The 44673-nt window shown below is 41.3% G+C and carries 44 protein-coding genes; 19 read left to right on the forward strand and 25 right to left on the reverse strand.

Features of this window, described 5'->3' with window-relative positions; translation table 11 throughout:
- Positions 1-555: 555 nt before the first annotated feature.
- From OU792_RS13930 to OU792_RS13940, 3 genes are all read left to right on the forward strand, one after another.
- Positions 556-858 (forward strand): type II toxin-antitoxin system RelE/ParE family toxin, encoded by a 303-nt coding sequence (locus tag OU792_RS13930; protein ID WP_274670489.1) that lies wholly within the window; start codon positions 556-558, stop codon positions 856-858.
- Position 859: 1 nt separating this feature from the next.
- A complete protein-coding gene (locus OU792_RS13935) occupies positions 860-1138 on the forward strand; it encodes an addiction module antidote protein (protein ID WP_026946093.1) in 279 nt (92 codons plus the stop codon).
- A gap of 152 nt (positions 1139-1290) precedes the next feature.
- A complete protein-coding gene (locus OU792_RS13940; protein WP_274670490.1) occupies positions 1291-1833 on the forward strand; it encodes a dihydrofolate reductase family protein in 543 nt (180 codons plus the stop codon).
- Here the strand turns inward: OU792_RS13940 and OU792_RS13945 are convergent.
- From OU792_RS13945 to OU792_RS13965, 5 genes are all read right to left on the reverse strand, one after another.
- On the reverse strand, positions 1830-2246 hold the full coding sequence (locus OU792_RS13945; protein ID WP_274670491.1) for a hypothetical protein: 417 nt from the start codon (positions 2244-2246) through the stop codon (positions 1830-1832). The genes OU792_RS13940 and OU792_RS13945 overlap by 4 nt on opposite strands.
- A 16-nt stretch (positions 2247-2262) precedes the next feature.
- Positions 2263-2673, reverse strand: a complete 411-nt coding sequence (locus tag OU792_RS13950) for an alkyl hydroperoxide reductase (RefSeq protein WP_208325265.1) — start codon at positions 2671-2673, stop codon at positions 2263-2265.
- Between the two features lie 66 nt (positions 2674-2739).
- Entirely contained in the window at positions 2740-5166 is a 2427-nt protein-coding gene (locus OU792_RS13955) for an alpha-L-rhamnosidase-related protein (protein WP_274670492.1), read from the reverse strand.
- Positions 5167-5223: 57 nt separating this feature from the next.
- Positions 5224-6393, reverse strand: coding sequence for an ATP-binding protein (locus OU792_RS13960; protein ID WP_134200025.1), 1170 nt, complete (start codon positions 6391-6393; stop codon positions 5224-5226).
- 234 nt (positions 6394-6627) lie between these two features.
- Positions 6628-7569 carry a polysaccharide deacetylase family protein gene (locus OU792_RS13965; RefSeq protein ID WP_274670493.1) on the reverse strand — a complete coding sequence of 314 codons (942 nt, stop codon included), beginning with the start codon at positions 7567-7569 and terminating at the stop codon, positions 6628-6630.
- A gap of 96 nt (positions 7570-7665) precedes the next feature.
- Here OU792_RS13965 and OU792_RS13970 point away from each other — a divergent pair, with 96 nt between their 5' ends.
- Positions 7666-9099, forward strand: a complete 1434-nt coding sequence (locus OU792_RS13970) for a DASH family cryptochrome (protein WP_274670494.1) — start codon at positions 7666-7668, stop codon at positions 9097-9099.
- Between the two features lie 20 nt (positions 9100-9119).
- Here OU792_RS13970 and OU792_RS13975 read toward each other — a convergent pair whose 3' ends face one another.
- The 4 genes from OU792_RS13975 to OU792_RS13990 form a co-directional block, all read right to left on the reverse strand.
- Positions 9120-9506: a hypothetical protein gene (locus OU792_RS13975; protein ID WP_274670495.1), complete on the reverse strand. Its 387-nt coding sequence runs from the start codon at positions 9504-9506 to the stop codon at positions 9120-9122.
- A 145-nt stretch (positions 9507-9651) separates the two neighbouring features.
- Positions 9652-10884 (reverse strand): serine hydrolase, encoded by a 1233-nt coding sequence (locus OU792_RS13980; RefSeq protein WP_274670496.1) that lies wholly within the window; start codon positions 10882-10884, stop codon positions 9652-9654.
- A gap of 2 nt (positions 10885-10886) precedes the next feature.
- Positions 10887-11945, reverse strand: a complete 1059-nt coding sequence (locus OU792_RS13985) for an aminotransferase class I/II-fold pyridoxal phosphate-dependent enzyme (protein WP_134200035.1) — start codon at positions 11943-11945, stop codon at positions 10887-10889.
- A gap of 6 nt (positions 11946-11951) precedes the next feature.
- Positions 11952-12374, reverse strand: coding sequence for a VOC family protein (locus OU792_RS13990; protein WP_026946102.1), 423 nt, complete (start codon positions 12372-12374; stop codon positions 11952-11954).
- A 39-nt stretch (positions 12375-12413) separates the two neighbouring features.
- Here OU792_RS13990 and OU792_RS13995 point away from each other — a divergent pair, with 39 nt between their 5' ends.
- Both OU792_RS13995 and OU792_RS14000 read left to right on the forward strand, forming a co-directional pair.
- A complete protein-coding gene (locus OU792_RS13995) occupies positions 12414-13316 on the forward strand; it encodes a patatin-like phospholipase family protein (RefSeq protein ID WP_274670497.1) in 903 nt (300 codons plus the stop codon).
- The gene (locus OU792_RS14000; protein ID WP_274670498.1) at positions 13306-13920 is read left to right on the forward strand and encodes a class I SAM-dependent methyltransferase; all 615 of its coding nucleotides are present in this window, start codon (positions 13306-13308) and stop codon (positions 13918-13920) included. The genes OU792_RS13995 and OU792_RS14000 overlap by 11 nt, the downstream gene beginning before the upstream one ends.
- Before the next feature lie 2 nt (positions 13921-13922).
- On the opposite strand, the gene OU792_RS14005 is transcribed toward OU792_RS14000, so the two are convergent.
- Genes OU792_RS14005 through OU792_RS14015 form a run of 3 tightly spaced genes read right to left on the reverse strand, consistent with a single transcriptional unit; the run spans position 13923 to position 17757 of the window.
- Positions 13923-14783 carry a universal stress protein gene (locus tag OU792_RS14005; RefSeq protein ID WP_274670499.1) on the reverse strand — a complete coding sequence of 287 codons (861 nt, stop codon included), beginning with the start codon at positions 14781-14783 and terminating at the stop codon, positions 13923-13925.
- A 31-nt stretch (positions 14784-14814) separates the two neighbouring features.
- The gene (locus OU792_RS14010) at positions 14815-16401 is read right to left on the reverse strand and encodes a BCCT family transporter (RefSeq protein ID WP_274670500.1); all 1587 of its coding nucleotides are present in this window, start codon (positions 16399-16401) and stop codon (positions 14815-14817) included.
- A 12-nt stretch (positions 16402-16413) separates the two neighbouring features.
- Positions 16414-17757, reverse strand: a complete 1344-nt coding sequence (locus OU792_RS14015; protein WP_274670501.1) for a hypothetical protein — start codon at positions 17755-17757, stop codon at positions 16414-16416.
- Positions 17758-17999: 242 nt separating this feature from the next.
- Here OU792_RS14015 and OU792_RS14020 point away from each other — a divergent pair, with 242 nt between their 5' ends.
- Positions 18000-18602 (forward strand): trimeric intracellular cation channel family protein, encoded by a 603-nt coding sequence (locus OU792_RS14020; RefSeq protein WP_026946105.1) that lies wholly within the window; start codon positions 18000-18002, stop codon positions 18600-18602.
- A gap of 505 nt (positions 18603-19107) precedes the next feature.
- On the opposite strand, the gene OU792_RS14025 is transcribed toward OU792_RS14020, so the two are convergent.
- From OU792_RS14025 to OU792_RS14065, 9 genes are all read right to left on the reverse strand, one after another.
- On the reverse strand, positions 19108-20208 hold the full coding sequence (locus OU792_RS14025; RefSeq protein ID WP_274670502.1) for a DUF4221 family protein: 1101 nt from the start codon (positions 20206-20208) through the stop codon (positions 19108-19110).
- 1 nt (position 20209) lies between these two features.
- A complete protein-coding gene (locus tag OU792_RS14030) occupies positions 20210-21379 on the reverse strand; it encodes a DUF4221 family protein (protein WP_274670503.1) in 1170 nt (389 codons plus the stop codon).
- Positions 21380-21672: 293 nt separating this feature from the next.
- Positions 21673-22818: a DUF4221 family protein gene (locus tag OU792_RS14035; protein WP_274670504.1), complete on the reverse strand. Its 1146-nt coding sequence runs from the start codon at positions 22816-22818 to the stop codon at positions 21673-21675.
- A 9-nt stretch (positions 22819-22827) separates the two neighbouring features.
- Positions 22828-23970, reverse strand: a complete 1143-nt coding sequence (locus OU792_RS14040) for a DUF4221 family protein (RefSeq protein ID WP_274670505.1) — start codon at positions 23968-23970, stop codon at positions 22828-22830.
- A 36-nt stretch (positions 23971-24006) separates the two neighbouring features.
- On the reverse strand, positions 24007-25215 hold the full coding sequence (locus OU792_RS14045; RefSeq protein ID WP_274670506.1) for a DUF4221 family protein: 1209 nt from the start codon (positions 25213-25215) through the stop codon (positions 24007-24009).
- Positions 25216-25226: 11 nt separating this feature from the next.
- Positions 25227-26387, reverse strand: coding sequence for a DUF4221 family protein (locus OU792_RS14050; RefSeq protein WP_274670507.1), 1161 nt, complete (start codon positions 26385-26387; stop codon positions 25227-25229).
- Between the two features lie 3 nt (positions 26388-26390).
- Complete coding sequence (locus OU792_RS14055) at positions 26391-27524, reverse strand: DUF4221 family protein (RefSeq protein WP_134200053.1); 1134 nt, start codon at positions 27522-27524, stop codon at positions 26391-26393.
- A gap of 283 nt (positions 27525-27807) precedes the next feature.
- Positions 27808-28272, reverse strand: a complete 465-nt coding sequence (locus OU792_RS14060) for a TspO/MBR family protein (RefSeq protein ID WP_274670508.1) — start codon at positions 28270-28272, stop codon at positions 27808-27810.
- 2 nt (positions 28273-28274) lie between these two features.
- The gene (locus OU792_RS14065; protein ID WP_134200057.1) at positions 28275-28577 is read right to left on the reverse strand and encodes a DUF4286 family protein; all 303 of its coding nucleotides are present in this window, start codon (positions 28575-28577) and stop codon (positions 28275-28277) included.
- 91 nt (positions 28578-28668) lie between these two features.
- On the opposite strand from OU792_RS14065, the gene OU792_RS14070 reads away from it, so the two are divergent.
- The 10 genes from OU792_RS14070 to OU792_RS14115 all read left to right on the forward strand — a co-directional run bounded on the left by OU792_RS14070 (position 28669) and on the right by OU792_RS14115 (position 38771).
- Positions 28669-29331, forward strand: coding sequence for a carotenoid biosynthesis protein (locus OU792_RS14070; protein ID WP_134200059.1), 663 nt, complete (start codon positions 28669-28671; stop codon positions 29329-29331).
- Between the two features lie 99 nt (positions 29332-29430).
- Complete coding sequence (locus OU792_RS14075; protein ID WP_026946115.1) at positions 29431-29877, forward strand: sterol desaturase family protein; 447 nt, start codon at positions 29431-29433, stop codon at positions 29875-29877.
- Positions 29874-30770 carry a MerR family transcriptional regulator gene (locus OU792_RS14080; RefSeq protein WP_026946116.1) on the forward strand — a complete coding sequence of 299 codons (897 nt, stop codon included), beginning with the start codon at positions 29874-29876 and terminating at the stop codon, positions 30768-30770. The genes OU792_RS14075 and OU792_RS14080 overlap by 4 nt, the downstream gene beginning before the upstream one ends.
- 213 nt (positions 30771-30983) lie before the next feature.
- Positions 30984-31496, forward strand: a complete 513-nt coding sequence (locus OU792_RS14085) for an RNA polymerase sigma factor (protein WP_024284165.1) — start codon at positions 30984-30986, stop codon at positions 31494-31496.
- Between the two features lie 4 nt (positions 31497-31500).
- Entirely contained in the window at positions 31501-32985 is a 1485-nt protein-coding gene (locus OU792_RS14090) for a phytoene desaturase family protein (protein ID WP_134200061.1), read from the forward strand.
- A 21-nt stretch (positions 32986-33006) separates the two neighbouring features.
- Positions 33007-33849, forward strand: a complete 843-nt coding sequence (locus OU792_RS14095; RefSeq protein ID WP_134200063.1) for a phytoene/squalene synthase family protein — start codon at positions 33007-33009, stop codon at positions 33847-33849.
- A complete protein-coding gene (locus tag OU792_RS14100) occupies positions 33849-34556 on the forward strand; it encodes a lycopene cyclase domain-containing protein (RefSeq protein ID WP_026946119.1) in 708 nt (235 codons plus the stop codon). Before OU792_RS14095 ends, OU792_RS14100 begins: the two co-directional genes overlap by 1 nt.
- 121 nt (positions 34557-34677) lie before the next feature.
- Positions 34678-35523, forward strand: coding sequence for a 4-hydroxy-3-methylbut-2-enyl diphosphate reductase (locus tag OU792_RS14105; RefSeq protein ID WP_026946120.1), 846 nt, complete (start codon positions 34678-34680; stop codon positions 35521-35523).
- A gap of 53 nt (positions 35524-35576) precedes the next feature.
- Positions 35577-36293: a fatty acid desaturase gene (locus OU792_RS14110; RefSeq protein ID WP_274670509.1), complete on the forward strand. Its 717-nt coding sequence runs from the start codon at positions 35577-35579 to the stop codon at positions 36291-36293.
- 75 nt (positions 36294-36368) lie between these two features.
- Positions 36369-38771, forward strand: a complete 2403-nt coding sequence (locus tag OU792_RS14115; protein ID WP_274670510.1) for a TonB-dependent receptor — start codon at positions 36369-36371, stop codon at positions 38769-38771.
- Between the two features lie 41 nt (positions 38772-38812).
- Here OU792_RS14115 and OU792_RS14120 read toward each other — a convergent pair whose 3' ends face one another.
- The 3 genes from OU792_RS14120 to OU792_RS14130 all read right to left on the reverse strand — a co-directional run bounded on the left by OU792_RS14120 (position 38813) and on the right by OU792_RS14130 (position 41906).
- The gene (locus OU792_RS14120) at positions 38813-39259 is read right to left on the reverse strand and encodes an outer membrane insertion C- signal (RefSeq protein WP_134200069.1); all 447 of its coding nucleotides are present in this window, start codon (positions 39257-39259) and stop codon (positions 38813-38815) included.
- Between the two features lie 69 nt (positions 39260-39328).
- Positions 39329-40789, reverse strand: a complete 1461-nt coding sequence (locus OU792_RS14125) for a pyridoxal phosphate-dependent decarboxylase family protein (RefSeq protein ID WP_274670511.1) — start codon at positions 40787-40789, stop codon at positions 39329-39331.
- Between the two features lie 34 nt (positions 40790-40823).
- Entirely contained in the window at positions 40824-41906 is a 1083-nt protein-coding gene (locus tag OU792_RS14130; RefSeq protein WP_274670512.1) for a lipid II:glycine glycyltransferase FemX, read from the reverse strand.
- Positions 41907-42064: 158 nt separating this feature from the next.
- Between OU792_RS14130 and OU792_RS14135 the strand changes: the two genes are divergently transcribed.
- A complete protein-coding gene (locus tag OU792_RS14135; protein WP_274670513.1) occupies positions 42065-43054 on the forward strand; it encodes a TlpA family protein disulfide reductase in 990 nt (329 codons plus the stop codon).
- 90 nt (positions 43055-43144) lie between these two features.
- Positions 43145-43705: a pentapeptide repeat-containing protein gene (locus OU792_RS14140; RefSeq protein ID WP_274670514.1), complete on the forward strand. Its 561-nt coding sequence runs from the start codon at positions 43145-43147 to the stop codon at positions 43703-43705.
- 344 nt (positions 43706-44049) lie between these two features.
- Here the strand turns inward: OU792_RS14140 and OU792_RS14145 are convergent, their stop codons facing one another.
- Positions 44050-44193: a hypothetical protein gene (locus tag OU792_RS14145; protein WP_274670515.1), complete on the reverse strand. Its 144-nt coding sequence runs from the start codon at positions 44191-44193 to the stop codon at positions 44050-44052.
- Positions 44194-44673: the final 480 nt, after the last annotated feature.

The raw sequence follows: 44673 nt of genomic DNA on the forward strand, positions 1-44673 counted from the left end.
CAGACTCATTATTGCGGCTGTCTACCCATACGTGCAACATCACGAATAGTCATATCAGACAAAATTTGAAAACGAAATAAAAAAAGGTGACAATTTAAAGCTGACTATTCCAAAAGAATATGAAAGCCAATTGTATGAAAGAGGAAGGAACATTTTTATTCTTTCCGCTTCCAAAGGCTCAACATATTATTTAAGTATAGATGAAACTATACCAAAGGAGAATGACAATTTTGACATCTATGCAGGACTTGCTTTTATAATCGCAGGACTTATATATTATATTTTGAAAAGTAAAACAATAATCAAATGACGTATTGCAAAACATACCAAAAAATAACTACCGCTAACAGCACCTACCCAAAAGTGGCGGTTCTGTGGTTAAATCAAGCTTTGTGCTTCTATCAAAGTTTGTGCTTGATTGACGGTGAAGTGCTTCGAAATCGCCACCTTCGGGTAGCTGCAAAACGTTGTGGTGCAAAAATCCACTTGATGAAAAACCGCTTTTACATTTCAAACAAATAAACTAGATTTGTATCCAATTGGATACACTTTGCTGTGAAGTTCATCGAGAAAACCTCTGAGTTTGACAAATGGTTGCGAAAGCTAAAGGATTTGAGAGCAAAGGCTAAAATCCTTTTTAGAATCCAGAAAATTGAATCAGATGGTCATCTTGGTGACTGCAAACCAGTGGGAAATGGAATTAGTGAGTTGAGAATAAATTATGCGAAAGGATATCGGGTTTATTTTAAGGAGAAAGATGAAACCGTCATCATTTTGTTGATCGGTGGCGAAAAATCGACTCAACAAACTGACATTAAAAAGGCAAATGAGATTTGGAATAAAATAAAAGACAATTAAAATGAATACAACAAAATTTGATATAGCTGATTATTTGGAAAGTAAAGAAATGATAGCTGAATACTTGAATACTGTCCTAGAAGATGGAAACAGCTCTGACGTCATTAATGCTATTGGACATATTGCAAAGGCGATGGGTATGTCAAAAATTGCAGAAGAAACAGGTATGAGCAGGCCAAGTCTTTACAAGGCATTGTCAGATGGTGCAAAACCTCAATTTGAGACCATAATGAAAGTTCTGAGAGCAATTGGTGGACAGATAAATATAAAGCCAACTTAAAATTAAAAACGACACCACAACAACAAATAAAGCCAATGCTTATCTCCGTCACGTCAAGAAAACTAGTGAATAAAACACATCTTTAATGTCGTATAAAGACATTTACATAGCAGTGTCTTTTTTCAACGTTACAAATTTTTCCCTCAAGCATCATGGAAAAAAAGAACAAGGTCTTTATCGGATGCAGCCTCGACGGCTTTATAGCCGATCAAAAAGGTGGAATCGATTGGCTGGACTCAATCCCCAACCCGGACCAAAATGATATGGGTTATGGAGAATTTATGGAAGGAATGGATGCTCTGGTGATGGGTAGAAATACTTTTGAAACCGTCTTGGGCTTTAATATTCCTTGGCCTTATGAGAAGCCGGTTTTTGTCTTGAGCAATTCTTTGAAAGAAGTACCAGACAAGCTCAAGGACAAAGTGAAGATTGTCAGCGGTTCGCTTTCAAAAATATTGGAAGAAATAAACAGGCAGGGATATGTTCGATTGTATATCGACGGGGGAAAAACGATTCAGAGTTTTTTGAAAGAAGATTTGATTGATGAACTGACCATTACCACCGTTCCCCTACTTCTAGGTTCCGGTATTCCTTTGTTCTCGGATTTACCAAAACCCCTTCTTTTTAATGCTAGCTCTTCAAAAATCTTGTTAGGTAAAATTGTGCAAAGCGTTTTTGTACGAGATAGAAGCTAAATTAAGAAATCTAAAAGAATTCTCCCCACCGAAAGCAAAAACAGAGCTGTCCACATCCAGCTTCGCCAGCGATTGACTTGAAGGAGTTTAGAGATACTTTTATCCACATTTTCGCCTTGATCAATGCTATTGTGAATGGGAATGGCCACGAAAAAGGTATTGATCCAAATCATGGCCAAGAAAAAACCATCAAGCAAAAATATGAGTGGATCAGAGAGGATTTGCAAAGCGATCACTCCGGTCTGAATAAACATCAGGGGCGCAACGAAGTAAAGGATTTTTCCTGTGTAAAGCCGGTGCCAGTAGTTGAGCTTTTCCGGGTCGATATATAGAAATGATGGATAAATGATGATTTGCACCAACCAAACCATAATAAAAAGCCCAGAATCTACCGAAAGACGAATCCATTCCATTAGAATTTATTTTGGTTTATCGGAGTTGCCATTGCGTTTGAGTATGTACTTGCTTTAGAATCAAGAAAAATGGAACCCACCAAATAAGGTCATTGGTGTATAGGGTATAGCTGAATTCAAAAGGGATTTCTTTCAAGATCAAGAAATTGAACAGGAATCCAAGAGGGCCAAAGATCTTTCCCAAGAAGCCAACCGCCACGATAGGCCAATGCTTAAGCGGGTTGTAACTTGCCCACCAATATCCGAGACCATAAACGCCCACGATCATACCCGTTCCTTGCCAAATAGTAGGATGCTGCAGGGGCTCCATTCCGGTCCATTCAAAAAATGTATTGGGCCAAATGACCACCCAAGCTCCCCAGAGAATATTGTAAACAGCAGCCAATTTCAGGCAAGTCGCCATCCAATTGGGATAATTTTTTTCCATTCCTTAAGGACAATCCGGAAGTCAAAAAGTTTGAGAATGAGTTCAATCTTTTTTCAACAGCACTTTTCACCTAGCCTCCACCCGAACCTTGGCTCCTGTCATCAAGATTCTGCGATAGCCATTCTGAGTATCCGAACTCACCTCTTTACCAAAGATTTTGACCTGTTCATAGCTTTCCGGTATTTCGATCGAGAGGCCCCATTTTTTCTGTGTTTGGGTCACTTCAATCATCAGCTCCCCATCAATCTTTTCATAGCTTAGGGAAATTTCATTGTCTCCTATTTCCACCTTTTCAATGCTGGCACTTTCCCAATCCGAAGGCATTTGAGGCCGGATATAAATCACCCGATTTCCTGCATCCGGCTGAATTCCGAAAAACTGTGTGACGATGGGAATCGCATAACTGTACAAATTCCAAGCTTGGCTAAACATGCCGTAATCAGGAGAGACTTCATAAATGGACCCGGGCAAGGCAAAGCTGAAGCTTCGCGTCATTCGCTGAAGGTAATCCAAGGCCACGTCCGGGTTTCCATACTTATTTTCCCCAATCGCAGAAACGCCCGTCGGCAAAGTCATCACAGCTCCTGTGTAGGAAAAGACCTTACTTCCGGTAAAGGATCCATCCTCAGACTTCGAACTTTCATCCCGATCAATGCCCGTCACAAAAGTGCCAAATGGGTTGGTATATTTTCGTGCTGTTTCCAGCGCAATTTGAGCCTTCTCAGGATCAGCTACACCCACCTCCATCGGCGTATTCACGACCCAATTATGATAGAGAACAAAACCCTGTTTCTGATCTTTCGGCAATGTGGATAAACTCCTTTTTGTAGCCTCCAACTCCTCTACAGCCCAGGGTTTATATAAAGTATCAGCCCGGGTAATCGCTCCTTCAATCAGATGCAAGGCTTCTTCCACTGTACCGATAAAATCCGCATAGCTTCCAATTTCCGGTACCCAAAAATCCCTATTGATTTTTTCAGCCAAGGCGTCAGCAGTCTGTTGATAACTTTCAGAAAGTTCGGTTTTCCCAAGTATTTCGGCCATTTTCGCCGCATCCGCAAAAGCTTTATAGCTGTAGGCAGCCACATCAATCATCTCCGATTCTAATCCGTGGATTTCCATCATCCCATAGCCATCAGCGAGTAAATTCCCATCCTGATCATTTTCTTCAAGGAGCCAAATGAGCCCTTTTTCCACAGAGGGAAAATACTTCTCCAAAAACTCCCGATCTCCGGTCCAGCGATAGACCTCCCAAATCATGGAAGCCCATTGGGGCGTCTCATTGATATTACCGGGATTAAAAACCACTCCATTGGTAGAAGCCTCGTGTATTATTCGGCCATTTCCGTTGGTTTTTTCAGAAAGCTCATGAATCAGTTCCACCGTACTGTACACCAATTCTTTTCTTCCTGTAGCCAACAGTCCCTGAATGGTATATTCACTATCCACCCCAAAGAACCAGGGATAATCCGGCAAACCTGCTCCGAATCCACGACCCATTCCAGGTACATCCCGCACCAACCAATCGGTATTGTACTTAGTCCACTCAAAGGCTTTTTGCAGCTGCTTATCTGGAATGTCAATGGCTGATTTCTTTGAAATTTCCTCATAGCGCCGCTTTTTGGAAAACCAGTCAGCCTCCAGATTTTCTCTCAAATCAGCAAGGGTTTCCAAAGCCTTTAATTCACTTTCGGTTGAACCTGCGATGTAGATCGGAAAAATCAATTCAGACCCTGATGGAATATTCAGTTGGACCCCGAAGGCAGCCGAAGTACCCATACCTCTCGACTCAAAATTGCAGATTGGATTGATAGGTGTAAGAGGAATTCCCGCATCCGTTCCCCATACTGCATACCAGTTATTACCTTGATCCTTTGCAGTGAATGTTCCGGTCAACTCATTGAAAGCTACCTCGTCCGCTTGATCAATCATCCCACTTCGCTCTCCAAGCCAAACGGGTCGAAGGTCTACCCTTGAAGTCCAGGAAAAATCAAAAGATTTATCCACAGAACCAGTATTTTTAAAACGATACAAAACAATCATTCCCTCCCTCGCATCCGGAACAAAATGCATACGTTTTACTTCCAAATCTGCTAATACGCTTCCATAATCAATCGTATTGGCAAATGAATAATTGGTGAAAGTCTTTCCTTCTGTCAGGCAAATGCTTTGAGAATCATCTCCAAGCTGTACTATAAAGCCATCAAGCAACTTAATTGGATGCAACCAGATACCGCCCATTTCACCTTCCACATGCCAACCCAAATCCGGAAAGGTTCCATTTTGATGCCCGACTAAGTACAAACGATCTCCTGCAGCTGAAAAAGGAGAGTTGAGGTATTCAGCTTTACCTTCGATTCCTTCTTGATTTTCCAGATCTTGAAAAATACTAGACGGAGTATCAATTGACGTTTGACATGAGATAGTCATTACAAAAAATAAAAAGGCAAGAAACCCTTTCACGAATGTTGGATACTTTATTATCATATTCATTTTTTTCTTTTAGAATATTCGGCTAAGTTATTATGTCTCAACTCGGCACGATTTTCGTCAATACATCAAGCCGAAATGCCAAAGGGGAATCGTATTTAGAAAACCTATTTCAATATCATCTTTTACTAAATATCCCTTTTCGACATTTTTAAGCTGCTTTTCCCCTTTATTTTTTCCTCCCAATTCAAATTCTAAACCCCCAATTTTAAAATCACTCGCGGTTGATGAAGTGACTTGGTGATTTAGCCTTATTTGATTGAGAAAAAAGGTTTCTCGAAGATTCCCTAAATTCTGATTATCCTTTGCCAAGGCAAATACTAGGTTGGTATTGTCCAAATACACTTTTTCGATTTTTCCCAAAGCCCGAATTCCACCCGTTTGACTTCTTAATTGTGAAATCATGCCTGCATCTTCCATGTAAAGCAAGTAGTCCGCTATATTATTCCGACTAATATTTAGCATCTCTGCAATTTTACTCATGTTGGGTTTAAATGGTACACTCTCTGCTACGATTGCCAAGAGTTGTTTCAATTTCCTTCCTGTTGAGACGTTCATTTGAGAATAAGTTGGAATATCAACCTCCAATGTTTGGTTGACGACCTGTTGAAGTTTTAATTCAAAATCCTCATCCCTCGCAAAAGGATAATAACCATATTTCAAATATTCTTTGAATAGCGGCAAGGCCTGTGAAATTTGAGGAATTTCAACTTGATGATTTAAAATCTGATCTAAAGAGTAAATTGGAACGTAAACTTGGTGTTTAAGTGCCAAGTATTCACGAAAAGAAAGCCCTTGCATTGAATACATGGCAACCCTCCTACTCAAATCTGAACTCCCCTTTTTGATATCAAGAATAGAAGATCCCGTAAATACTACTTTAAGCTCCGGATGGTAATCGTATATTAACTTAATCTCTTTGGACCAATCGGGATATTTATGAACCTCATCTATAAAAAGATATTTACCACCACCATTCACAAAATCATTGGCAAGGTCTATCAGCCGATTCTTTGCAAAATAAAAATCTTCCGCAGTCACATATAGGGTTTCTTGAAGCTTCAGATTTTTCTTAATGTGTTGAAGGATAAGGGTCGTTTTTCCTACTCCTCGAAAACCAACCAAGCCAACCAGACGATTTTTCCAATTAATTCGATCATAGACATAGCGAGTAAATGCTGTATCCACTTGTTTGATTAATTGCTGAGAATATTGAAACAACTGCTCCATTTGGAAATTTTGTATCAAAGATACATAATTTGCACTCTCACAGTGCATTATTCAATATTTTTTGCACCATCACAGTGCATTTTTTATTCTTTAAAATTATCCGCATTTAAAGAAGAAAAAAAGGATACAACCTTAACAAAGCAAAATGTTCAGAATATGGCATCTTCCTACTTCCAGCTTCCAACCATAAAAATGAGAAAATAAGCCGAAGCATTACTAAGTAAATTAAGACTCTTATTTAATTTTCATCACCTTTCCTATTTCCCGCCAAGTAATCAATTTGATCCCTTCCTTTTCGATTAAATTCTTTGCTTTTTCACTAGTGAAAAAATCATAATCGGCCTGTCGCCAAGGAGCGTGGAAACTGTCATGCCCTGCCGTCACAGCGTTCATTTCCTCATCATCAAAAGCGAGGTGAATCAACAAAACATGGACTCCGGCAGGCAGATTTTTTAAAGCTTCTGTGTAAAATTCTTCCATTCCACTTTCATAAGCTGCCTCATCCGCCATAATTATTTGATCTATCACCGGCAACTTATCCACATTTAAGCCTTCAAAAAGGGGCTTATTGGGAAGAATCAAACTTTGTAAAATCTGCTGATTGAGCATGGCTGGAATTTCATATTCCAAGGCGAGCTTGACATAGATTTTCAAATATTCCGGCCTGCCAAAAAACATACAGCCCATGTGGGAATCCAGATGTGTGATATCAATTCCCAAGGATTTGGCGGATTCAATCTGGGCACGAACCTCCATTTCCACTTCCTCCGGGCTAGCATGCTCACTGACTTCCACGCAAGTAGGATACATGTGTCCCAATGGATTTGCCAAGCCTGGAGCAGCAGTTTTCCCCGCTTCAGGACCCCAGTTGTACTGATACCATTCATTGGTTAAAGTTATATGAATACCGATGTCCGGATTTGAGATTTCCTTAGCCATTTGGGCGACCTCCGCAGACCATGCTGCTGGTAACATCATACTGGTAGAAGTGACCAAGCCGTTTTTGATCGCCTCAAACGTAGCTTTATTCTGAGAATGAGAAACTCCTACATCATCACCATGAATGATCAAAAGTTTGGAATCTTTGGGATAACCCAATTTTTCTTGGAGACTTTGGCAAAAGCCCGAAAAAGGGACAAGACCCAGTAAAACGAGGAGCAACGTGAATTTTTTCATAATCAATCGAATCAAAGCTGAAATTAAACAAAATCGCTACAACTCAATTTTTATTTTTCTCCCAAACACTTCGCCTAGACAGCCTGTTTGCACAATATGAACTTCAATAGGATTATCGTTTGGTTTCGAAATGATCTTCGTGTAAAAGATCAGGAAGCATTACACAAGGCTTGCTCTAGCGGAGCCGATGTGATTCCTGTTTATTGCTTTGATCCTCGACATTTTGAGATGACGGAAATTGGCTATCCAAAAACCGGAAGTTTCAGAGGAAAATTCCTGTTGGAATCTGTCGCAGACTTGAGAAGAAATCTACGCAAGATTGGCGGAGACTTAGTAATCCTAAGAGGAAATCCAGAGGTCGAGATAATCACCTTGGCTGATCGAGTAAAAGCAGATGCTATATTTTTCTCGGAAGAGGTGACTGCAGAAGAACAACATGTGGATAAGTCTTTGGAGAAAGCTGCTTGGTCCAAGGGGATAGCCACTGAAAGATTTTGGCAATCAACCCTTTATCACATTGAGGATTTACCCTTCCCTGTGGCGCAAGTTCCTGAAGTTTTTACCCAATTCAGAAAATCAGTGGAGAAAATGGCTTCCGTAAGGCCCACTTATCCACAACCCAATAAAATAAACTTTCCCAATAAATCAGTGATTCCTCAAAGTGGTGAATTGCCTGATTTGAAAAGTTACGGATTGGAGGACCCTGAGCCTGAGCGCCGTTCGGTGATGGAGTTTGATGGTGGAGAAAGCGCTGGCCTCGGGCGAATCCAATCCTATTTTTGGGAAGGTAATCACTTGAAAGTTTATAAAGAAACCCGAAATGGGCTTATCGGTGCAGATTACAGTTCAAAGTTTTCCGCTTGGCTAGCTTTAGGTTGCATATCTCCACGTACGATTTATGAAGAGGTGAAGCGATATGAAAAGGAGCGAAAGAAAAACCAAAGCACTTTTTGGTTGATTTTTGAGCTGATTTGGAGAGATTATTTTCGCTTTATCACCAAGAAACACGGCAATAAAGTCTTCAAGATAGAAGGGATTAAAAATACAAGGGACTCCTGGCGCAGAGATAGTGCTGATTTTCAGCGCTGGTGTGAGGGGCAGACAGGAGTCCCCTTTGTAGATGCCAATATGCGAGAACTTAACTTCTCCGGCTTCATGTCAAATCGTGGCCGTCAAAATGTGGCAAGTTTTCTTGTCAATGATCTGGGAATTGATTGGACTTGGGGGGCTAGTTACTTCGAGAGTCAACTTGTCGATTATGATGTCTGTTCCAATTGGGGCAATTGGATGTATGTAGGTGGTGTAGGAAATGACCCTAGAGAAAACCGATACTTTAATATTCTTCGTCAGGGAAAAAATTATGATCGAAATGGAGAATATGTGCGTCTTTGGGTCCCTGAGCTTGCCTTGATTAAAGGCTTTGATATTCATCAACCCTGGGAGTTATCCACAGCGCAACTTAAACAATCAGGAATTCAAATAGGCAATACTTATCCACAGGCTATGGTTGATTTGGAGGGTGTTTTTTGAAAATGGAGAAATGTGGATAATTACTTTTTTGCTCCATATTTTTCGCACATTTTTTTTCGGAACTCCGGACTATATTTCCAAAACGCAAAATACATCACTATAGACCAAACTGCCATATTGAAAATGAGACTTATATAAGTCCGAAAGTCTTTCAAATACGACCAATCAAATCCCCGATTGATTCCGAGATAGCCTTTCACTAGCATTCCAGCTATACTGCTCAAAATAATAAACCAGGAAAAAACCCGCAAAAAGAGTCTAAACTCAGTAAATTGGCCATTAGAAGAGTTAGGATTGACAGTCATTTGAATTTTTGGATTGCTGATTTTCCTGCTTCCATAAATACCCGGGGCGCCATACGAAGAATTGAGTGGCAGTCCAAAAGGCCCAATAATATAGCATTTCAAAGTAAGTAGATTTTTCCCGAAGAAAATCAAACTCGAAACGCAACTCGGGATAGACATAGCCTTTTTGCCAAAAGACCAGAGGAATTGCAAACAATAATCCCCAAGCCCAATTCTTCTTAAAATATTTGACAAACAGTTTCACCGCTTAGTATTCAAATTTCAATCCCTCAAAATCCGGCTTCAATATTTTCTTACGATTCAACTCCCTTTGATAAAGATACTGACCCAATTCGGCAAAGAATGGGAGCCCAATTCCCTCCGTCTCATAGGTATTATCATTCAAGGTTTCATTTTGATTGGTATAAATCACCGCCGATACAAAAAACTCTACCCCATTCTCATAATCGACAAAATAGCTTCCATCAATCAGGTGTCCATAGGCCCAACCTGTCTTGTTGAAAATCCGAAAGCGCTCCGGGATTGGATTTTTATCTGTTCCAAACTTGAAAAACTTCGAATAGCTGTCGTAATAGTCAGGTCCTTCGTACTTCGGAAAATCAGACTCGCCCGGTAGCATACTCATGTATTTTAGGATAAACTCCCGATGCTCCTCATTCAAATTAAAACGCTCAGCTTCCATGAAGGAGCGAGGAAAGACAATTCGCTGGACGACTCCATGCAAGTCAGATAGGGCAAATTTATTTTTGAAGGTAAACTCCATGCCTGTCTCAATCAGCGAATCTCCGGCATAGTAAGCTCTCCCAATCATCGGTCGCTCAGGATTGGAATAAACCTTTCCGGTAGTTCTCTCGGGCAATTCCAAAAGAATATTTCCAGACTTATCCACAAAGCGGATTGGATTGAAATATCGGTTTTCGATCTCATTTGCAGGATAACTCAGTCGATGGTTAATCACTGTATGATTCAAGCCTTTCTCTGCCAATTTTTGATTGATGTAATCCTGTCCTAAAAGCTCATAGAGTCGATTATAGGCATCATTATCAGAAACCAAAAGAATTTTTTTGATATAATGGCCAATGCTGGGAAGAGAGTCTAAGGATGAGTTATCCACATAAGCAGGAATTTGCGAGGGCCTCACGGAATCCGTCAACATGGGTGTATTCAAGGTCAGGTTTTCCACATTCTGCTCTTCCAGCCACTCCAAGGCAAGAATCGCGACGGGTAACTTGACAGTGGAAGCCGGATAGAAATAACGCTCATCATCCAAATTGAAGGAGAAGGTTTCCATCATAGGATTCATGTGCTCATTTCGATCAATTTGCGTAAAAAGGATCTGAACTTGATACTTATCCACACTATCCAGGACTCGCTGAAGAGTCGGAAAATCCTCCAAACCATCTTCAAAAAGTATCGGCTCTTTTTGAGAACAAGCGAATGAAAATAAAACAATCAGAAATAGAATCGTTAGCTTTTGCATTGTTAAAGGGCTAGGTTTTCTAAAATATCGGCTAAGTATTCAATATCTTCTTTTTCGTGGAAAGCTGAAAGAACAATCCGGTTAACTTTGGGACTATCCGCATGTGGATAAGGAAAACTGGAGGTGATGATTCCTGATTTCTCCAATTGCTCCACCCAAGAGTCTTCCGTATATCGAAAAACCGGGTAGTCAGGATTTCCTACGATCTGAGGCATAAAGGCAATCAACTCATAGAAGTATTGACACAATTCCTTCAGGTGTTCATGTGCCGCCTCATAAGTATGCTGCATTTCCAAAAAAGTCCGGATATGGGCAGGAGATCCAGGAGAAGCCCCAGCGAAAAGAGGCAAATTTTTAATATGGTCTATATGATAATCCGGACAGAGAACGATTCCTGCTGGCAGGCCCAAACCCTTTCCCAAAGAACCGCTCACAATTACCGAAACGGAATCATATTGCATCTTGGAGTAAGTGCCAAATATTCCATTTCCCAAAACCCCAAAAGCATGTGAGTCGTCAACCAGAAGCCAAACTTTTTGCTTTTTACCAATTTCTTCCACCCAAGAATAATCATGGATTTGCACATTTAAGGCATCCACGGCATTACCGATTATCAATATACTTCGAGAAGAAAGAGACTCGGCTTTTTCCAGACAATCAATTTTCCATTGTTTAAAATTTAATTGATCACTTGCTAGATGTCCGTCTGGAATGACTGCCGGATGGGCATCTGGGGCGATCCAGACCTCATCTACCTGACTAATGACACTCTTCCAGGCAGCGATCCCAGCGAGATAACCCGAACTGAAAAGTGCTCCTGCATCAGCGCCAGCCTCTTCAGCAAAAAAGGTTTCAAACTCATCAAAGACTTCTAACTGTATGTTATTCTTTCTGCTTTGTCCGAAATTAGAACCATACTCGAACACATTATTAGCCAGAATATCCAAAAAATCTATATCCTGCGGAATCCCTAAATAGGAGGTCCCGCTGAAGTATAGGTAGTCCTTTCCTTCGATCTCGATCATTCGACCGATGCCGGTATTTAGCTTGTGTTTCTTCAAAAGATATTACTTCGCAAAAATCTGAGACTCATCTTGGAATGACTTGAATTCCAGCGCGTTTCCGCAGGGATCCAAGAAAAACATCGTCGCTTGCTCTCCTACTTCACCTTTGAAACGGATGTATGGCTCGATGACAAACTCTATCCCATGCGCTTTCAATTTATCAGCCAGATTATGCCACTCGTCCCAAGGGAGGATCACCCCAAAATGTCGAACCGGCACATTTTTTCCATCCACTGCATTGGTATTTGCTTTGGCTAATTCTTCAGGCTTGATGTGTGCAGACAATTGATGCCCAAAAAAGTTGAAATCGATCCATTTATCAGTACTTCTACCGATATCACATCCAAGCAATTCTCCATAGAAAGCACGGGTCTCTTCGATATCACGAATAGGGAAAGCAAGGTGAAAGGGTTTGAATTCGCTCATATTTATTACTTTCGTTTATTGATTTTTCATCCTAAAGATATGGCAAAAAAGCAGAAAGTTTCATTGGTTTTGAGTAGCGGTGGAGCTCGAGGATTGGCGCATGTCGGAGTGATTGAGGAATTGGAGGAGCGGGGTTACGAAATAGCCGAAATCGCGGGCTGCTCAGCAGGTGCTCTGGTAGGCGGAATGTACGCCAGTGGCAAAATGGAAGAGTTTAAGAATTGGATCTGCAATTTGGACCGGATCGATGTATTTTCCCTGATGGATTTTACCTTTTCAAGTAAGGGTTTTATCAAAGGAGAAAAAGTCTTTTCGGCTTTAAAAAAGGTAGTTCCAGACTGTCAGATAGAGGATTTAGCCTTGCCCTTTTCCTGCAATGCAGTTGATGTAGAAAGCGGAAAAGAGGTCATTTTTGATAAGGGAAGCCTATTTGCAGCCATTCGAGCATCCGGCAGTATTCCTTCCGTCTTTATTCCAGCCAAACAGGGAAATCAGCCCCTGATAGATGGTGGTGTATTGAATCCGATTCCCATTTCTCTTCTGACACCCCAAAATGATACCCTTTTGGTCGTAGTAGATGTCAATGGGCTGGATCAGGAATACATCGCCCCTCCAAAGAAAGATTCGAAAGGAAACCGATTTATCAATAGCCTTCCTGCTTGGATGATTGATTATAAAAATAAAATGACCCAGTACTTTCCGGAGGAAAAACCCACAGAAAAAGATATCAATTATTCCACATTGAACTTGGTGAAGCGCTCATTCGACCTGTTGCAAGACCGTTTTTGTGAAATGCTTTTGGAAAAGCATGCGGTAGATGTACAGGTAAAGGTTGCCCGAAAGCAAGCAGGAACATTGGAGTTTTATCGAGCAGCGGAAATGATAGAAATTGGTCGGATTAAAGCCCAAAAGGCCTTGGATAAATTAGAAAATGGAGATTAACGAGTTAAATCGGCTAATGGGCAATGTGGATAACTACCTCTTGGATCAGATCCTGAAGGGTCGATTTACCAAGGAGATGAAAATCCTTGACACGGGTTGTGGAGAAGGAAGGAACACGGTTTACTTCATCAATCAGGGCTATCCGATCTTTGGAATAGACCCCAATGAATTGGCTATTCAGTACTGTCGCTATCAGGCAAAGAGTCTTGACCCAAACTTTGATACGCATCGGTTTCAGCTAGGAAGATTGGAAGAAATTCCATTCCACAATCAGGCCTTCGATGCCCTTATTTGCTCAGCAGTGCTGCATTTTGCAGAAAATGTGGATAACTTTTGGCAGATGATCGAAGAAATTCATCGGGTCTTGAAGCCGGGAGGAATTTTTTGGTTTCGGATGTGTACCGCCTTTAGCGATATCTTAGAGAAGTCAGAAAAACTGGAAGGCGGAAAATACCGCTTGCCGGACGAATCAGAACGTTTTGTGCTGACCAAAGGCCATGTGGATAAGTTACAGAAAATGGGCTTTCAATTTCTGGAGGCTCCCAAAACCGTTTTGGTTTTAGGACAGAGAGAAATGGGTGTTTTTTTACTTCAAAAGCTATAAAACTATTGCAAAATCATTACGCTGATATCCTTATCATTGGCAATAAGGTTCTCTGCTACACTTCCGATTAGCAAATCCTCATCGTCAGATTTCCCCTTCTTCGAAATGATAATCAGGTCGGAATTTAGCTCCCTTGCCTTGTTGTAAATCGCATTCCCGATCGGCTTTCCAAATGATCGAATAGTAAGCAGCTCGCGGTCAGTCTTCGCTTTTTTCTTCAATTTCTCAAATTTGGATTGGGCTTCCTTTTCCAAACTCTTTTGAATCTGACTTTCCCCAGCTACAAATGGGAAATAATGAATCCCAATTTTCAACACATGAAGAGGCGTGAGCTTAGCATCCGTTTTTTGAGCAATAAACTCAGCTGATTGAAGGACTTTCGGAGAATAATCTGAAAAATCAATGGGAACTACCACATCTGTGATCGTAGCCCTAGCCGTTTCAGGGACCAAAATCAGATTGGTGCGAAGCAGGCGAACCAGCTTACTGCTGAAAATACCGCTACCCTCAAGCCCTTTCTTTTTACCCAAGAAAACCAGATCAAACTTTTGCTTATTCAGCCACTGAACCAATTCACTAAAGTCCGGTCTTGGGTGGATGTAGGTTTTGATAGTAGACTTTCCGGGACCAAAAACCTCATCGATTTTGGATTCAATATCCTCCTCGATCAAACCTTCCAGGGTCTGATTTTTCTTATCCAGCATCTCTTTCAGTTCAGGCGAAAGGGCTTCTACTTCTATCTGATGAACCAAGTAAAGCTCTTCGAAATCAAAGAGTTTATCATAGCCTTTGATAAATTTCAAAAGCAATTCATCCATCTCAGTGAGATCCGCAAAGAGGGCTATTTTTCGAAATTCTTTCATTTTTAACGTCTTTTTCGGTGGTAGAAATGTCTTAGTCTTTTTGAGGAGCTTTCTTTTTGGAAAGTGTTCGCTCCAATTTCTTCTCATAACGCTTAGTATCCGGCTCTTTTTCCAATTGAGTCATTTTCAGGTACTCAGATTTCAAGCCCTTATTCAAAGAATACATCATCAAAACCAAAATAAACAGGAAAGGTAAACCGGTGGTGATGGAGGCCGTCTGCAAAGCACCCAATCCACCTCCAATGAGGAGTACAGCTGCTACTGCACCTTCTGCGGCGGCCCAAAATACACGCTGAGGAACAGGAGAGTCGAGTTTTCCTCCTGAGGTAATATTATCGATAACCAAGGAGCCTGAATCAGAAGAGGTCACGAAAAAGGAAGTGACTAGGAAAAGACCGATAATCGACCCAAGCATGCTGAGCGGAAACTCTTGAATGAACACAAAAAGAGCTGTGGATGCATCTGCGACTATATTATCAGCAAGATCATGGTTACCGGCTTGCATATCCAGGTAAATCGCCGAACCGCCCATCGCCGTCATCCAAAGAAATGTCAACAATGCAGGAATCAGCAGTACTCCCAAGATAAATTCGCGGATGGTTCTCCCTTTGGACACTCGGGCAATAAACATCCCCACAAATGGCGACCATGAAATCCACCATGCCCAATAGAATACCGTCCAGTCACCCTGCCAACCCTTATCACGAATGGCTTCCGTCCAGGTAGATACTTCAATGAAATTGCTCATGTAGTTACCCACATTTTGGATAAATCCTCTCATGATAAATAAAGTGGGTCCAAAAATTAGGACAAAAATCAACAAGGCGGCTGCAATTCGCACATTCCATTCACTGAGAAATTTGACCCCTTTGTCAATCCCTGATACCACAGAAATGGTAGCAATCAGCGTAATCCCCGCAATCAGCAAGACTTGAGTCAAAACTGTATTGGGAATTTCGAAGAGGTAAAATAGTCCTCCGCTGACTTGCTGCACTCCCAAACCCAGCGAGGTTGCCAAACCAAACAAAGTAGCCAAAACAGCAAATACGTCGATAACATCACCAATCCAGCCATTCACCCGCTCACCCAAAAGGGGATAGAAAACTGAGCGTATCGTAAGGGGAAGCTTTCGGTTGTATGCAAAAAATGCCAGAGCAAGGGCGACAACGGCATAAATGGCCCAAGCATGAAATCCCCAATGCAAAAAAGTCAAGTTCATGGCATTTTGAGCGGCCTCGGGACTGTAATCTTCCGAAATTGGTGAATTGGCGTAGTGGCTTACTGGCTCCGCCACTCCCCAAAAAAGCAAGCCGATACCCATTCCGGCACTGAAAAGCATGGCAAACCATGCAGATGTGGAAAACTCCGTCTCAGCATCCTTTCCGCCTAGTTTGATCTTTCCATACTTACTGAAACCGGCGTAAATACAGAATATGATGAAAATATTGACGACCAAAATAAATATCCAACCGGTCTGATCCGTGATGAAGGTTTTCATATTTCCAAAAATCTCTTCCATGGGTTCACCTACCCAAAGGGTGACACCGATAAAAAGCACAATTAAGATCGTGGCCGGCCAAAAGACTGGCGGATGGATATCTACGTATTTATTTTTCATAGTCTAAAATTTTTAGAAATAATACCCCAGATTGATATTCAATCTAGTATTCCAGGCAGGTTTGTTTGAAATGGGATTCGTGGGACTAATGGGTTCCTCGTAGTCCACTCCTCTTCCCGTTCCAAGTGCATTTCCACCAAAAATGTCACTTATCCAAGGCTGATTCATGCCCTGTGCGATATCAAAATAGCAGAAGATTTTACCGGCACTGACCAAAGCCCCGGGCACCAGCATATGGGTAGGAGCAAAGCCTTGAGTGGTACCATTCAGCTCGATTTCATTGAATTTTTGCATGTAGGTATAATCCGTGTAAAGCTGAATATTCCGAATCGGTCCCCAGCTCACAGGAATATCTCGGGATACTCCAATGGTATACATGGCTGCCTCTGCTGCCACATCGTAGGTGCCAAATCCATAAGCCCCCATTTGCACGAAACTGAGTACCTCGTCACGATCATCGCGTACGTCCTGGAAGTTGTAGTAAATGATTTGGGACTTCAGATTCCATTTTCCCCAGTTGTTTTCGTAGTGGATAGCCCCGGCGAATTGCCTTCCTGTGTGAGTGGTCTCTTGATTGTAGACTTCATGGGTTTGAAAAGAAAGTCCGAGCTCTCCATTCGCCAAGAGGCGCGCAGCCCTCAGATTCAATTGCCGGCGTTCGATGTTAGTATTTCCCGGGACGGGGACGACATCATAAGAATACCGGGCAGATGCCGGCACGCCAAAGCTCAGTTCATTTGTACCCCTAGGTTCTGAAAGCAGAAAATAAGCAAGGTTGAGTCGCCAGTTTTCCAGTTCCTTTGTGAAATTGAATCCAATCTGATGATCATCTTCCAAGCCTACGTAGTAAGGAGTCGTAAACCACCAACTGTGGGAAGCATAAGTCAAAAGACCAAAGGGAACTTGGGTAATTCCGAATTGCAAATTGGTGCTGGGGTTGAATCGGTAACCGATCCAGCCGTACTTGATAAAATGGGTGTTGAAAGTGGGATAAAAACGGTACTCGAATGATAACTGCAAGCCGTCACTGTAAGAGTCCACATTGATCCGCCAAGTATCCCAAGTCCAGTCATTGCGAAGCTCGGTGCCAAGCGGGAAAGTTTGTCCTTCAAAGTGTGTGTAGATAGTATTGAGGCGGATGGCTCCACCTATTTTCAGCCACGTTGTATCCTTATTGGTTTCTTGAGCAGCAAAATTGACAAACTCCAAGGTGGCCTTGGAAGTGCCATAGTCCTTTTCGAATATCTGCTGTAGAGGGGAGCCTCGATTGAGTGAATCCATGTGGGATCCATAGGTCAAAATCGGAATAGCGAATAAAATAGTATTAAAAAAAAGGTATAAAGACAGACGTCTCATTTGTGATGTTTTACATTTCCAAAGAGAAGGTGATGTTTTACCCTGAATTTTTAAGTTACGATTTACCCTTCGGAAATGAAAATTTAGGGTACTTTATTCCCTAAATACTAGGGATAAGGTTTGCTTTCCCTAACCCAAAGAAGAGCTTGCTCATCGATTTGTCCTAACTTTACGAAAGCTATATTGTCAAAAAGCCGAAGGAAGCATTTCATTCCGAAGAGAATATTATTTCAAGATAAATCATGACCTTACAATACGCACTTGAACTTATCGGAACATTTGTCTTTGCCATTTCCGGCGCTTTAGCCGTTCGGGAACGCGAGCATGATTTGTTTGGCGCGGGCTTTACGGGTTTTATTACAGCCATAGGAGGAGGTACTCTCCGAGATATTTTATTGGATGCTCACCCACTTGTGTGGATTGGTGATATTTATTTTTTGTATGCCATTTTGGTTGGGATTTTAGCGGCATTCATTTTCCCCAATTTTCTAAGCCGGCTTAGAAAAACCTTTTTCCTTTTCGATACATTGGGAATCGGCTTTTTCACGGTTTTGGGCGTGGAAAAAGCCCTCAGTCTGGGGGTCAGGCCGGAGATTGCGGCAATCATGGGGATGTTTTCTGCGGTGATGGGAGGAGTGATTCGGGATACGCTGACAAATGAAATCCCAATTCTTTTTCGAAAGGAAATCTATGCCTCTGCTTGTCTGGCGGGAGCGATTTTGTATTTGGTGTTGAATTACTTTGGCCTGGCGAGGGAGTGGAATTTGTTGATTTCTATGTCCGCTGTGATCTCCATTCGACTAATAGCGATGAAGTATAAATTAAGCTTGCCGAGGTTGGATTGAATCGTCTCTTCGAGCGAAGCTTGCGGAGCGCATCCAGCCTACCGGAAGACAGGCAGTCTCAAACTATTTTTGGATATAGCTTTTTGACTTCATTCTAAAGAAAGAAAGTCTTTTCTATGTGTCTATGTGGTTCTTTTCTTTTTTTTAAAACCACATAGAAACATAGTGGATAACTAGCTGGCAGAAGAAATTCAAAAAATCTCCCGCAGATTTACGCAGATTAGCGTCGCAGATGCTCGCTGATTTTTTGACCAAAAGAATGACCCTAGAACCTGAATCCGCGAAAATCAGCGGATTTTTCTGCGATGATCAACGGGATAGAAAAACAAAAAATAGTCTTTTCTAGGTGACTATATGGTTCTCCTCTTTCTAAAACCACATAGAAACATAGCCCATATGGCTTTTTTCAACATAGTTTTCCAGCTGATTTACCAATCAGACATGGCTTTTGTCAAAAAATTCGAATTCTTCATGTGCTTTGTGGTTCCTATTTTTAAATAAAGCCTTAGGCATCACCTTCTTCCTCCACTGAAATCACAAAAAACTCCAATTCTTCCGTTTCCCGATTTCTGACATATAATTTTCCTTTTCTGACAAAGTATTCACCAAAACCTATCCGCATTTCACTTACGTCCATTTCATGGATCAAATTCATCTCCTTGTCAAAAATCATAAAATACTTAAGTTGTCTCCCTGTTTCGGGGGCTTTCATTCCTGCAAACCGATAAAAAAGCTGATTCACTTGATCAAAAACCAAATCGCGGTAAGAAATCTCTAAATCCTTCTTCTCAAATACTGCATCAAACTCTCCTAACTCGGCAGTTTTTGAAAAATTTCCTGATTTCCGTCTTGGGAAAAGATGAGGGGAATTATCCTTGAATTGGGCAGTGGATGTTTTTGGGTCAATGATAAAGACGTCAATTCCATCGGGATGAAAGACCATGAATTTTTCCTGAATAAAGGCGGCATTTATTGGACTCGAAATAATTAACCGGCTGTTTTTGATCTCAAAATCCTTTCGATAATCCATGCTATCCAACCGGACTTCCCGATAAACCGAATCCTTAAGATCTACCCAGCCCAGCATTTGATCTTGCTTGAAGCTGGAAGTCAAGCCATACAAATACCGTTGGTCTTGGCTAAGTTTGGCCCATGCTTCAAAGTTTTTCTCCGGTGCTACCCGTACCATGCTATCGAATCGTGGCGACTCGAATAGCAATTCATTCCGCATATCTAACTCAATAAAGTTCCGCTGGGTAAAAAAGCGAAAAGTACTATCGGTCAGGGGGATAAAGTCAAAGCGACTTCTGTCCATCACGCCTTTCGGGCCTTCCCTTTCCAAATACAATGTTCGAACCCAAGATCTTTCCTCTAAGTCAATCGTCTCTATCGAATGATTTGTATAGTCATAGAAAAACAGATATCGTTCATTCTCTGATAGCTGGGCTTTTGGAATACCCTGGCCAACATTTATCAGATGCTCTTGACTGTCAATAGAAAGGGTATCTATGCTGATTTTATATTGAATCAGACTTTTTTCTTCCGATTCTTCATGCTGACATGAAATGAAAATTACCAAACCCAAAATCGATAGAATTTTCCTCATACTATTCAACCTTTAAGCGAATAAATGCAAGCTCATCCTCTTCATTCAAAAAAGAGTAGTATACCCCACCTCTTATGAATGATTTGGAAATGGAAGGGTAAAAACCCGGCTCGGGAATCAATTGCTCATGGATAGGCTGGAGGTCACGGTCAAAAACAGTCAAATAGGAGTTAAACACAGCGTCCCCAGTACCGTCGTATCCCTCAAACTGAGTGGTTATTCGAAGAAATCGTTGGTTTTTAGGGTCGTATTGGATGGGATGAAAATAAACTTCCTCGTTTTTCTTTTTGGCCGCTTCCTGAAAATCCTCCATGGATTCTACTCTCTTCGGAAAATTCCCCTCTTTTTGATTTTTCGTTAGTTGGCTTTCATAGGAATACTCTTTGAAATAGTCGGATTCAAAGTGGTAAACCCAGAGTTTATTCACCGATGAGATAGAAAAAATAATGCTGTCTCCTTTGAAAACTATTCCACTCATTTCTGGAAATTCGCCCCGATTGTATCGACGGTCCAGCTCCCGATAATAGATGTCAAAATCATTTGCCCAGTGGAAAAAATCCATTTCTCTGAACTCCGATTGCATTTTTTCAAAGTCTAAGCGTACCAATCCCTTCCGCTTTCGGTCGGGAAAGGTATCGGTGTAGAATGAGTAGTAATATCGCCCGCTCTCCGATACAAAACCCTGCAGATTGAGTTGGATGTCAGGATCGTATCGGAAGTCACTCAAACTATCATTCATGAAGCGATAACTAGACTTGACTTTTCCCTCAAGATTGGTTTTGTAGATGTTACTAGTGGTCTGAAAAAACAGTTCATTTGACTCAGTAGCTAACTGAATTCGGTAAAAATATTGGTTTGGAACAGCGTTCGGCCCTTCTTTTTCGATCTTATACTTTTCGGCAAGTCTATTTTCCTCCAAATCTATGAGCTCCAATTCATAGTTCAAGGGGTTGAAATTATACAGATACCGTCTATCTTGGGAAAAATCCGCTAACCGTAGGTAATGGTTTAAATAGATAAAGTCATCTCCTGCATCGATCCCAATCGTATCGATACTAATTCTGACTTCAAGTGAATCGGTTGGAATTCTAAATGCATTGGAATCAATGTTTTTCTCTTTACAGCTGAGAAATATTAGAATCAACCCAAAAAATACTCCTAGTTTCTTCATCACTGAAACGCTTCTAAACCTATTCAAGAAATCCAATTTTGACCATTGGCTACCTACTATTGAGGACACATTTTCACTCCAAGTTCATCCAACCTGTACTCTGCATTCAAAAGATCACCCGCTGATTTCCGCTGATTTGATGCGCAGACAACCGCTGATTTTCGACCAAAGGAAGCATTAATGGACTCAATCCCCGCTAATCCGTGAATTTTTCTGCGTGGATAAGCGGGATTTTTTTCCCCTTAAAATTTCAAACCCTATAGCTTTGCTTCTTTTTTCTCCTACAGGAGGTCTTATTCAGAAATACTCGGCTTCACCCTAACAAAAGCCATTTCGTCGTCGAGATTGATATAAGCATACAACATCCCGTCCTTAAAGAAAGACATATTTGAACCCGGAAATTTTTCAACGACCTCTTCATGAAGCATTTGATAATCTGAGTCAAAAACAGTGACAACGTTCTTGTAAATCACCGAATCTGCAATCATCCGATCCTTATCCTTGGTCAGTCTCCAAATCAGGTTTTTATCAGGCTGGGGAATAAGTGGACCAAAGCGAACTTGCTCATTCTTTTCCTTCATCACCTCCATCAAGGCCTCCCTACTTTCCACTCGTTGCGGATAATCCAATATTCGCTCATTGGAACTTAATTGAGCCTGATATTGGTAGTGAATCAGGGAGTCAGCATCAAAATCATACACATAGATTTCATTGAATCCAGTATTGGAAAACACAAAATCACCAGCGATCACATCCATGAATACCTGCTCTCCGGTGGACATCATAGAATTTCCCCCCATCTCAAACATGATTCGATATTCATCCAGTTTGGAAATCGCATCAGTCTCCTCCACTTGAATTTCCATGGTCTCAGTATTCACAAAAGCCAATCCTTTGGCTGGTTTTTTGAAGTCCTCATCGGTCAATTGACCTATAAACCGCTTCCCATCAGGAGAAAAAATCCCCATGGTCTCCACTTCATCCGTTTCACCAAAATCATACCCGCTCAGTTTGCTTTTGTCAAACTCATAGCTCCGGACTAATTCTCCCTTTGGGGTGATTTCAAATATTTTTTGAAAGTCGAATAGAAGCAAATTGCCATTATCCAACACCTGAAGCTTGCTGATAAAGCCTCCACCAACTCCATTAGGACCTTCTTTTTCTAGTTGGACAGTCTCCTTCAGTGCCAAGGCATCCAAATCAACTATCTCAAGCAGAAAAGTTTGAGGGTTGAGGTTAAAGAGCATTTTTTTATCCGCCGAAACATCAGCAATCCCCAAGCCCCAGTTGAGAAAAAAGAAATGATCTCCGGGATCCACCATCACCGTGTCGATTTCGTAGGTGATCTCTAGGTCTCGGGTAGCCTTAGAAGTTTCAGGATCTCCACCACAAGAAAAAAGGGTAAGGATTAAAAGGTAAATTGGTAGTTTTTTCATCATTTTGTTGGTTTAAAATTTAAAATCCATCACCGCAAAGCCCAGTTCATCATCTACATTGACATAAGACCAAAGCTTGCCATCTTTGAAGAAGGGCCAAGAAGGTTGGAAGTCCAGTTCTTTCATTTCCAACTCTCCCACTAAATTGAATTCTTTGTCATAGGCAAATAGAAATACATCATTTCTTACCGGTGATTCGGGAGTGGAGAGCGGCTTGCGGATTGAAGCAAATCTGAAAAAGAAACCTCGCGCTTCATCCCATAAAATGTCCCCAAAAGATATTTGTCCACTAGTCGAATTCACAACCTCATCAAACTCTTTCTTAGATTTTAGTTCACGAGATACAGGAACTGTTTTTTGATTGGGGACGAGGGTATGATTATAAGCCTTAAACTCCAGGGAATCTCTTTCAACGTCATACCTGTAGATGCTGCTCGTCCCTTGAGAATGGATTATGACCTCTTCCGGAAAAGTACTCAGCATCACACTGGCAGTATTTGCCGCAGAATATGATCTCCCCTCTCTTAAAATCAACTCAAATTGAGACAGAAAGCCATATTCAGGCAATCCAATCACCTTTCCTTTCAAAGAATCCATGTCAAAAATCGCTAGGCTATACCGGGACGATTCGACATCATAGGGGATCGAAAATAAAAGGTTTTCTTTTGTCTTGGCTTTCAATTGATAAAAGTAGGAGTAGGTCTTTTCCGTGCTTACTCCTTCCAATCTGATCGAATCCCGGTGGATTTCTTTTACTTTTTTAGTACTCAAGTCAAAGACCCCTGAATTTTGCATTCCCAGAAAAAGGAAATTATCCGACGCTAGATGCTGAATAGAAATAGCAAATTCAGGCATCGCATTAGGGCCCTCTTTCTCAAATTGAACTTGCTTTTCAATCTTTAAGGCATTCAAATCGACGACTGAAAGCACCTGATTAGAAGGATGCAAATGAAAGAGATATTTTTTGTCTTCAGAAATGTCTGACTTGAGTAATGCAAATTGAAGATTGATCAAGTGATCGCCGGGATCAATCACTACAGTATCCACCGAATAAGTCAATTTCTCCAGGATATTATCCGCACCTGCATTTTCAGACGATTTGCTTCCACAGCCTAAAGAAAAAAGGAAGAGGAGCAATACAATCAGTCTTTGCATAAAATCAGATTTAAAACAGTCTTCAATCTCCAGTTATCAATTATTGATATTCAATTCCTTCTCAGAAGGATTTCGATCCCCTCCGTTCTTCATGTTTAATTCAAAATCCATCACCGCAAAGCCCAGCTCATCATCGACATTGACATAGGACCAAAGCTTGCCGTCTTTGAAGAAGGCGTTACTTGGAGTATTTTCTAATTCCGGGATTTCGGTTTCACCCAGGAAGTTTAGGTTTTCGTCAAAAGCAAAAAGAAAAACTGTAGCCACTAGAGGCTGCTCGATATCCTCTCTCGGTTTATAGGTCCGCCCAAATCTGTAAAAAAGTCGATTCTTATCATCAAAAATTAAGGGCTCGAAACCAATCTGAATCCTTGCTTTTTCCATCTCTGACTGGAATTCTTCTTGTGAAGAGACCGTATTACTGATGGGTTTTTCCTTTTGATTGGCTACAATTGTAAAGTTGTATTCCAAAAGCTGAAGAGAATCCAGCTCTGGATAGAAGCGATAGATTTTGTTGGTAGGTGCGGCTGTCAGAAAATACTGATCCTTGATTTTTTGAAGAACGACATCTTCCAAATAAATTGACATAGCCTCCGCGGACTGAAGCACGATCCGATATTGCCCAGCAATCTCCAAGGCCGGTAAATCAAATAATTTTCCCGTTTTAGAATCCCGATCTATTTTTATCAGCTTTCTAGTTCCTTCCAAAAAATCCCCCGGTAGCGCATACATTTCACTCTTATCGCTTGAGAGCGTTAGGTGGTTGGTTAGCGAATATTCAAATTCTTCTTTGATCCCCTCAATCTCCAGTTCCTCTGCCTTGGGAGTCAAATCCATGATTTTTTCCCCTTGGGAATTGAACAGACCTGAAGTCCGAAAGCTACCGAAGAAAAACTCCTCGCCTGGATACACATCAAATGACGAAAGATATTCTCCGATCCCATTGGGGCCCTCTTTTTCGAACTGGAGAATAGCTTCCAGCTTCAAATTGTCCAGATTGACCTTATTGACCAAGGTACTCGTATTGTCAACGACATAGAGGAATTTTTTATCATCAGAAAGCGAAGATCTTCTGATCCCCTGTGACAGATTGATGATCTCCTCGCCTGGATCTACGACTAAGGTGTCCACAGTGAAGGAGAAGTTTTCCAGAATATTCCTGGGCTGGGAATCCCTGCTTTCATTTTCTCCTCCACAGGAGAAAGCCAAGGCAGCTATTAGGGTTGGAAAAAGGATTTTTTTCATAAAAGGTTTTTTCAAAATTCTAAAGTCATTACTACAAAGCCTGGGTCTTCATCCACGGGTCTGTAATTGTATATCTTTCCGTCAAAGAAGAAGCCGTTGAAAAAAACATTGGACAGCTCTTCGATTTTCTTTTCTCCCAATAGATTGAAATCCGGATCATAGCTGAAGAGATACACATCGTCAGGCAATGGTTCTCCGGTTTCGCGAAGACCATTTTTCTTGACCCCAAAGCGGAAATACTGCTGTCTGCTTTCATCCCAAATGAATCCATAAAAGCTAATTTGCCTTTGAATCTGCGCTGAAATCTCTCTTCGCTCTTCCTGAGAGGCTGCTTGAGTTTTGAAGGTTCCTTTCTTTTGGTTTTCTACCAGTTGATGATCAAATTTCAGCAACATCAAGGAATCACTCTGCATATCATATAGATAGATGTCGGCCGTACTTCCGGAATATATGACAAGCTGATTCTTTATTTTTTTCATGCGAATCATATCTCCCGAAGTGGTCATTCCGCCATTTTGGGAAAAAGTGACCTGGAAATTTTGGGTCAGGTCTAATGCTGGAAGATCAAGCAGTTCCCCTGTTTTGGATTCCAAGTCCAAGAAAGCCAACCCCGCGGTGAACTCTCCAAAAGGCGCTGGAAGGGAAAAACCCTTTTTCTTATCCGGGCTCACCGCAAGCGAGGAATGCAAGCCTCCCAATGATTCATCGATCCCGTCGTACTCTTCAGCTTGTAACTTAAGGTCTTGGATTTTTTCTGCCTGATCATTGTAAATCGCCTGAATAGCGTAGTTGGCAAGTAAAAACTCATTATTGGGCAGCACGTCAAAGCTTTCTACAAAATCAGGAGCGCGATTCGGTCCATCCTTCTCAAAAGGTATTCGGCGCAAGAGTTTCAACTCAGCTAGATCGATCTCATGAATTTCAGAACTTTGGCTTTCGGAAAAAAAGATAGAATTGCCATCCTCACTTAGTCCAAAACCATAGTAGGCGCTAGAAATCACCAATTCCTCTCCCACATCGACTTTGAGGGTATCTAAAGTGATTTGGAGGTTTTCGAGTTGGTTTTCAGTGTAGGTTTGAGTTTGAATTGCTCCTTGTTCATTTTTCTCCGATACCTTTTCCGAACAGGAAAAAAGTAGAAAAAGCAACGTGATTAAGTTGAATCTATTCATCGATTAGAAATTAAATTGAAATCTGACAAAGCCGGCCTCATCTCCCATGGGCCAATAACTGTAAAAATCACCATTCATGAAATAACCGAAATAAGGGACTCTGGTCAAGTCTGGTAAAAATTTCTCGCCGACTAACTGAAATTCTTCATCATAGGCAAAGAGGTAGCAATCCGCTTTCCGTTCTTTGCCATCAGGAGAAACTTGGTAGTTTTTGGTACCAAAGCGGAAGTAGAGATTTCGGCTATCATCCCAATAAAACTTTTCGAAGCTGATTTGCTGACGGATTTGGTTGGCCACTTCTTGTTGTCTTTCGCGGGAATCGACTTCCGTGGGAAAAGTCCCGGTTTTTTGATTTTCGACGAGTTGATGTTCGAAAGCAATGAGCTCTAAAGAATCCTGCTTAGAATCATAGCGATAAATTTGGGCCGTAGAGTTACAAAAGATTAGTACCTGGTCATTGATCAGTTGTAAGCGAACGCCATCTCCGAAAAAGGAGGCCATATTTCCCTGCTGAAAAATCACCTGAAAACCAGAAACTAAATCAAAAGCTGGAAGCTTGTAGACTTTTCCAGTTTCCTTTTGGACATCAAATACCGCCAAACCTAAAATGGGTTTCCCAAATTCGGCAGGAAGAGAAAAAAAGTAATTCAGATCCTTGCTAATTTGCATATTGTTGGGAAGAGAAAAGGGGCTATCTGGCTCGAAATCAATCATTTTTGCGAAGTCAAGTTCATAGGTTTTAACCTTGGTCCCATCCAGGCTAAAAATGTTAGGACTGACCTGATCGTAAATCATGATTTGATTTTCCGGTAGGGCTTGAAAAATACTGACCCAACCTTTGATTCCATCTGGACCCTCTCGCTGGAAAGGATGACGCTGGATCAGCTTCATCTCCTTTAAAGAAATTTCAAAAACCTCAAAATCTGGCTCATAGAAGGCAAATACCCGCTCTCCATCAGGGCTCAGGTCTTGAAAAAATAACATATCTGGCACAAAGATTTCTTTACCGGAGTCGACAGCCAAACTGTCAATACTTAGGCTCAGATTTGTCAATAAATTGGTGGATTTGCTTTTTTCTTTGGATTCCGAGCAAGCAAAGAGAACCAAAAGGGGAAGCACCCGAAAAATTATTTTCATACAAAGGCCATTTATTCTAAACTCTAAAACTAAAATAAATAAGCTAAAATTCTAGTGAAAAAATGTTAATGCTATCTAAATTAGAAAAAAGCATCTTTAAATCCGTTTTTTCCGCAAGATGGAAAGGTCATTGGCTAATAATAAATTCAAAGTTCAGAGTCCGGAAGCCTCTCTCTTCCCACTTCCAGCGCTTGCGCTGAGCAAAGTTGAAGTTTCCCGCCAATCAGGTGAAAAAAACTATCCAAATGTGCTATTCAGATTAGCACGAAACTTTATTCTCCCATCAATTCAGCCACCAAATTGAAAAATTCAAAATAGTCGCAAAGCTTACCCAAGCCAAGTAGGGGATCATCAATCCCGAAGCCCAAGGTGAAATGATCCTGAATTTTTTGACACAGACAGCGATCAAAGCCAGAAGCGGAATAATCACAACCAAACCCAAAATCGGAGACTCCATCCCAAAGAAAGCCGGCGACCAAAGGGCATTGAGGCCGAGCTGCGTGAAGTAAAGAATGAGTAGCGGCTTTTTCTGCGGATGATCACTCTTCCAGATCAAGTAGCAAGCGATTCCCATCAAAAGATAGAGTGTGGTCCAGACCGGGCCGAAAAGCCAACCCGGAGGATTGAAGCTAGGTTTATTGATCGTCTGATTCCAGCTTTTGATGGAGGTGATGGTGAAATAAGCACCTGTACCCCCAGCTACTTGGGGTAGGATTAGGCTGATGATTAGTTTGAGCCAATTGGGCATGCTTACAGGATCTCAAGTAAAGTGCGAAAGGCTAAGGCCTTATCTTTATAGCGCTCTTGAGTTTTTGCACGGAGTGCATTTGCATGCTTGGATTCGTATTCCTGCATTTTGGCCATGTTCTCGGTAAAGTATTGAATGGCATAATTGGTACTGCCGTCATCTGACTGATGGATCAGTCGGCAGAACTTGTGTTCGGTAAATATTCCTGTGGCCATCACTTCCGGAATATGGGTTTCACGCATCCACTGAAGGAAGTCTTCTTCGATGTCCGGGGACACATTAATGGTCACATTATATAATATCATCCTGTTTTTGATTTAATTTTTGTTTTTTTGCCAACAAATTTGAAGACTCAAAGTTACGAATCCCAAGTAAAAAACCTTTCCCCAGCTAGCTATGCATCAAGTAGTACCTGAGCGAGGCTCCGGCTATACCCTTCGATTGACTATTGCCCGAATCGTCATTTTGGTGCTTCATGGTGTGGGAATCCTGGGATTATCACTTCCGGAATACCAAGATTGGTTTTTGGCTCTCACGCCGGTACAGCTATTGAGTAGCTTATTGATCATTTTACTTTTTCACCGAGGGTGGAATGATTCCTTTCCCATTTTTGCGGCAGCAGCCTTCTGGATTGGATTTGGCGCTGAGCTGATCGGGATTCATACCGGCTATTTATTTGGAGACTATGTTTATGGACCTACTTTAGGGCCCAAGCTTTGGGATGTCCCGATTATCATTGGGGTCAATTGGTTTATTCTCGCCTATTTGACGGGCTCGGTTTTTCGAAAGATCCCCAATGATTACTACGCGGCCTTTCTTGGGGCCTTGGCAATGACCGCACTTGATTACATCATTGAGCCGGTAGCCGTTGCTTTGGATTTCTGGTATTGGAAGTTTGATGTGATTCCGGTAGAAAATTATTTAGGATGGTTTGGGGTGTCTTTTGTGGTTCACTTGATATTCCGGAAGGCCAATTTTGAAAAATTCAACCCGATTGCACTCCTTTTATTATTGACATTAATCGTATTTTTCACAGTTTTGAATTTTACTGTAGTCTGAATTCTGATTTAAATCATAAAATTAAAACACTGATTCTCAAAACACATTGGTCTCAAATCAGCTTATACTATAAGCAAAAACCTGTCAGTTGAAAGCATTATGATAGAAGCAATAGGTTTTACTATACTGGGTTTCCTCCTCATGGAACTGTCTGGGTGGTTTATCCACAAGTATTTGATGCATGGCCCACTTTGGATGATTCACAAGACCCATCATCAGCCTTCTAACTCGTTTTTCGAACTCAATGATCTATTTTCCTTGCTGTTCGGAAGTATCGCGGTGGTTTTGATTTTGCTTGGATTGGAAAATCTTGATTACCGATTTTGGATAGGAATGGGAATCAGTCTCTACGGCGTTCTCTATTTTGTCCTTCACGATGTATTGGTTCATCGGCGATTGAAATGGTTTGAACGTCCGAAAAATTCTTTTTTGCTGGGAATTTTTCGAGCACATCAAGCTCATCATCGCACCAACAAAAAGGATGATGCCATATCATTTGGTTTATTTATAGTACCCAAGGAGTTCTTTAAAAAAGAAGAAAAGTGAGCACGTATTCAATCAAAGATCTCGAACAACTATCCGGCATAAAAGCCCATACGCTTCGTATTTGGGAACAGCGATACAATTTGCTGAGCCCCAAGCGTACAGATACAAATATCCGCTACTATGATGATGCGGATTTAAAGCTGATTCTTAATGTGGCCTTGCTAAATGACAATGGCTTCAAAATCAGTAAAATAGCGTCCATGGAGCATCAAGAGCTCCGAGATGAGGTGATGAAGCTGACTGAGCGATCACTTACACACGATGATCAGATACATGCCCTGACAATCAGTATGATCGAAATGGATGAAGAGCGATTCGACAAGATTCTTTCTTCCAACATCCTAAAATTGGGCTTTGAGCAGACCATGCTCAATATTATCTATCCATTTATGTCCAAGATCGGAGTGCTATGGCAGACGGGAGCAATCAATCCTGCGCAGGAGCACTTTATCTCCAACCTTGTTCGTCAAAAACTCATCGTAGCAATAGACGGTCAAGTGACAAATGGAGGTGGCAAGAAGTTTCTACTTTATTTACCGGCAGGCGAACTTCATGAGATTTCGTTACTATTTGCCTGCTACTTGATCAAAAGCAAAGGGCATAAGGTCATTTACCTTGGTCAAAATACTCCGAACGAAGACTTAAACTCCGTCTATGCTATGCATCAGCCGGACTACTTGATGACAGTGGTCACGACTTCTCCAAGTGCAGAGCAGATTCAGGAATACCTAGACAACTTATCCGAAAGGTTCAGCGAAGCTACGATTTTGGTATCTGGATATCAGGTCATCGGACAAGATTTGAGACTTCCTTCTAATGTAGAGCAACTTAATTACATACGGGATATTAAGGAAAGACTTGAGGAAATAGAGCGCGTTCCACAGGAAAAATAATTAAGTATAACATTTTCTGAAAAAGCTTAAACAAGGGCAATCTTCACAGGTTGCCCTTTTTTTGCCTTTTATCCCCATTATTGGCCATATAGCCCAAGAATAGTCTTCAGAATTTTATTTTGTTTAATATATTTTTAAAAAAATTAGACAAAATGTTTGGATTCTGTTTAATCCTTGCTACATTTGATTAAACAAAAACACAAACCGACAACCATGACGACTCTAGAATTCAGTTACTCGCTAAACAAATTGTCCAGTACCTTGAAGCCTTTTGCGCTCAAGTTGACTCGGGACATGGATGATGCTAATGATCTACTGCAAGATACAATGGTCAAAGCTTTTACCAACCGGGATAAATTCACGGAAGGAACTAACCTGAAGGCCTGGTTATATACCATTATGAAAAACACCTTTATCACCAATTATCAGCGAATGGTGAGAAGAGGAACATTCGTCGATACCACTGACAATCTACATTATATCAACTCCAGTGATTCTCAAATTGAGAATGGAGCCTACGGAAATTTCGCTATGGACGATATCCAGTATGCAATCCAGAAATTGGACGATGTGTATAAGACTCCATTCATGATGCACTTCCGAGGTTTCAAATACCATGAAATCGCAGATAAGCTTCAAATTCCGATTGGAACTGTCAAAAATCGGATCCATATTGCCAGAAAGCTACTAAAAGAGGATTTGGTAGTATATAGACACAAAAATTGATCAAATGAACCAAAAGCATGTGGTGGTTATCGGTTCGGGATTTGCCGGACTGTCAGCAGCTACCCACTTAGCAGTCAATAAAAGTTGTAGAGTCACCCTTTTAGAAAAGAACAGTACCCCCGGTGGGCGAGCACGTAAGTTCGAACATCAGGGGTTTGTTTTTGATATGGGGCCAAGTTGGTATTGGATGCCAGATGTATTCGAGGACTATTTTGCCAAGTTTGGGAAAAAACCTTCTGATTACTACGATTTACTAAGGCTCGACCCTTCCTATGCCGTGATTTATGGGAAGGATAAAGTATTGGATATCCCGGCCAACTTAGAGGAATTCAAAAAAATGCTTGATGGAATCGAGCCTGGCGCAGGCAAGCAGCTCGATGAATTTTTGGCGCAAGCCAAATACAAATATGAGGTCGGCATTCATGACTTGGTCAAAAGACCTAGCAGATCGCTCCTTGAATTTGCTTCTCCGGGGCTTCTCGTAGATATGGTACGGATGGATATTTTTCAGTCCATGGCTAAGCACGTACGAAAATTCTTCAAGTCTGAAGAAATCATCCGACTGATGGAATTCCCTGTATTGTTTTTGGGCGAGACGGCTGAAAACATTCCTGCACTTTATTCCCTCATGAACTATGCAGACATAGCTTTGGGAACCTGGTATCCCAAAAAGGGGATGCATGAAATCATCAAAGGAATGGTGAGTCTTGCTGAAGAAAAAGGTGTAAGCATCCAATACGATGCGGAAGTAGAAGAAATCGAAATCGAAAACGGGGTAGCCAAAAGAATACGCCTGGTCAACGGGGAAAAAATCGAGGCTGATATCGTGGTAGCAGGTGCTGACTATCATCACGTAGACAAGCACCTAGTCAATCCAAAATATAGCAACTACTCTGAAGACTATTGGGATAAGCGTGTGATGGCTCCGTCGAGTTTGCTCTTTTATTTGGGAATTGATAAAAAGTTGGACAATCTGCGCCATCATAATTTATTCTTTGATGAGCCGCTTGGACCACATGCAGATGCTATTTACAAAAATCCAAGATGGCCCGAGCGACCGCTTTTCTATGCTTCGGTTCCTTCCATTACCGACCCGACAGTGGCTCCCGAAGGAAAAGAAAACATGTTTCTATTGATTCCTTTGGCTCCAGGTTTGGAGGATAGTGAGGAGATGCGAGAGAAATACTACCATATCATCATGGACAGGCTGGAAACCATCACAGGTCAGGAAGTTCGATCTCATGTAATTTACAAGCGCTCCTATGCACATGCGGACTTCAAGGCTGATTACCATGCCTTCAAGGGAAATGCTTATGGACTTGCAAATACCTTGACACAAACGGCGATTTTGAAGCCAGCCTTGAAAAACAAAAAAGTCCGAAATTTGTATTACACAGGTCAACTCACCGTCCCTGGACCAGGGGTACCACCTTCACTCATTTCGGGAGGAGTGGTAGCAAATGAGGTGATGAAAGAAAACAATCTGTAAATAAATGGGTATATTATTGCGATGGATGCTAAAGAACTTTTTGACCAAACTACCCTTGAGTGCAGTAGACTGATTACTCAGCGATACAGTACTAGCTTTACTTTAGGGATCAAAACACTGGACAGGAAATTTCACTTGCCCATCTATGCTATTTATGGTTTTGTACGCTATGCGGATGAAATCGTAGATACCTTTCACGATCAGGATAAAGCAAGTCTTCTAGAACGCTTCAAAGCTGACACCTATGAGGCTATCGATAAGAAAATCTCGCTTAATCCAGTTCTACACGCATTTCAACTCATCGTCAATCAGTATAAGATTGATTTGGATCTGATCGAGGCTTTTCTCCACAGTATGGAAATGGACCTGGATTTCAAAAAATACAACGACTCCAAATACAAAGAATATATCTACGGTTCGGCGGAAGTAGTCGGGCTGATGTGTCTGAAAGTCTTTTGCGGTGAGGACACCGCCTATTACGATAGACTCAAAGATCCCGCCTGTAAGCTGGGAGCAGCATTTCAAAAGGTAAACTTCTTGCGAGATCTGAAAAGTGACTATGAAGAGCGAGGCCGTGTGTATTTTCCGGGGGTAGATTTTCAGCTTTTCGATCAATTGGTGAAAACAGAAATTGAAAAGGACATACAACAGGATTTTGATGAAGCACTAGTAGGGATTGAAGCCTTACCGGATGGTGCAAAACTTGGGGTAAAAGTTGCCTATTTGTACTATCAAAAGCTTTTTGATAAAATAAAGGGCCTATCCCCTGAGGTAATCACCCAGCGCCGTATTCGGATTCCAAATTCTCAAAAGCTTTCCCTCTTGGTTGGAACTTATTTCGGAACCAAACTTGGAATTAGTTAATGGAAAAGTACCTGTATTTCGGTGTTTTGCTATTTGCAATTTCCTACCCCTTAGCTCAGTCTTTTGAGCACAGGATCCGCTATGCGAGTAAATGGGGAATGATTCTACCGGGGATGCTCATTACTGCCGCCTTCTTTTTGATTTGGGATGTCTGGTTTACCAATATGGGCGTGTGGGAATTTAATCCCACCTACATTTCTGGACTTTATCTGATAAATTTACCCGTAGAAGAATGGCTATTCTTTCTGGTAATTCCCTTTGCCTGTATCTTCATTTATGAGGTACTTATTTACTTTTTCCCTTCCGATCCCTTGCAGGATTTGGGCAAGCCCTTTGTTTACATTATGGTACCATTCCTGATTGGTTTTGGTCTTCTGCATTTGGACAAGTGGTATACCTCCGTAAACTTTCTTGTAGGAGGCCTTGCCTTATTGATTCATTTTCTGATATTTAATGATAAGTATTTAGGCAAATTTATATTTGCTTACTTCGTCCATTTAATTCCCTTTTTTCTTTGCAATGGTATTTTGACTGGGGGAGTAACTGAAGAGCCTGTAGTGATCTACAACAATGCAGAGAACTTAGGAATTCGCATCTGGACTGTGCCCATCGAGGACAGTATTTACTCGATGACCCTATTGCTGATGAATATTAGCTTCTTTGAGGGTATTCGTAGTCAAAAAACAATTCAACCGATCTCAAGTTAATTGCATATGAAATCGAGCAGGTTAGGTTCAAAAAACACCAAAATGGATGATAAATTTGCGAGATTCTCCCGAATTAGATTCGGGACCAGCTATGTAGCCAATAAAAGAAAATCATAAACAGATGAAAAATCTCCATGTAGAAATCGACCAACACTCAGGCTTTTGTTTCGGAGTGGTCTATGCTATTGAAATGGCAGAGGAGATTTTGGACGAACAGGGCTATCTATACTGCCTCGGAGATATTGTCCACAATGATGAAGAAGTCAATCGACTGACCAGAAAAGGCCTCAAAATCATTGATCATGAAGAACTCAAAAATCTTCGCAACGAAAAGGTCCTGATTCGGGCACACGGCGAACCGCCATCGACTTACGAACTATCCATACAAAACAACCTCACCCTGATAGATGCTTCTTGTCCGGTAGTTTTGAAGTTGCAAAACCGTATCAAAAACTCTTTTGATAAGGATGAAACCATTTATATCTACGGAAAGCATGGGCATGCGGAGGTAATTGGACTACTAGGTCAGACAAATAACAAAGCGGTGGTATTTCAGGATATTTCTGAGCTTGACATTGCCACACTTCCGAAAAATATGACGCTCTACAGTCAGACGACCAAGAGTACCGATAAATTCTACGAAATCAATCAAATCCTTCGGGAAAACGGTATCACGGTCAACACCAATGATACTATTTGTCGTCAAGTATCGAATAGAGACAAGGAGCTCCGGGAATTTGCAGACAAATACAACAAAATTGTTTTTGTAAGCGGAACCAAGTCTTCCAATGGCAAGGTCTTGTACAACGTCTGCAAGGAAAAAAACCCAAATACGTATTTTGTCTCCAATCCAGACCAAATCGAACCTTCTTGGTTTGACACCAATGATACGGTCGGTATTTGCGGCGCTACCTCCACACCCATGTGGCTAATGGAGCAAGTTCGGGAACGAATTCTTACCTATTGATCGTTTTAGCGTAGATTCACTCTACCAATTCAATTGCTAATCAAGCCTTATTCATGGCTAGTACTCAATCAATTTCCAGAAAAATAGACCCTCTTGGACTGATCATCGCTTGGTCAATTATTATTCTTTGGGCTATTAGCTTGGTCTTTTGGATGAATTTTGAGTTAAGCTGGAAAAGCCCCTGGACCTACCTCGGAATCCTAGTACAGACACACCTCTACACAGGACTATTTATCACAGCCCATGATGCTATGCACGGGATTGTCTCTTCTGACAAGCGCTGGAACCATTTGACAGGTTGGATTTCTGCCCTTTTATTCTCTTACAACTTCTATTGGAAGCTTTTCCCAAAGCATCACGAGCATCATCGCTATGTGGCCACTGACAAGGATCCGGACTACCACGCTTCCGGCAACTTCTTTCTTTGGTACTTATCCTTCATCCGGCAATACGTGACTATTTGGCAAATACTCCTGATGGCAGTGAGTTTCAATATTCTGAAGCTTTTTCTCCCAACCGAAAACCTGATTGTTTTCTGGATGTTGCCGGCGATTCTTTCCACCTTACAGCTTTTTTATTTTGGAACCTATCTCCCACATCGGGGTGAAAGTACCAATGAGCATCACTCACATTCCCAGTCCAAAAACCATCTTTGGGCCTTCCTGAGCTGTTACTTTTTTGGATATCATTACGAGCATCATGACTCACCGGGCACGCCTTGGTGGAGGCTTTGGCAGGTAAAAGAAAAACAAACTGCTAATTTTCGATGATTTTTGTCAAAATCTGAATGATTTCTGAAACCATCTTTGATAAAATTGATTTTCATAGTAGTCATAAAACCAACTATGAAAACAAAACTACTTTCACTGCTTTTTATTTTTCTATCCGGCACTATCCTAGCCCAAGGCGTGGTCAAAGGAAGAATTTTCAATCCTGTAAACAATGAGCCAGTAGCTTTTGCCAACGTTCTCATCTTGGAAACGGAATTAGGAGCCATTTCAGATGTGGATGGAAACTATGAAATCAAAAATGTGCCTCCAGGACTTTACAACATCCGTGCAAGTTTTGTAGGCTATAAAACTGTCACCAAGTATGAAATCCAGGTCAGTCAGGCCAAAGCCATACAGCTGGATTTTGAACTACAGGAAGATGCTTCCGAGTTGAGTGAAGTGGTGGTAAGTTCAGAGTTTACCCGATCAGAAGAAACTCCGCTTTCCGTCAGAAGACTTAATACCAATGAGATTGAGCGCTATCCGGGAGGAAACCGGGACATCTCTCGAGTTATTCAATCTTTGCCGGGGGTAGCCAGCACAGCGAGTTTCCGAAATGATATTTTGATCCGGGGAGGAGCGCCAAACGAGAATAAGTTTTTCATCGATGAAATAGAGGTTCCTGTTATCAACCACTTTGCTACCCAAGGTTCCTCCGGCGGGCCAGTCGGAATTCTCAATGTCAACCTGATCAAAAATGTAGATGTCATCACGGGAGGTTTTCCAGCCAATCGAATGAACTCTTTGAGCTCCTTCTTCGAATTTGAGTTGAAGGAAGGAAGAAGAGACGAGATGTTTACCCAATTGACCGTGGGAGCATCCGAGCTAACTCTTTCCAACGAAGGGCCCATAGGGGATAAAACCACCTACCTTTTCTCTGCCAGAAGATCCTATTTGCAGGGGTTATTTCGGCTTTTGGGTCTGCCTTTTCTACCGACATTCAATGATTTTCAGGTAAAAACCACAACCAAACTGAATGATAAGACGGAGTTGACATTTTTGGGGGTAGGAGCCATCGATAATTTTGTGCTCAATCAGGATATCCCAGATGATGAAACTGAAGAAGAACGGGAAAACCGATTGTATCTCCTTGGAGTATTGCCTATTCAAGAACAGTGGAATTACGCAACTGGACTAAAGCTTAAGCGCTTTCGAGAGAATGGTTTTTGGACTTTTGTACTCAGCCGAAATATGCTGAACAACCGCTCTTTCAAATATGCCAACAATGATGAAAGCTCAGAGGACAATTTGATTTTTGACTACCTCTCTCAAGAATCCGAAAATAAATTGAGAGCGGAAAACTCCATTTTTGGAACTGGATACACGCTGAAATACGGTGTAAATTATGAGTACTCGAGATACCTAATCGAAAACTTTGACCGAGCTACACTTTCCAGCACGGGGCAGGTCATCGACATCAGCTCCATTAGTAATTTCAATTCCTACGGTGCCTTTGTATCAGGAAGCAAGACATTTGACGGAGAGCGCCTTCTGTTGACAGGAGGAATTCGGATGGATGGCTCCGATTTTGGTCGGACTGCCCAAAATCCACTGAATCAAATAAGCCCACGAATCTCTGTTTCCTATCAGCTCAAACCAAATTTATTTGCAACTGCCAATGCAGGAATCTATTACCAACGTCCACCATATACGGTCCTAGGATTCCGAAATAATGAAGGGGAATTGATCAATCAGCAAAATGATGTTCGTTTTATTCGCAACAATCAACTGATTGCAGGAATCGAATTATTACAGCCTGAGAAAAACCGAAGATTCACTGCCGAGGCATTTTACAAGCGCTATTCGAATTATCCTTCCTCTGTACTTAATGGAATTTCCCTCGCCAACTTGGGGGCTGACTTTGGTGTAATTGGTAATGAAGCAGTGATATCTAACTCAGATGGACGTGCTTACGGAATTGAATTTTTGGCTCAGCAGCGTCTATTTAATGACTTTTATGGAATTGCCGCTTTGACCTTGGTACGAAGTGAATTTACCAATCCAAATACCGAGGGTTTCATTCCTTCCTCTTGGGACAATCGGATCATTCTAAGTCTTACCGCTGGAAAACGATTTAAGAAAAACTGGGAAATCGGTGCGAGATGGAGATATTTAGGAGGAACGCCTTATACACCATTTGATGTAGAAGAGTCTGCACTGATCAGTAATTGGGATCTACGGAATCAAGGAATTTTGGATTTTACCCAAATCAACGGCGAGCGTCTTCCGGCTTTCCATCAGCTCGATCTGCGGGTAGACAAAAAGTATTATTTCAAAAACTGGAACCTGAACTGGTATTTTGATATTCAAAACGCATACAACTTTCAGGCACAACAGGCTCCACTGCTAGTTCCGGAGCGAGATGATGCGGGAGACTTGGTGGTCAATCCCAATGACCCAAGTCGATATCAATTGAAATTGATTGAAAATACAGCAGGGAATATTCTTCCTACTATTGGTTTGATCATCGAATTTTAAAAATAAGGCCAGATCGTAAAATTTGATCTGGCTTATTTTTCTTAGTTAAAGCGCCAACGAACATTCAAACCAAATCCACCGGCGTCAAAATTGGTGTTTTCTACCAAAATAAAGTAGGGCCTCCAATCCAATCCAATTACTAGCGGAACGTCCGCAAAAGCATATTCAGCTCCGATTTCCCCGGCAGCTCCCAATCGAAAAGGATCACCTAAAAACAAGGAAGGTCCAAAGCCCAAATAATAATTAAATTCTGAATCTGCTATTGGACGATAGATTGGATTCCAGAGCAGGTCAATTCCGACTCCACCGCCTCCAAAGCTAAGGTCACCGTGCAGTCTACTAAAGTCTCCTAAGGAAAAGACCGCGTCCAATGCTACATTATTTCCATTGACATTTCCGAATCGGAGACCCAATTCCTGACCGTGAGATTCTACTATTGCAAAGGTTCCTATAAAGAACATTGCTAGCATGAGTTTTTTGAAATTCATATGCTGAAAATTTAGGTTTAGATAAAAGTTACTTTAATTACATCGAAAATCAGACCAATTTTGATCTTTTTACTTTTTTGATAGAATTTCATTTCCGATTCGAAGGACCTCATCTACTAGTAAATCCATGTCTTCAAATCGTGTACGTTGATTGACATTGGCAACTCGAAGCGTATATTTTCCATTCAAAATAGTAGAACTCGGAGAGGCAATCCCTTCCTCCTGAATCCGGACAAGAATCTCCCTATTTAAGTCTCGAATTTCTTCCTCGCTCATTCCTTGTTGAACCATTCGAAAGCAGGTGATACTCATGGAAACTGGCGCCATTAATTTCAGCTGTGCATGTGAATCAACCAATCGGCCCAAGTATTCAGCCTGCCGATTATTCTGAGCAATCATTTGGGCATACTTTTTCCAGCCATGCTCTTTCAAAGACATCCATATCTTGAGTGCCTTAAAACCTCGGGAAAGCTCAAAACCATAATGACTGATGGGGTCCGGACCTCCAGAAAGCCCCCGCTTCTCCTGAAGTAGGTAATTTGGCGTAAAAGCAAACGCATCTCTATGCTTCTTGGCATCCCGAATTAAAGTGCATCCCACTTCATAAGGAACATAAAGCCATTTGTGTAGATCGAATGCTACCGAATCTGCCTCTTCCAAAGCCACAAGCCGACTTGCATATATCGGATCTAGCCTGGCCAAAGCACCGTATGCTCCATCCACATGAAACCACAACTTGTACTTCTTGGCTATTTCCAGTAACTCATCCAAGGGATCAATCGCTCCAGTATTGACAGTCCCAGCCGTACCCACTATAGCGAAGGGAATAAGTCCTGCAGTCAAATCGGCTTGAATCTGCTCTTCCAGAAGATTCACCTTCATTTCAAAATTGGCATTCACAGGAATTTTTCGGACTGAATCAGTTCCTAAGCCCAAAATCTCAGCTGCTTTTTGAATACAGGAATGCGTTTCGGTGGAGCAATAAAGAACTAGATTTTCTCCATTCCCAACAAGACCTTTTTCACGGATATTTCCTTCACCATGAGAATTGCGAGCTACAGCCAAGGCGGTGATATTGGCCATTGATCCTCCACTGACCAAAATTCCGGAGGCATCCACTGGAAAGCCCATCAACTCTTTGCACCAATTCACGACTTGACGATCTACATACATGGCCGAGTGTTCTCCGATAGTCGTATTGGGGTTCATCCCGGAAGCCAACAAATCGGCAAATGTACCTAGGGGTGTACCGGTTCCCTGAATCCAGGCAAAAAATCGGGGATGTACGTTCCCTTTGTTATAGGGGAAAACATTCTGCTTAAAATCCTCATAGACATCTTTTGGGTCTTCGCCATTTTCGGGAATAGAGGTCTCGAGCGCTTTCTTGACCTCTTGGGGTATAGGTTTCCAGATCTTTTCATCTCGGATGCCTTTCCAATAGTCGATGAGGTCATCGATCATCTGATGGCCCAATTGACGCATAGATTCCCAATCCTGTGGATCTAGGCTTTGATCAGTTTCGTTTTTCATGAAGCAAATGGCTTAAAGGAATATAGAAAGGCTCTTACTTGAATTTTTTTACAATCTTGGAAACAAAGGTTTTGTTTTTTTGAACCCATGGGAGGAGTTTTTGATAGGCAAAAAACTGTGCAGGCTTTAGGACCCAATACTGAGGTTCAGGCAAGGGCAAAACTTCCCCTCCAAAACCTTCCTTAAAACGGACTACTCCTGGGCTTCCACCCATAGAAATATCGTAAAAATCATAGCCCTTCGAAATAGCAAGCTGAATCACCTGATCCTGGAGAAAGTGACCCACCAAAAGGTCTTTCTTTTCCCGAAGTGTCGCTCCCATGATGTAGTGCAGCTTTTGTCCAGCTTCAAAAATGATCAAAGCTCCTTTCAAGGAACCCTCATTTTGACAGCAAGGGATCATGCAGTGACCACAATTCACCAAGGATATCAAAGTAGGTCCGAAGTCATCCCAAGATCGCACCGCATAGCCTTGATTTTCAGCATTAAGCTCTATCAGATCGTAAGCTTTTTGGATTTCATCCACACTTTCTGCAAAAACCAATTCATTTCCCATACGATTGGATTTATTGACATCCCGACGAGTATTGGCTTTGTAATTTGACCGCACTTTCTCATAGGCATCTTTTTCTCCGGCAAAAAGCTTCACCGCACGGAAGGCAGACAGACCAGTGACATATTTAAAAAGCAGACCTTTTCCAGTCGGTGCAATTGGATAGGCCGGCTGGGAAGTCATAAAATGATCCTGAAAGTCAGAAGTCGTGGCAATAGGTGCAGATAGCTGCGCTAGAAAGGCCCCACTTTTTTTGGCAAAAGTATAAAACTCACTGACAAATGCAGGAAACAAATCTTCCTTTCCCTCATCCAAGACTGGTCCGTAGGGTGCCACCAAAATCTTGAGCGGGCCAGCTTTAGCCAAAACTAGTCCCATCCCTCCTTGAATCTGACCAGAAGGATCTTTAGAAAGGATCAAATGACCTTCAAAACCATAGGCTCGATAGCTTTTTAACCAATCACTGAGTTGGAGGTAAATGCCACGTTTGGATATAGCAAGAAATTGATCCCAATCTTTCCAGTCGTCTGTATTATTTGTGATGTGAAGCCTTATCTCTTTCAATGTCTCCAAGTTTGATCGCTAATTTGGTGGAAAGGGATGTAAGGGGCAAGAAAAGGGATTGGATTGATTTATCTTCTGATGATTTTTTTGACCCACCATATGTAACTATTTCGTTGTTTTTCAGTAAAACTAAGAGTCAAAAAGCAAATAACCAGCCCATGAATTTACGCATACTTATTTTTACCCTTATTTTAAGTTTTGGAGCTCAAGCTCAAACGAAGCTAATCAGCAAACTGGAAGGGAGCTTTTCGGGAAATCAAATGATCGGCATTCAACTGGGTGAAAACATGGGAAACCTTTACTATGGTGAAAATTACGAGTTTGTCGAAACAGACTCCTCGCCGAGTCCAAAAACACTTTCTATCAATTATATTTTGACATCAGGAAAAATACGAGCCAGCAAAACCTTTTGGATGGAATCGGGCGAATACACACTTAGCGGAAATGTCAACCAACCTGAAAGTTGGCAACTAAGTCCTGCTCATCCATTTACTCAAATCCAATCTGATATAGAGCTTGCTGATGATCAAAATAAAAAGAGCCTAATTTCCAGTCATCTAGATAAGCTGGTAGGTCTTCGAATGTTGAATTTAAATAAATCTCTTTTTGACGATGAAGAATTGATGATTTTACTTAGCCAAGTTCCGAGTCATTTAGCCGATACCTGGGAAGTAGATGAAATCAAGACCTATTTGAGTCTGAATACCATGGCTCGGGCTAAAGTAGGGCAATTAGCTCCAGATTTTGTATTGGAAAGTAAAAGTGGTGAGGACTTTAGGCTTAAAGAAAAAAGAGGGAAATACGTTCTTTTGGACTTTTCCTTCACAGGCTGCGGGGGCTGTATTAAAGCCCTTCCCGAATTGATCGAGGTATATCAAAAACATGGAAATGAGGTGGAATTTGTAACGATATGGAATGATAAAAGCCGGAATATTTGGGAAGAAAAGTGGAAGGACCACAAGGCGCTGATGACTTGGACCAACCTTTGGGACCGGACCAGTTTGGCCACCAGACTTTTTGAAATAGAAATATTTCCTTCTTTTGTTTTAATTAATCCTTCCGGAGAAGTTCAGAGCATTTGGAATGGTTACAGCAAGGGCAAGTTGAAAAGGAAGTTAGAGAAAGAGCTAAAGGGTTTTCCCGAATAATTTTCAATAAAGCATTTAGTTTTTTTAAACCTCATATATTCCAAATAGGCTAATTAACTTGGTGGGAATTCAAATATCAGTAGTTAAACTATGGCTTTTCACTCCGACCAGACATTTCAAAACCTCAGTCCTTCTGACTTTCAAATTGGTGAATACGATTCGTGTGACTTTTCAAACTGCAACTTTGCCAATCTGAATCTGCATGGGTCTAGCTTCGAAAATTGCACTTTCAAGGGTTGTGATTTAAGCAATACCAAGGTTTCCGGTGTTTCTTTTCAGAAAGTCCGATTCGAGCGATGCAAAATCCTCGGGGTGCATTTCAATTCAGCCAATCCTATTTTGATTGAGTTTACCTTTGACCACTGTCAGCTGGACTACTGCAACTTCTTTAATCTCAAACTGAAAAGATCCCGATTTATCCATAGCCACCTTCTCGAGGTGGACTTTTCCCAAGCCGAGCTTCAGGAAGCGAGCTTTCAGGGTTCAGACCTTAGCGGAGCCGTCTTCGACCGAAGTAATCTGGAAAAGGCCGACTTCCGCGAAGCTATCCACTACCAAATCGATCCGGAGATCAACAAAGTCAAAGGAGCGAGATTTGATTTGGAAGGCTTGCCGGGATTGTTGGGGAAGTGGGGAATCAAGGTTCAATGATCAAATTCAATATTCAATTTTCAAACTCAATGGACAATGTTCAATGACCAAGGGTTTTGAGACTTGAAAATTGGTTATTGATCATTGGTAATTGATCATTGAGAAGAAGATCTTTATATCAATTTCTTAATTTTAAAAGCCTTCGCAAATAAGCATGTTCTAGTACCTCTACAAGGGGTCCAAGAAATCTCTCTTACCAAAACATAACCTTCTGGTATCGGCTGACAATCACAGATAGTCATTTCATTTGGCCCTATTTTTCTGCAAACATATATATCATATAAAGCCCCTTTATATCTAATTCGATTTTGAACTATTTGAACAATCACATACCCTTCAGGAACTCATGGAGTTCCTGAAGTTCTGATTGCCTCTGCACCAGTTTTCTCAATCTCCATTTGATAACCATCAGGACAAAGGCTCCAAGTCCTAACATTTTTTACATAATACCCAAAAGGAACATATCCAAAACAAATGAATTCAGCCATATTTATGTGGTTGTTAAAAACAATATGATCATCTTATTACATTCAATGGCCGGATTATTACTTGGTTTTTAGCCTCATTTGAAAATATACTAACAAAATCAATTTGCCGCATAGAGTTATCAAATATCAAACTCGATCCATCAAAAAACGATATTTCAGCTCGTTTAAATAAAGGTGAATCGTTTGGATCTAAATCAAAAACTACATCCTGTCCTACAAATAAATCTAAGTATTCAGTTTTCTCATCCTTTTTAACTTTACAAGGATAGCTTACATCAAAGGTAACGTCTGCAGCATAATATCCTCCACCTCCGTAGGGTCTATTTTGGCTTTTTGCTTGAACGTTTAAGACAAAACCTCTTTCATCAACAGATCCTACGCTTGCACCTCCCCCATACCTATTTGCTCTTTCGTTGATCTTTATTGGATTTGTTAAAATTCTCCCTTGAACCTCATTATTACAGCTTTATAAAAATATTC

Origin of the sequence: Algoriphagus sp. NF, from assembly GCF_028823735.1 — a bacterium.
In the GTDB taxonomy this organism is placed as follows: Bacteria; Bacteroidota; Bacteroidia; order Cytophagales; family Cyclobacteriaceae; genus Algoriphagus; species Algoriphagus marincola.

Coding starts and splice junctions, on each gene's coding strand:
- OU792_RS13935 (WP_026946093.1), top strand. CDS start 860: ATGAATACAACAAAATTTGATATAGCTGATTATTTGGAAAGTAAAGAA.
- OU792_RS13940 (WP_274670490.1), top strand. CDS start 1,291: ATGGAAAAAAAGAACAAGGTCTTTATCGGATGCAGCCTCGACGGCTTT.
- OU792_RS13945 (WP_274670491.1), bottom strand. CDS start 2,246: ATGGAATGGATTCGTCTTTCGGTAGATTCTGGGCTTTTTATTATGGTT.
- OU792_RS13950 (WP_208325265.1), bottom strand. CDS start 2,673: ATGGAAAAAAATTATCCCAATTGGATGGCGACTTGCCTGAAATTGGCT.
- OU792_RS13955 (WP_274670492.1), bottom strand. CDS start 5,166: ATGAATATGATAATAAAGTATCCAACATTCGTGAAAGGGTTTCTTGCC.
- OU792_RS13960 (WP_134200025.1), bottom strand. CDS start 6,393: ATGGAGCAGTTGTTTCAATATTCTCAGCAATTAATCAAACAAGTGGAT.
- OU792_RS13965 (WP_274670493.1), bottom strand. CDS start 7,569: ATGAAAAAATTCACGTTGCTCCTCGTTTTACTGGGTCTTGTCCCTTTT.
- OU792_RS13970 (WP_274670494.1), top strand. CDS start 7,666: ATGAACTTCAATAGGATTATCGTTTGGTTTCGAAATGATCTTCGTGTA.
- OU792_RS13980 (WP_274670496.1), bottom strand. CDS start 10,884: ATGCAAAAGCTAACGATTCTATTTCTGATTGTTTTATTTTCATTCGCT.
- OU792_RS13990 (WP_026946102.1), bottom strand. CDS start 12,374: ATGAGCGAATTCAAACCCTTTCACCTTGCTTTCCCTATTCGTGATATC.
- OU792_RS13995 (WP_274670497.1), top strand. CDS start 12,414: ATGGCAAAAAAGCAGAAAGTTTCATTGGTTTTGAGTAGCGGTGGAGCT.
- OU792_RS14000 (WP_274670498.1), top strand. CDS start 13,306: ATGGAGATTAACGAGTTAAATCGGCTAATGGGCAATGTGGATAACTAC.
- OU792_RS14005 (WP_274670499.1), bottom strand. CDS start 14,783: ATGAAAGAATTTCGAAAAATAGCCCTCTTTGCGGATCTCACTGAGATG.
- OU792_RS14010 (WP_274670500.1), bottom strand. CDS start 16,401: ATGAAAAATAAATACGTAGATATCCATCCGCCAGTCTTTTGGCCGGCC.
- OU792_RS14015 (WP_274670501.1), bottom strand. CDS start 17,757: ATGAGACGTCTGTCTTTATACCTTTTTTTTAATACTATTTTATTCGCT.
- OU792_RS14020 (WP_026946105.1), top strand. CDS start 18,000: ATGACCTTACAATACGCACTTGAACTTATCGGAACATTTGTCTTTGCC.
- OU792_RS14025 (WP_274670502.1), bottom strand. CDS start 20,208: ATGAGGAAAATTCTATCGATTTTGGGTTTGGTAATTTTCATTTCATGT.
- OU792_RS14030 (WP_274670503.1), bottom strand. CDS start 21,379: ATGAAGAAACTAGGAGTATTTTTTGGGTTGATTCTAATATTTCTCAGC.
- OU792_RS14035 (WP_274670504.1), bottom strand. CDS start 22,818: ATGATGAAAAAACTACCAATTTACCTTTTAATCCTTACCCTTTTTTCT.
- OU792_RS14040 (WP_274670505.1), bottom strand. CDS start 23,970: ATGCAAAGACTGATTGTATTGCTCCTCTTCCTTTTTTCTTTAGGCTGT.
- OU792_RS14045 (WP_274670506.1), bottom strand. CDS start 25,215: ATGAAAAAAATCCTTTTTCCAACCCTAATAGCTGCCTTGGCTTTCTCC.
- OU792_RS14050 (WP_274670507.1), bottom strand. CDS start 26,387: ATGAATAGATTCAACTTAATCACGTTGCTTTTTCTACTTTTTTCCTGT.
- OU792_RS14055 (WP_134200053.1), bottom strand. CDS start 27,524: ATGAAAATAATTTTTCGGGTGCTTCCCCTTTTGGTTCTCTTTGCTTGC.
- OU792_RS14060 (WP_274670508.1), bottom strand. CDS start 28,272: ATGCCCAATTGGCTCAAACTAATCATCAGCCTAATCCTACCCCAAGTA.
- OU792_RS14065 (WP_134200057.1), bottom strand. CDS start 28,577: ATGATATTATATAATGTGACCATTAATGTGTCCCCGGACATCGAAGAA.
- OU792_RS14070 (WP_134200059.1), top strand. CDS start 28,669: ATGCATCAAGTAGTACCTGAGCGAGGCTCCGGCTATACCCTTCGATTG.
- OU792_RS14075 (WP_026946115.1), top strand. CDS start 29,431: ATGATAGAAGCAATAGGTTTTACTATACTGGGTTTCCTCCTCATGGAA.
- OU792_RS14085 (WP_024284165.1), top strand. CDS start 30,984: ATGACGACTCTAGAATTCAGTTACTCGCTAAACAAATTGTCCAGTACC.
- OU792_RS14090 (WP_134200061.1), top strand. CDS start 31,501: ATGAACCAAAAGCATGTGGTGGTTATCGGTTCGGGATTTGCCGGACTG.
- OU792_RS14095 (WP_134200063.1), top strand. CDS start 33,007: ATGGATGCTAAAGAACTTTTTGACCAAACTACCCTTGAGTGCAGTAGA.
- OU792_RS14100 (WP_026946119.1), top strand. CDS start 33,849: ATGGAAAAGTACCTGTATTTCGGTGTTTTGCTATTTGCAATTTCCTAC.
- OU792_RS14105 (WP_026946120.1), top strand. CDS start 34,678: ATGAAAAATCTCCATGTAGAAATCGACCAACACTCAGGCTTTTGTTTC.
- OU792_RS14110 (WP_274670509.1), top strand. CDS start 35,577: ATGGCTAGTACTCAATCAATTTCCAGAAAAATAGACCCTCTTGGACTG.
- OU792_RS14115 (WP_274670510.1), top strand. CDS start 36,369: ATGAAAACAAAACTACTTTCACTGCTTTTTATTTTTCTATCCGGCACT.
- OU792_RS14120 (WP_134200069.1), bottom strand. CDS start 39,259: ATGAATTTCAAAAAACTCATGCTAGCAATGTTCTTTATAGGAACCTTT.
- OU792_RS14125 (WP_274670511.1), bottom strand. CDS start 40,789: ATGAAAAACGAAACTGATCAAAGCCTAGATCCACAGGATTGGGAATCT.
- OU792_RS14135 (WP_274670513.1), top strand. CDS start 42,065: ATGAATTTACGCATACTTATTTTTACCCTTATTTTAAGTTTTGGAGCT.
- OU792_RS14140 (WP_274670514.1), top strand. CDS start 43,145: ATGGCTTTTCACTCCGACCAGACATTTCAAAACCTCAGTCCTTCTGAC.
- OU792_RS14145 (WP_274670515.1), bottom strand. CDS start 44,193: ATGGCTGAATTCATTTGTTTTGGATATGTTCCTTTTGGGTATTATGTA.